The 57,671-nt window shown below is 52.8% G+C and carries 45 protein-coding genes and 2 riboswitches (1 of these 47 only partly in view); of the genes, 32 read left to right on the forward strand and 13 right to left on the reverse strand.

The window, feature by feature from the left end; genetic code table 11:
* The first annotated feature begins 577 nt into the window (after window positions 1-577).
* Both EV294_RS20350 and guaA read left to right on the forward strand, forming a co-directional pair.
* On the forward strand, window positions 578-1,438 hold the full coding sequence (locus EV294_RS20350; RefSeq protein ID WP_132310098.1) for a polysaccharide deacetylase family protein: 861 nt from the start codon (window positions 578-580) through the stop codon (window positions 1,436-1,438).
* Window positions 1,439-1,544: 106 nt separating this feature from the next.
* On the forward strand, window positions 1,545-3,080 hold the full coding sequence (guaA, locus tag EV294_RS20355) for a glutamine-hydrolyzing GMP synthase (protein ID WP_132310100.1): 1,536 nt from the start codon (window positions 1,545-1,547) through the stop codon (window positions 3,078-3,080).
* 99 nt (window positions 3,081-3,179) lie between these two features.
* Here the strand turns inward: guaA and EV294_RS20360 are convergent, their stop codons facing one another.
* The 9 genes from EV294_RS20360 to EV294_RS20400 all read right to left on the reverse strand — a co-directional run bounded on the left by EV294_RS20360 (window position 3,180) and on the right by EV294_RS20400 (window position 14,340).
* Entirely contained in the window at window positions 3,180-4,184 is a 1,005-nt protein-coding gene (locus tag EV294_RS20360) for a Gfo/Idh/MocA family protein (protein ID WP_132310102.1), read from the reverse strand.
* 39 nt (window positions 4,185-4,223) lie between these two features.
* Window positions 4,224-5,306, reverse strand: a complete 1,083-nt coding sequence (locus EV294_RS20365) for a Gfo/Idh/MocA family protein (protein WP_132310104.1) — start codon at window positions 5,304-5,306, stop codon at window positions 4,224-4,226.
* Complete coding sequence (locus EV294_RS20370; RefSeq protein WP_207918171.1) at window positions 5,303-5,980, reverse strand: hypothetical protein; 678 nt, start codon at window positions 5,978-5,980, stop codon at window positions 5,303-5,305. Before EV294_RS20370 ends, EV294_RS20365 begins: the two co-directional genes overlap by 4 nt.
* Window positions 5,980-6,930, reverse strand: coding sequence for a sugar phosphate isomerase/epimerase family protein (locus EV294_RS20375; protein ID WP_243711728.1), 951 nt, complete (start codon window positions 6,928-6,930; stop codon window positions 5,980-5,982). Before EV294_RS20375 ends, EV294_RS20370 begins: the two co-directional genes overlap by 1 nt.
* Window positions 6,931-6,936: 6 nt before the next feature.
* Window positions 6,937-7,827: a carbohydrate ABC transporter permease gene (locus EV294_RS20380; RefSeq protein WP_132310106.1), complete on the reverse strand. Its 891-nt coding sequence runs from the start codon at window positions 7,825-7,827 to the stop codon at window positions 6,937-6,939.
* Entirely contained in the window at window positions 7,827-8,732 is a 906-nt protein-coding gene (locus tag EV294_RS20385) for an ABC transporter permease (protein WP_243711729.1), read from the reverse strand. The genes EV294_RS20380 and EV294_RS20385 overlap by 1 nt, the downstream gene beginning before the upstream one ends.
* Before the next feature lie 32 nt (window positions 8,733-8,764).
* Window positions 8,765-10,357 carry an extracellular solute-binding protein gene (locus tag EV294_RS20390; protein WP_132310110.1) on the reverse strand — a complete coding sequence of 531 codons (1,593 nt, stop codon included), beginning with the start codon at window positions 10,355-10,357 and terminating at the stop codon, window positions 8,765-8,767.
* A gap of 168 nt (window positions 10,358-10,525) precedes the next feature.
* The gene (locus tag EV294_RS20395; RefSeq protein ID WP_132310112.1) at window positions 10,526-12,805 is read right to left on the reverse strand and encodes a helix-turn-helix domain-containing protein; all 2,280 of its coding nucleotides are present in this window, start codon (window positions 12,803-12,805) and stop codon (window positions 10,526-10,528) included.
* A gap of 305 nt (window positions 12,806-13,110) precedes the next feature.
* Window positions 13,111-14,340, reverse strand: coding sequence for a helix-turn-helix domain-containing protein (locus EV294_RS20400; protein WP_132310114.1), 1,230 nt, complete (start codon window positions 14,338-14,340; stop codon window positions 13,111-13,113).
* A gap of 114 nt (window positions 14,341-14,454) precedes the next feature.
* Between EV294_RS20400 and EV294_RS20405 the strand changes: the two genes are divergently transcribed.
* The 9 genes from EV294_RS20405 to EV294_RS20445 all read left to right on the forward strand — a co-directional run bounded on the left by EV294_RS20405 (window position 14,455) and on the right by EV294_RS20445 (window position 28,337).
* Complete coding sequence (locus tag EV294_RS20405) at window positions 14,455-16,737, forward strand: beta-glucosidase (RefSeq protein ID WP_132310116.1); 2,283 nt, start codon at window positions 14,455-14,457, stop codon at window positions 16,735-16,737.
* Window positions 16,738-16,853: 116 nt separating this feature from the next.
* Window positions 16,854-17,723, forward strand: coding sequence for a sugar phosphate isomerase/epimerase family protein (locus EV294_RS20410; RefSeq protein WP_132310118.1), 870 nt, complete (start codon window positions 16,854-16,856; stop codon window positions 17,721-17,723).
* A gap of 20 nt (window positions 17,724-17,743) precedes the next feature.
* Window positions 17,744-18,844, forward strand: coding sequence for a Gfo/Idh/MocA family protein (locus EV294_RS20415; protein ID WP_132310120.1), 1,101 nt, complete (start codon window positions 17,744-17,746; stop codon window positions 18,842-18,844).
* A 106-nt stretch (window positions 18,845-18,950) separates the two neighbouring features.
* Window positions 18,951-20,693, forward strand: coding sequence for a sensor histidine kinase (locus EV294_RS20420; protein ID WP_207918172.1), 1,743 nt, complete (start codon window positions 18,951-18,953; stop codon window positions 20,691-20,693).
* Between the two features lie 5 nt (window positions 20,694-20,698).
* Window positions 20,699-22,288 carry a response regulator transcription factor gene (locus EV294_RS20425; RefSeq protein WP_132310124.1) on the forward strand — a complete coding sequence of 530 codons (1,590 nt, stop codon included), beginning with the start codon at window positions 20,699-20,701 and terminating at the stop codon, window positions 22,286-22,288.
* Window positions 22,289-22,450: 162 nt separating this feature from the next.
* A complete protein-coding gene (locus EV294_RS20430) occupies window positions 22,451-23,392 on the forward strand; it encodes an ABC transporter permease (RefSeq protein ID WP_132310367.1) in 942 nt (313 codons plus the stop codon).
* A gap of 15 nt (window positions 23,393-23,407) precedes the next feature.
* The gene (locus EV294_RS20435) at window positions 23,408-24,298 is read left to right on the forward strand and encodes a carbohydrate ABC transporter permease (protein ID WP_132310126.1); all 891 of its coding nucleotides are present in this window, start codon (window positions 23,408-23,410) and stop codon (window positions 24,296-24,298) included.
* A 117-nt stretch (window positions 24,299-24,415) separates the two neighbouring features.
* Window positions 24,416-25,981: an ABC transporter substrate-binding protein gene (locus EV294_RS20440; protein WP_132310128.1), complete on the forward strand. Its 1,566-nt coding sequence runs from the start codon at window positions 24,416-24,418 to the stop codon at window positions 25,979-25,981.
* A gap of 82 nt (window positions 25,982-26,063) precedes the next feature.
* Window positions 26,064-28,337: a glycoside hydrolase family 3 protein gene (locus tag EV294_RS20445; RefSeq protein WP_132310130.1), complete on the forward strand. Its 2,274-nt coding sequence runs from the start codon at window positions 26,064-26,066 to the stop codon at window positions 28,335-28,337.
* Between the two features lie 56 nt (window positions 28,338-28,393).
* On the opposite strand, the gene EV294_RS20450 is transcribed toward EV294_RS20445, so the two are convergent.
* The gene (locus EV294_RS20450) at window positions 28,394-31,318 is read right to left on the reverse strand and encodes an S-layer homology domain-containing protein (protein WP_243711730.1); all 2,925 of its coding nucleotides are present in this window, start codon (window positions 31,316-31,318) and stop codon (window positions 28,394-28,396) included.
* A gap of 157 nt (window positions 31,319-31,475) precedes the next feature.
* Here EV294_RS20450 and EV294_RS20455 point away from each other — a divergent pair, with 157 nt between their 5' ends.
* From EV294_RS20455 to EV294_RS20470, 4 genes are all read left to right on the forward strand, one after another.
* On the forward strand, window positions 31,476-32,351 hold the full coding sequence (locus tag EV294_RS20455; RefSeq protein WP_132310132.1) for an AraC family transcriptional regulator: 876 nt from the start codon (window positions 31,476-31,478) through the stop codon (window positions 32,349-32,351).
* A 97-nt stretch (window positions 32,352-32,448) separates the two neighbouring features.
* Entirely contained in the window at window positions 32,449-33,411 is a 963-nt protein-coding gene (locus tag EV294_RS20460; protein ID WP_132310134.1) for an N-acetylglucosamine kinase, read from the forward strand.
* Between the two features lie 40 nt (window positions 33,412-33,451).
* Entirely contained in the window at window positions 33,452-34,759 is a 1,308-nt protein-coding gene (locus EV294_RS20465; protein WP_132310136.1) for a 6-phospho-beta-glucosidase, read from the forward strand.
* A 220-nt stretch (window positions 34,760-34,979) separates the two neighbouring features.
* A riboswitch (purine riboswitch) is annotated at window positions 34,980-35,080 on the forward strand.
* A 159-nt stretch (window positions 35,081-35,239) separates the two neighbouring features.
* Window positions 35,240-36,625, forward strand: coding sequence for an NCS2 family permease (locus tag EV294_RS20470; protein ID WP_132310138.1), 1,386 nt, complete (start codon window positions 35,240-35,242; stop codon window positions 36,623-36,625).
* Between the two features lie 152 nt (window positions 36,626-36,777).
* On the opposite strand, the gene EV294_RS20475 is transcribed toward EV294_RS20470, so the two are convergent.
* Together EV294_RS20475 and EV294_RS20480 are read right to left on the reverse strand one after the other, a co-directional pair.
* A complete protein-coding gene (locus EV294_RS20475; RefSeq protein WP_132310140.1) occupies window positions 36,778-37,851 on the reverse strand; it encodes a phosphodiester glycosidase family protein in 1,074 nt (357 codons plus the stop codon).
* Window positions 37,848-38,273: a hypothetical protein gene (locus EV294_RS20480; RefSeq protein WP_132310142.1), complete on the reverse strand. Its 426-nt coding sequence runs from the start codon at window positions 38,271-38,273 to the stop codon at window positions 37,848-37,850. Before EV294_RS20480 ends, EV294_RS20475 begins: the two co-directional genes overlap by 4 nt.
* A 327-nt stretch (window positions 38,274-38,600) precedes the next feature.
* Between EV294_RS20480 and msrB the strand changes: the two genes are divergently transcribed.
* The 5 genes from msrB (at window position 38,601) to EV294_RS20505 (ending at window position 43,025) form a co-directional block, all read left to right on the forward strand.
* On the forward strand, window positions 38,601-39,560 hold the full coding sequence (gene msrB, locus EV294_RS20485; RefSeq protein WP_132310144.1) for a peptide-methionine (R)-S-oxide reductase MsrB: 960 nt from the start codon (window positions 38,601-38,603) through the stop codon (window positions 39,558-39,560).
* Window positions 39,561-39,673: 113 nt separating this feature from the next.
* Complete coding sequence (locus tag EV294_RS20490) at window positions 39,674-40,246, forward strand: nitroreductase family protein (RefSeq protein ID WP_132310146.1); 573 nt, start codon at window positions 39,674-39,676, stop codon at window positions 40,244-40,246.
* 194 nt (window positions 40,247-40,440) lie between these two features.
* Window positions 40,441-40,887 (forward strand): MarR family winged helix-turn-helix transcriptional regulator, encoded by a 447-nt coding sequence (locus EV294_RS20495; protein WP_132310148.1) that lies wholly within the window; start codon window positions 40,441-40,443, stop codon window positions 40,885-40,887.
* Window positions 40,888-41,025: 138 nt separating this feature from the next.
* Complete coding sequence (locus tag EV294_RS20500) at window positions 41,026-41,460, forward strand: MarR family winged helix-turn-helix transcriptional regulator (RefSeq protein WP_132310150.1); 435 nt, start codon at window positions 41,026-41,028, stop codon at window positions 41,458-41,460.
* 47 nt (window positions 41,461-41,507) lie between these two features.
* Window positions 41,508-43,025, forward strand: a complete 1,518-nt coding sequence (locus EV294_RS20505) for a DHA2 family efflux MFS transporter permease subunit (protein WP_132310152.1) — start codon at window positions 41,508-41,510, stop codon at window positions 43,023-43,025.
* 212 nt (window positions 43,026-43,237) lie between these two features.
* Here the strand turns inward: EV294_RS20505 and EV294_RS20510 are convergent, their stop codons facing one another.
* Entirely contained in the window at window positions 43,238-44,524 is a 1,287-nt protein-coding gene (locus EV294_RS20510; protein ID WP_132310154.1) for a LysM peptidoglycan-binding domain-containing protein, read from the reverse strand.
* Between the two features lie 253 nt (window positions 44,525-44,777).
* Window positions 44,778-44,878: riboswitch (purine riboswitch) on the forward strand.
* 195 nt (window positions 44,879-45,073) lie between these two features.
* Here EV294_RS20510 and purE point away from each other — a divergent pair.
* The 12 genes from purE to purD all read left to right on the forward strand — a co-directional run.
* Window positions 45,074-45,559 carry a 5-(carboxyamino)imidazole ribonucleotide mutase gene (gene purE, locus EV294_RS20515; protein WP_015842486.1) on the forward strand — a complete coding sequence of 162 codons (486 nt, stop codon included), beginning with the start codon at window positions 45,074-45,076 and terminating at the stop codon, window positions 45,557-45,559.
* Window positions 45,556-46,722: a 5-(carboxyamino)imidazole ribonucleotide synthase gene (gene purK / locus EV294_RS20520; RefSeq protein WP_132310156.1), complete on the forward strand. Its 1,167-nt coding sequence runs from the start codon at window positions 45,556-45,558 to the stop codon at window positions 46,720-46,722. Before purE ends, purK begins: the two co-directional genes overlap by 4 nt.
* Window positions 46,723-46,729: 7 nt before the next feature.
* A complete protein-coding gene (purB, locus tag EV294_RS20525; RefSeq protein ID WP_132310158.1) occupies window positions 46,730-48,025 on the forward strand; it encodes an adenylosuccinate lyase in 1,296 nt (431 codons plus the stop codon).
* Between the two features lie 24 nt (window positions 48,026-48,049).
* The gene (locus EV294_RS20530) at window positions 48,050-48,949 is read left to right on the forward strand and encodes a phosphoribosylaminoimidazolesuccinocarboxamide synthase (RefSeq protein ID WP_132310160.1); all 900 of its coding nucleotides are present in this window, start codon (window positions 48,050-48,052) and stop codon (window positions 48,947-48,949) included.
* A gap of 346 nt (window positions 48,950-49,295) precedes the next feature.
* Window positions 49,296-49,538, forward strand: coding sequence for a phosphoribosylformylglycinamidine synthase subunit PurS (gene purS, locus EV294_RS20535; protein ID WP_132310162.1), 243 nt, complete (start codon window positions 49,296-49,298; stop codon window positions 49,536-49,538).
* A 3-nt stretch (window positions 49,539-49,541) separates the two neighbouring features.
* A complete protein-coding gene (gene purQ / locus EV294_RS20540; protein WP_116394138.1) occupies window positions 49,542-50,237 on the forward strand; it encodes a phosphoribosylformylglycinamidine synthase subunit PurQ in 696 nt (231 codons plus the stop codon).
* The gene (gene purL, locus EV294_RS20545) at window positions 50,215-52,458 is read left to right on the forward strand and encodes a phosphoribosylformylglycinamidine synthase subunit PurL (protein ID WP_132310164.1); all 2,244 of its coding nucleotides are present in this window, start codon (window positions 50,215-50,217) and stop codon (window positions 52,456-52,458) included. The genes purQ and purL overlap by 23 nt, the downstream gene beginning before the upstream one ends.
* Window positions 52,443-53,921, forward strand: coding sequence for an amidophosphoribosyltransferase (purF, locus tag EV294_RS20550; protein ID WP_132310166.1), 1,479 nt, complete (start codon window positions 52,443-52,445; stop codon window positions 53,919-53,921). Before purL ends, purF begins: the two co-directional genes overlap by 16 nt.
* Window positions 53,922-53,945: 24 nt before the next feature.
* Complete coding sequence (purM, locus tag EV294_RS20555; RefSeq protein ID WP_132310168.1) at window positions 53,946-54,989, forward strand: phosphoribosylformylglycinamidine cyclo-ligase; 1,044 nt, start codon at window positions 53,946-53,948, stop codon at window positions 54,987-54,989.
* The gene (purN, locus tag EV294_RS20560) at window positions 54,989-55,600 is read left to right on the forward strand and encodes a phosphoribosylglycinamide formyltransferase (RefSeq protein WP_132310170.1); all 612 of its coding nucleotides are present in this window, start codon (window positions 54,989-54,991) and stop codon (window positions 55,598-55,600) included. The genes purM and purN overlap by 1 nt, the downstream gene beginning before the upstream one ends.
* A gap of 40 nt (window positions 55,601-55,640) precedes the next feature.
* Window positions 55,641-57,191, forward strand: coding sequence for a bifunctional phosphoribosylaminoimidazolecarboxamide formyltransferase/IMP cyclohydrolase (purH, locus tag EV294_RS20565; protein ID WP_132310172.1), 1,551 nt, complete (start codon window positions 55,641-55,643; stop codon window positions 57,189-57,191).
* Window positions 57,192-57,294: 103 nt separating this feature from the next.
* Window positions 57,295-57,671 carry the beginning of a phosphoribosylamine--glycine ligase gene (gene purD, locus EV294_RS20570; RefSeq protein WP_132310174.1) on the forward strand. The gene runs 892 nt beyond the window's last position, so the window shows 377 of its 1,269 coding nt (coding positions 1-377); its start codon is at window positions 57,295-57,297; its stop codon lies off the right edge, out of view.

Raw genomic sequence — 57,671 nt, forward strand, 5'->3', positions numbered from 1 at the left:
AAATGACTAGTTTGAAGAAGTTAAGGCCCTTTAGGGACCTTAACACTAAAAGGAGGCCGCTACTTTTGCAACTTAAGGTCCCTCAGGGACCTTAAAGCTCACGAAACCGCGAAATTGGGCTTCCAAATGACTAGTTTGAAGAAGTTAAGGCCCTTTAGGGACCTTAACACTAAAAGGAGGCCGCTACTTTTGCAACTTAAGGTCCCTCAGGGACCTTAAAACTCACGAAACCGCGAAATTGGGCTGCCAAAAGACCAGTTTGAAGAAGTTAAGGCCCTTTAGGGACCTTAACACTAAATGAAAGCCGCTACTTTTGCAGTTTAAGGTCCCTCAGGGATCTTAAAGCTCACGAAACCGCGAAATTCGGCATCCAAATGACTAGTTTGAAGAAGTTAAGGCCCTTTAGGGACCTTAACACTAAAAGGAGGCTGCTACTTTTGCAGCTTAAAGTCCCTCAGGGACCTTAAGCCGATTGTGTAAGTTGCTTTCCCGCCCGCATGTATACTCTCTTCGCCAGTTGCCATGCTAATAAAATGGAAATCTACAGCATGATTACGTACAGAAGGGGGATTTTCCAATGCTTCGATTATTTGCGGCTCTCGTAACCAGCATTCTGCTTGTTTCTGCGCTAGCGGGCTGCGCCAGTCATCGCGAGAAGGAGCAGGGCAGGAACGCGCTGCCTGAGCCTAATGCGTATTCCGAGGAAGAAATGCCGATTCAAATACAGAATGAAGACGATACACCGGAGCTGGTAGGCGGCCCGGAGGATGCCGTCCGCAAGGACGAGCCGCTGACGCTGGCGGAACTCCGCGAGAAGTACAAAAGCACGTTTTTGCTGCAGGGCAGCTCCATGGAAAAGCGCGTGGCGCTGACCTTTGACGACGGTCCGGACGAGACCTTTACGCCGCTGGTGCTGGACGAGCTCAAAAAGGCCGGCGTCAAAGCGACTTTTTTTGTCGTGGGCAACCGGATTGAAGCGAACCCGGATATTTTTCAGCGGATGGTAAACGAAGGACATGCCATTGGCAATCATTCGTATAGCCATCCCAACTATTTGAAGCTGTCCGATGAACAATTCAGAGAGGAAATCGAGAAAACCGACATCCTCATCAAAACCTACATCGGCCATCTTCCGTCACTCGTAAGGCCGCCTTATGGCGGGGTCACGGAGGGTCAGATTAACTGGCTGGCCAGCATGGAGAAAAAAATCATCAATTGGAACGTGGATTCCCTGGATTGGAAAGGGCTAAGCGCCGACGAAGTGTACGCCAATATTATGGATGCAACGAAGAACGGCAGTATCGTTTTGCAGCATTCCGCAGGAGGCGAAGGCGAGGATTTGACAGGGACCGTGAAAGCGTTAGGACGGGTCATTGCCAAGTTGAAGGAAAAGAATATGGAGCTCGTAACCGTGCCGGATCTCATTCATTTACAATAATGCCACCGAAATGTCGACATAAATCGGGTTTTGCCATGCTCCCCTACCTTGACTCGTCCAAAGGGCTATATATATAATTACTACATTAATTGAGGGAGGCTCGGTAATGAACAAGAATGAAATTATTATTGTACTCGACTTCGGGGGACAGTACAACCAGCTGATCGCGCGCCGCATCCGCGACTTGGGCGTATACAGCGAACTGCTGCCATTTAACACGCCGGTAGAACGGATCCGCGAACTGCAGCCGAAAGGCATCGTATTCTCGGGAGGACCGGCAAGCGTATACGAACAAAATTCCCCGTTGGTAGATCCGGCTATTTACGATCTGGGCGTACCGATCTTCGGTATCTGCTACGGCATGCAAATGATGTCGCATCAGCTCGAAGGCAAGGTAGAGCGCGCAGGCAAACGCGAGTACGGTAAAGCGGAAGTGGACTTTGCGGAAGGCAGCCACCTGGCAAAAGGCCTGGACGCGCGTCAAACGGTATGGATGAGCCATAGCGATCTTGTAGTCGAGCCGCCTGCGGGCTTCCGCGTCGACGCAAGCACCGAGCATGCTCCAATCGCTGCTATGAGCCACCCTGACCGTAAATTCTTTGCGGTACAATTCCATCCGGAGGTTCGTCACTCCGTGTATGGCAACGAAATGATCCGTAACTTCCTGTATAACATCTGCGGCTGCGAAGGCAGCTGGACGATGGAATCGTTTATCGAAGACACCATTCGGGAAATCCGCGACCAAGTTGGCGACAAAAAGGTGCTGTGCGCCTTGTCCGGCGGTGTTGACTCCTCCGTTGTCGCGATCCTGCTTCACAAAGCGATCGGCGACCAGCTGACTTGCATGTTCATTGATCACGGCCTGCTGCGTAAGGGCGAAGCGGAAGGCGTAATGGAAACCTTCGTTGGCAAGTTCGATATGCATGTGGTCAAGATCGACGCAAAGGAGCGCTTCCTCGGTAAGCTGAAAGGCATCGACGACCCTGAGCAAAAACGCAAAATCATCGGCAACGAATTCATTTATGTTTTCCAAGAAGAATCCTCTAAATTTGCTGATTTCGAATTCCTGGCACAAGGCACATTGTATACGGATATCGTAGAGAGCGGTACGGCTACGGCTCAAACGATCAAATCCCACCACAACGTTGGCGGATTGCCGGAAGACATCAAGTTCAAGCTTGTTGAGCCTCTGAAAGCTCTGTTCAAGGACGAAGTTCGTAAAGTCGGCGAAGAGTGCGGTCTGCCTGCCGAAATCGTATGGCGTCAGCCGTTCCCGGGCCCGGGTCTTGCGATCCGCGTGCTGGGCGAAGTAACGGAAGAGAAGCTGCACATCGTTCGCGAATCGGATGCGATTCTGCGCGACGAGATCGCAAAAGCGGGCCTTGACCGCGAGATCTGGCAGTACTTCACGGCTCTGCCTGGCATGAAGTCCGTTGGCGTTATGGGCGACGCTCGTACGTATTCGTACACCGTCGGCATCCGCGCGGTAACGTCCATCGACGGCATGACAGCCGACTGGGCGCGCATCCCTTGGGACGTGCTCGAGAAAATCTCCGTTCGTATCGTTAACGAAGTGGACAACGTTAACCGTATCGTCTACGACGTAACGTCCAAGCCGCCAGCAACAATCGAGTGGGAATAGGCTGAGGAAGACGGATTCCTTCCTAGTTTCCGAGAAATAAACAAAAAGACGCCGGGAGTAATCCCGGCGTCTTTTTGCTTACTGCGCCACGAGCGCATTTCAAGCTTCCACTGTTTTCAGCTGCGAAAGCTCTACCGCTTTGCCAAGTTTGGCTGAGAGGTTGGAGGCTTCCATGAGACGGGACAGGTCAAGAGCCATCTCCAGATTCTGCGTGTTTATCGTGTTCTGCTGAATATGAAAAGCCCATTGCTCGAGATCCGAAGGCAGGGCATCCGGCAGCGGCCACTCTATCACCGGCTTGTCCCCGTTGTCCACGCTGGCCACGATCAGCTTCCGATTCCCAAGGCTGAAGGCCATGCTTCCTTTCGTGCCGTGCGCTTCAAGCGTTAGCGGGGACAGCGGATTCACAAAGCCGGTTTCGACGATGCCCACGGCTCCGTCCGCATAACTCAATACGGCGACGGCGTTGTCTTCCACTTCTCTCCCCGTCACATAACCGTAGCTTGAGACGATACTCTCCGGCATGCCCAGCAAGAGGCGGGTCAAATACATCGGATGGCAGCCCAGGTCAATCATGGCGCCGCCTCCGCATTGCTCCAGGCTGTAGAAGTAAGGAGGCAATCCCGTTTCCGACAGCGCTCCCTTGTGCGCCATTCTTACCCGGACCTGCGTAAGTCTGCCGAGCAGTCCTTTGGCGGCCACTTGCTGAGCGGCTTGGGCAAAGGGGGTATTCAGCCGGGGGAGGGAAACGGTCAGCTTGACGCCTGCTTTTTGCACGGTGTCCGCAATTTCTTGGGCTTCCCGAATGGTTGCGGCGAGTACTTTTTCGGTGAAAATATGTTTGCCGGCACGAGCCGCCGCCTGAATCACATCCCGGTGCATCGAGGTTGGAGTCGTGACAATAACGGCATCAATCTCCGGATTGGAGAGAAGTTCCTCCAAATCCGCATAGAAGGGCACCTGCCGCGCTTCAGCCTGCATGGCTCCGCGGTCCGGGTCCTCGTCCCAGATCGCTTTGATCACCATCTCCGGATGCTGCTCGGCCTGGAGGGCGTAATCCTTGGCATGGACATGCCAAAAGCTTAATATAGCTACGTTGATCATCTCTTAAAACCTCCTTATGGCAGGGCTCTATCAGCTCTATCAATCAAAATAAATGGCCTCGCCGGTACGGTTGGATTCATAAATAGCTTCGATAATTTCCGAGACTACGCAGGCTTGCTCAGGCAATACGACCGGTTCCGTATCGTTCAGGATCGCTTCGATCCACATCCGGCATTCCCGCTCATGCATGCTTTCCTTGCGTCCGTCAAAGAAATCCGCGCCTTTGACGTCGAATTGGATGCTATTGGCGTAGAGACGGCCGTATTTTTCGCCGTTAATTCGAAGCGTCTCTTTCACGTCTGCGCCGCCTTCCGTGCCGCAAAGCGTGTATAACGCTTCGCGCGTATCCAGCATATTCAGTGCCCAGCTGGACTCCAGCATCAGCGTAGCGCCATTTTTCATGACGATCATGCCAAACGCCGAGTCCTCTACCGTGAATTTGCCGGGATCCCAAGCTCCGCCCGCGTTAGCCGAGCCCTTGCGGTTAGCCAGCTTTTGATAAGTCGTTCCCAAGACTGCCTTGGGTTCGTAATTGTTCATGAGCCACAGCGTCAAATCCAGCGCATGGGTACCGATGTCGATAAGCGGGCCGCCGCCTTGCTTGTCCTTGTCGAGGAAAACGCCCCAAGTGGGAACGCCCCGTCTGCGCAGCGCGTGGGCTTTGGCGAAATAAATGTCGCCAAGATCGCCGTTGTCGCAAACCTGCTTCAAAAACTGGCTGTCCGGCCGGAACCGATTGTTAAAGCCGATGGTCAGTTTTTTGCCTGTGCGTTTGGCGGCCTCCACCATGCGGCGGGCATCGGCAGCGGTTTTGGCCATCGGTTTTTCGCACATCACGTGTTTGCCTGCTTCCAGTGCAGCGATGGAAATTTCGGCATGGGCATCGTTTGCCGTACAAACATGCACAACGTCGATGGAGGAGTCCGCCAGCAGTTCCCGGTAATCGCTGTAAACCTTAGCGTCCGTCGTTCCGTATTTTTCGGCAGCCTGCCGGGCTTTCCCGGTCACCATATCTGCGAAAGCCGTAATGGCAACGGCCTCTTGGTTGCTCAAGTTAGGCAAATGCTTGCCAAATGCGATAGCTCCGCAGCCAATGATTCCGACTTTTAGTTGTCTGTTCATTTCCCATTTCTCCCCAGAAATTCATCAATTTCGGCCAGTCTCTCCTTAATTCGGACGGGGACCTCGGCATGAAGCTGCTCCCAAGTGGCGTACAGCGCCGGATCAATGCGGTATTCCCGGAATTCCATGGCAGGCTTGAATCGGAAGCTCTGCAAATAAAGCTCTACTTTGCGATCCGTTTCGTCATCCGTCGAATAAACCCCATCGAACGGACCGGTAATCAGCAGACCGCGTCTTCCCGCATATTCATCCGTTGCGGTCATTAACTCCGGCAGCAGATAAAACATGTCCGCCTGAGGCAGGAAGGCATGTTTGCCCGGCTGGGAGTACAGCTTGACATGGGTGCCGTCAACCAGATTGCTGCGGTCACGCAGAAGCCCTTTGAAATGTCTGCCGTGGAAGCTGGCGTCGCAATCAAGGACCTCGTCGTTTTGCCCCACATAAACCCATACATGCTCCAGCTCGTACAGGTGCTGAATATCGTAGTCCCAATAAATGGCATACTCGATAATATACTTAAGGTCCGGCTCGTCGAAAGCAAAGGTTCTGCGCGTAGAAGGAGAAGGACCCGCTTCCTCCAGCACGGTAACGCCGACGCGGACAGGGAAGAAAGGCTCGTTGTCGTCAAAATAAATATAAGGCGCGTATTTGGAAATCCACTGCGTATTCATCATTAGGCTTGACCCTCCAAAGTAAGTAATTTGTTAATGATTTGATTGTGACTTTGCTCAATCTCCTCGGGCATACAAGCGGATTTCAGCTCGTAAACCCGGACAGGAGCCTTACGGATCGTATCCAGGAAAACATCGAAATCGTCATTCCCGCTGTGGACATAAGGACACCAATGATCCGATAGCCCGATCGTTTCATGAATGTGCACGCCGGCGAGAGGCAGGTCAAGCTCCTGAAGGTCGCGCAGGTTCTCGTACAACCCCATGCGGTCCATCATCATGGCATGGCCGATGTCGTACCAAAGCCCGACGGGACTGCCCTTCAGGCGGCTGGTCAGCCACTCGGCCTCGCGCAGCGTCGGAATCTGGTAGCAGCGTGCCCTGGTCTCGATGCCGATGGCTACCTTGTAGCCTCTCTGCCCGATGAAATCGCTGATCTCCTCCAGGCTGCGATGAATGCGTTCCAGGTTCTGCGGAGCCTGGCTTTGCCTTTGCTCCAGCATCGTTGTCCAGAGCGCAGCGTAAGCCTCCGAGTCTCTGCCCTGGTTCTTGTAAATCTCTTTAAGCCGGGCGTCGATGTTGCCTTGAAACGCGACCTCGCCGGGATGTACCACGACGGCTTTCGCGCCGTAGCGGACGGCATATTCAACGGATTGCTTAAGCAGATCGACCGCCCGTCTCCGTTTGTCCTCCTCTTCATAACCAAGCATGGGCGAATCCGTGTCGAAATCCTTGTCGTCAATGAACGGAAAAGCATGGTGAACGCTGGATACGCCGATGGTGCCGCGTTCGATCATCGGTTCGATCGTGGCCAGATGCTCCCGCGTGACGTTATAATTCAACTCGACATGTTGGAAGCCGAGCTCCATGATTTCTTCCAGCATCGCCTTGCCATTCCGATGTTTCTTAATGTTCCAGCAAGTAGAAAACGAAAAGTCGCCTTTGTTCCTCACTTTGCGCTACTCCTTTACGGCCCCGATCATGACGCCGGAGATAAAATATTTTTGCAGCCAGGGATAAACAAGCAGAATCGGCACCGTGGCAAACATAATGCTTGCCGCTTTGATGCTTTCGGGCAAGACGGAAACGACCTGATCGCCCTGCATCGACAAAGGATCGTTGGTCATGCTGTTCATGACAACCTGATACAGCTTCAGCTGAATGGGGTACAGCTTCGGATCCGTAATGTACATCAAGGCGTCCATGAACCCGTTCCAGCGGCCCACAGCGTAGAACAAGCTGAGCGTCGCCAGCGCCGGCAGCGAAAGCGGCAGGACAATCCGGGTCAGGGTACGGAAATGACTGCTGCCGTCTATTTCGGCGGCTTCAAGCAGCCCGCCGGGCAGTGAACGAAGGAAAGTAATAAGAATGATCATGAAAAACGGATTAATCATCGCAGGCAGCAGCAGCGATCCGAGATGATTGGTCAAATGCAGGCCCCGGATCAGCAGATAATCCGGAATGGTGCCGCCGCTGAAAAACATCGTGAATACGATTAGGAACATGATGAACTTTCCGCCCTTCAGCCGCTTGGAGAGCGGATAAGCGGCAAACACGGTCATCAGCATGGACAAGGCGGTATAACTCGCCGTCAATCCCAACGACAGCAGAAGCGAACGGATCATGGAAGCATCCTGGAAAATTTTCCGATAAGCTTCGAAATTGATTTCGAGCGGGAACACCGTTACCTCTCCGGAAAGAATAGTCCGGTTGGAGCTAAGCGACATGGAGGCGATATGAAGCAAAGGGGCCAGGCACAAAATAACCAGCACGGTGATGATCCCTATATTAATGAGTTCGAATACACCTGCTGCCGACGGAACGGTCCGTCTAGGGTTTATAGCTTTCATCAGAACACTCCGTTACCCGTTATTTTCTTCGCGATCCGATTTGCCGCAAGCAGCAGGATGATGCCTACCACGGCCTGGAACAGCCCCACCGCTGTTGCGAGGGAGAAGTCGGCCGTCTGAACCCCGGTCTTATAGACAAACGTGCTGATTACTTCCGAGAAATCCAGAACGCTAACATTTCCGATAACATACGGCCGGTCAAAGCTGATTTGCACGATTTCCCCGATCTTGAGAATAAGCAGCACCACAACGGTCGGCCGGATGCCCGGCAGCGTAACGGACCACATTTTCCGGAAACGTCCCGCTCCATCCACGGCCGCAGCCTCATAAAGCTCGGAATTGATGCCTGTAATGGCCGCCAGATAAACGATTGTTCCCCAGCCTGCGCTTTGCCACACTCCTACAACCAGATAGGTGATCAGCCAGTTGTATTTATTGGTCAGAAACGGGATCGGATCAATGCCCAGATGTCCCAGCAGCAGATTAACAATCCCCGTATTGGTAGCGAAGACTTGAAGCATGATGCCGCCGATAATGACCCAGGATAAAAAATGAGGCAGATACAAGATGGTTTGGGCCCATTTTTTGAACCTTGCCCGGCTAAGCTCATTAAGGAGCAGCGCAAGCAGAATAGGGGCAGGGAACGAAAAAAGCAGGTCCGTCAGATTCAGCATGAAAGTGTTCCGGAGCGCCTTGTAAAAGGCGCTCATGCCAAAAACCTCGCGGAACACGTCGAACCCGACCCAGGGACTGCCCATCACTCCTTTGAAGAGGTTGAAATCTTGAAAAGCAATCAGGATGCCGTACATCGGGCCGTATTTAAAGACTAGAAAATAGGCGACCGGACCAAGCAGCAGGACATACAATTGCCAATTCCGCAAAAAGTAAAGCCACAGTTGTTTCATTCCGAGCCTCCACATGTTTGATTAGACAGCCATCATTTCGCCATTGCTTTGTAGGCTTCCGTGCGTTCTTTGACAATGGCATCGCCGCCGCTTGCCATATAATCTTTAAGGAGATCTTCGTAAACCTTGTCGAAGTCTGCAGGTTTGGCCATAATGCTTTTCACGATAAGCTGATCATATTTGTCTCTCAGCGCCGGCATATATTTGTTTTCCGCTTCGATCGGCGTGGTGAAGTTGGCATAACGGGTCGTGTCGGTCAGCGACATTTTGTAAGCGTCGATCACACTCTTCCGGAATGGCTCTGGCACGGCAGCCGCGGCCGCGGCCCAGTTTTTCTCGTTGCTGCCGAAATCCTCGCCCTGCGTAATCATGGCCATATCCGCCGAATTAAACATCCGCTTGCTGGTTTCGTCCGATTGTACGCGCTGAGGCAAACCGTCCACCATCGTATAATCTTCGCCTTCGATGCCGTTCATCAGCGTTAAGAGCACATCCGGCTGAGCCATCCAGTCCAGATATTTGATGGCTTCAACGCCGCGTTTGCTGGAAGCCGGAACCATCAGGAAGAAGCCTGTAGGATCATATTCCGGCTTCAAGTGCTTGCCGGCATTGTTGGTGTAAGGGTCAACAGGAACCAGATTCGCACCCGGAACGTTTTGCGTCAGTACCTTGGCGATGCCGGGATTGTCCGCGTAGGCATTGCCCAAGTTATCGCTGTACATGCCGACTTTTCCGTTCATGACATCCTGGAAGACCTGTTTTTCATCTTTATCAAGCGCAAAGTCGGGACTGACGAGGCCTTCATTGTAGAGCTTGTTCAAAAACTTCACGGCGTCCTTATGTCCAGGCAGCAGCAGCGGATAACCGAGATTTTCCGACAGGGTGTAGCGCTGCTCGTCCGTAAGGCCGTCCTGAATAAATGACCAGACGATCGGTTCAAGGGAGGCCGGCGTCAGAGACAAGCCGAGAGGAATCACTTTACCGCCCGTTTGTCCCGGATCTTTTTCTTTAAAAGCCTTCAGCGTTTCATACACCTGCTCCGTGGTTTGGGGCATCGGCAGGCCAAGCTTGTCCAGCCAATCCTTGCGGATCAGGTTTTCGTATTTGCCCGTGTTGACGCGGCGTCCGGGAATCGAATATTGCACCCCGTCAACCTTGCCGACGTCCAGCGCGTCTCCCAAATACGTTTTAAGGTTCGGACCATATTGGTCGATAAGCGAATCGAGCGGAAGCAGACCGCCATCCTTGGCGTAACCATAAGGCGTCAGTACGTTGGTGCTGGCGAATACGATATCCGGCGCGTCGCCGCTAGTCATCATGACATTGACTTTGTCGGAGGCATCGTTGCGCGGAATCGGAACAAACTCCACTTTAATATGGTTGGGATCGCCGAAATTTTTTTGAGCGTAGTCCGTCCAATAGTTATCCGTAGCTGTGTACCCCGCGGGAGCATTCCCGCGGTCGAAAATGCCGACCTTTAAGGTTACCTGCTTACCCGTATCTGCCTTGCCCGCATCCGCGGACGCCGCGCCATCAGCTTCGTTTCCGCTTCCGGACGAACATCCGCCCAAAAAGCCGATAGCCATGGCGGCCAACAACGCGTAGCTCAACGCTCTTTTTCTCATAAACCTTTTTTCACCTCGCCATAAAATTTGGAGTTGCAATTCCGTTATAGCCTGAGTGGGTGAAGCGAGACAATTTACAAGTTTCCGCGGCCTATACAAAAGAGCAGAAATGGCGCCCGCGAGGCGCCATTGGAGCAAATAAACCTTATTCAGACAGCATGCAAAAAGCTATACGCGGCCGGACTGAAGGGCATTTGGCTTATTTATGGGGCCAGCCTGACTCTCCGCGTTCCGCATCAGCTTGCGGTAATCGCCGGGAGACAAGCCAACCATTTTCTTGAATATTCTTCCAAAAGAAATGACGTGCTCATAGCCAACCAGCCGCGAAATTTCGTTTATCGAATCGTTGGTTTCCCGCAGCAGTTTTTGCGCTTGATCTACCCGCAGCCCAATTAGAAAATCGACGAACTTAACCCCGAATTTTTCCTTGAACAATTGGCTGGCGTATTTCCCGTTAATGCCGAAGCGGTCGCTTATGGATTTCAGGGACAGATCAAAGTCGTTGAAATGGTCTTCAATATATTGTCTGACCTCGTATATCAGGTGATCTTTGCTTCTGGACTCCAGCATAACGTTGTATTGCTCGTAAAGCTGATCAAGCAGCCCGCTGAACAACATCCGGATTTCAGGGGTTTCCTCCATTTCTTTGAGCGCTTCGCTCATCCGGGGATAAATAACCATATGCCAATATTCATTGACCGTTGGCGAGGTATCCTCCATCTCCCGTGCGAAGCGGTGCGTCAGATAATTGAAGAGGAGCTGCATTTCTTCGTTCTTCAGCAATTGGTCCTCCAGAAGATCGAAGATCCGGGAAAAATCGTTTTTCCATTCCAGCTGCTGAATCCGGAAATGGTGAACTAAATCCTCTACCCGCTTGAAATAAAGCGGGTTAACGGATTCCTCCCGGTCCCTTATGTCCGGATATACGAGAATCCGATTGCTGCCTGCGGTCATTTTATATTGCAGGGCGGTCAGGGCTTCGCCAAAAGACTCTTTAATTTGCGGCAGCTCCGGTACCGGGGAACCGACACCCATAGTGGTAGTAAACACTAGTTCGCTTTCGGAACGGATCCGGAGCAGCTCGAGGGCATGAACCACGGTTTGCAGCGGCTCATCAAGCCCTTCAGGTCCGTGCTCCGGATCCGGGGAAACGTCAATCAGCAGGGTCAGCCTGTCGGCTGAAATCCAATGATAAGCGACGGTTCGGGCCTGTAAATTCGGCCACTCCGCTGCCAGCTTTTCCAGCCGCTGCTTGGAATCGAGCATGTTCTGACGATTCTTGCGCATCAAAGGGACGTATTTATCGATTTCCAAAATGACGATGACCAGGCTGCCATTGTTCGGAAGATCAAACAAGGAAAAATAGTTTTGCCATTCCTCGGCCGGGACGACGTTCTCGTAATCCTGCAGCTCGATGAAAAATTGCCTTCGTCTGTACTGCAAGTTCTCGGCTTCCTGAAGATCAATTTGATTCATCCGGATCAGCATATCGTCGAAAGCCTGCTCCAGAATGGCAAACTCATCGTCGCCGGAGGTTTTAAGCTCCTGGCGGTAGGAAGAAACCCTCGTCATCATATGCTCGATGGGCCGATAACTTCTTCGGGTAACATACAGAATCACCGCTACGATGGCAGCCAGGGTTAATACAATGATGGTCAAGGGATACAAGGACAACAAGGCAGCTTGTCCGAGTAAGTGCTCGCCGGATATCCCGCTCGAAAAAGTCCAACCCGTATAATTGGAGTAGATCCGGGTCGACAGCTTGGTAGAGCCGTTGTCAGGCCCGGTTGAATAAATGGGCAGCCCCTGGTCATCCGAAATGTTCATGAAGCTGCGGGAATGGGTTCTGAGATTGTCGGCAGCAGCCAGCAGCAGGTCGGCCTTTACATTCAAGATGATCCAACCCTCGGATCCTATTTTTTGGGTCATGGATATAATTCGCTCGGGAGGATCGATTAAAGGAAATTCGCTATAAGTCCGGAGGGACGACCACCGGGAGGCAGGGGGATTGTTTTGCAATTCTAGGATGAAACGATTGTCCTTAAACCGGGAAAGGCTCGTGATGTAACCACCCGTCAGCACTTCCTGGTCCTTGCTTCGGAAGAAATACACGGAATGAATCAAGGGGTTGTTGCGAATGTTGTCTATCTCGTTGGAAGCGTTATAGTTGATCAGTTTTGCTGCACCGTCGCCTCCGTCATTGTTAAAAAAATCGTTGATTGCTTGGTTTTTGACTATCTGCCCGGCTAATGACCGTTCTAAATTCTTTAAGGACGTCGTCATACTGTCGACCACATGGCTGGCATACTCGCTGTTTGACTTCCTAGTATCCCGAATCAGATCGCTGTATGTGACGGCGTATGTGATGCAGATAATCGCAGCTCCAAAGCTGCACAGGATGGCCAAATGGGAATAAAGCATTTGTTTCAACCATTTTTTATTTCGCATCTCAATCAAATCCTTCCGTAACACGTTGAGTAGTTTTTCTCGTATTGGGTTGGATAAAGCCTGTTTTTGTCCATGTTACTCGCCCTGTGTTATCGCAGTGTTTCGGACAGGCAAAGAGATGAGGAAGCGGCTTGCCGATTCCCGCTGGCAGATTTTTTCGAAACTTGCGGTAATAACGGGATCGGAGGGGGGATCAGCGGGTTTTACTCCTTCCCAAAGATCGGTTTTTGTTAAATTTTTTTTTTGCATGTATAAATGAAAGGGGTGTCCCAAAGCCGATGGCTGAGGTGACACCCCTATCCTTTCTACAGAGTAGCCCGGTAATGCTTCGGCGTCATTCCCGCGTGCTTCTTGAACACTTTGATGAAATGCGCCTGATCGTAGAAGCCAAGGCGGGACCCAATCGAGGAGATGGTATCTCCGGTCATTTGGAGCAGCTTTTTGGCCTCTTCGATTCTTTCTTTTTGAACATAGCAAGCGATGGTTTGGCCGGTTTCTTTTTTGAACAGATGCATTAAGTAGCCGCTATTCAGCCCCGATACGGCCGCCAGCTTGTCTACCGTGATCTCTTCGTAGAGATGGGTGTAGATGTATTCCCGGCAAGCCTTGACGGGCCTAGACAGAATAGGGTTCCGGCTGTGTTTGACCCTTTCCGCAAAATCCAGCAGCGCGCCCTCCATGGCAGCCTTCACCGTCTGGATGTCATGAAGCTCCTCAATTTGCTGAATGTACAAATCGCTCAGCATGTAAGCTTGTTCCTCGTATAAGCCTCCTTCAATAGCTGCCCGCATCCCTAGCGCGATACCGCAAATCGCCAGGTTTTTGAGACTGCGGATATGACTGCGTTTGGATAAGACGCCGGCTTCCTCATAAGAAAATTCGGCTAGTTTGATGATCAGCCCTGCCGGGTCTCCAACCCGAATGAAATTAAAAAACTTCCGTTCCTCCATCATGCTTTGGTGAAAGATAAGCGACTCCCGGCGGGCGGATATGTTCCGTTCGACATCCCTTTTGAAAGCTTGCGGCTGCGCGTACTTGAAGCTGTATTCAAGCACGTCGGTAATTTCCAGCGTCTCTTGATTCACGAGCAGGTTGGTGAGCACGCAGGTATGAAGCAGACGCATCCTATTGACCGTGGGCAAGCTTTCCCAATAAGCGGTCCAGTTGGGCTTGTCCCGGTATGGGATCCGATAATCGTTCAGCTGCTTGGCCCTATGCTCTTCCGGGGGGAGCTTCTCGATGGAGGGGCCAACGATAATAAAAGCCTTGCTTTCGGCTTCATGCTTAACGGGGATAATGATGAACTGCTCCCAAAAGTTGGTTGTTCGGATCGAAGGATATTCCGCTTCCGGCGTGAGAAGCGATTGAGCCAGCCCTTCGAGATCGGGAAATAGGGGGCTTAACGGAATGCCTGCTGCGGCAGCTGCGTCTATGAAAGGCTGCTTGTTCTGGGCGTAAAAAACGGGAAGGCAGCAGCTCTCCTGAATCAGCTTGCATAGTTGAGAAAGATTGCGTGAATAAATGGCCTGCTCCACGTTATACCCACCTCAGAATGGTACAATTTTTCTGACTATTATACCATAAAAGTAAGCGCATTCATGCGAAAATGAAGGCGAGAACGGTGAAGATTCTTTTAAGGGGGATTTTAGATGAAGCGCGATATTCAGGCACTACTTGCCGAGATGACACTGGAAGAGAAAGCGGGCATGTGCTCGGGTCTCGATTTTTGGCGGCTTAAAGGCGTGGAGCGTTTAGGCATTCCAAGCATTATGGTTACGGACGGACCGCATGGACTACGCAAGCAGCAAGGCGGAACGGATCATCTTGGCATTTTCGAGAGCGTGCCGGCGACCTGCTTCCCGTCTGCCGCCGGGATGGCAAGCTCTTGGGACCGCGAGCTGATCGGAAAAGTCGGCGAGGCGCTTGGCGAGGAATGCCAGGCGGAGAATGTCGCCGTTCTGCTTGGACCCGGAGCCAATATTAAACGCTCGCCGCTATGCGGACGCAACTTCGAATATTTTTCCGAGGATCCTTATTTGTCCTCCGAGATGGCGGCCAGCCATATTAACGGCGTGCAAAGCCAAGGGGTCGGCACTTCGCTGAAGCATTTCGCCGTTAACAACCAGGAGCACCGCCGGATGGGCGTGGATGCGGTTGTGGATGAGCGTACGCTGCGCGAAATATACTTGGCCAGCTTTGAAGGCGCGGTACGCAAGGCTCAGCCTTGGACCGTCATGAGCGCTTATAACAAGGTGAACGGTACGTATGCTTCCGAGAATCCATACTTGCTTACGGATATTTTGAAGGATGAATGGGGCCATGAGGGCCTTGTCGTGACGGATTGGGGAGCGAACAATAACCGCGTGGACGGCCTCGCTGCCGGTCAAGAGCTGGAGATGCCGTCAAGCGGCGGCGTTAACGACCGCAAAATCGTTGCGGCCGTCCAAAGCGGCCAGCTGTCCGAAGAGGTGCTCGACCGAGCGGTTGAACGGATTTTGAACCTTATCTTCAAGAGCGTGGATAACCGGAAGCCGGAGGCCGATTACGACCGTGCGGAGCATCATGCCCTTGCCCGGAAGGTTGCCGGGGAAACGATGGTGCTGCTGAAAAACGAACAAAGCCTGCTCCCGCTGCAGCAAAACCGTAAATTGGCCGTTATTGGCGCATTCGCGCAAAAGCCAAGATACCAAGGCGGCGGCAGCTCCCATATTAGGCCAACACAGATTGATGTGCCGCTAGAGGAAATTCAAAGGCTTGCGGGCGATGCCGCTTCCGTTGCGTACGCGCAAGGCTATCCTGTTGATAGAGACGATACCGACGAGAGTATGCTGGAGCAGGCAATCGAAGCGGCCAAAGCCGCCGATGCCGCCGTCATTTTTGCGGGATTGCCGGACCGTTATGAATCCGAAGGCTATGACCGCAAGCACCTGCGGATGCCCGCCAATCAAAATCAGCTTATCGAGGCGATTGCCGCCGTGCAAAGCAACGTGGTGGTTGTTCTGCTGTGCGGTTCCCCGGTTGAAATGCCTTGGATTGGCCACGCGGGGGCGGTGCTTAAAGCTTATTTGGGCGGCCAAGCCGTTGGCGGCGCGATTGCGGATGTCTTGTTCGGCATTGTAAATCCAAGCGGCAAGCTGGCCGAGACGTTCCCGGTCAAGCTGAGCGACAACCCTTCGTTCCTGTTCTTCCCCGGCGAAGGCAATCGCGTGGAATACCGGGAGGGGATTTTCGTCGGGTACCGCTATTACGATACGAAGCAGGTAAAGCCGCTGTTCCCGTTTGGACACGGGCTTAGCTATACGTCGTTTGCGTATTCCAACCTCTTGCTGAGCCGTAAGGAAATGCGGGACACGGATACCCTGGAGGTACAGGTAACCGTGCAGAATACCGGCACCCGGGCGGGGAAAGAAATCGTGCAGCTGTATGTACGGGATGTGGAGAGCACCGTCATGCGTCCAACGAAAGAGCTGAAAGGATTCGCAAAGGTCGACTTGCAGCCAGGCGAGGCAACAACGGTAACGTTGACGCTGGACAAACGCTCCTTCGCCTATTACAACGTGCTGCTTAAAGACTGGCATGTCGAATCGGGCCAATATGAAATCCTGATCGGGCGTTCCTCCGAGGATATTGCGCTGAGCGATACGCTTATCGTCGAGTCTACCGTTAAAGTAAAAACGAAAGTCGAACGCAGCACGCTGCTCGCCGACCTGATGAGCGATCCCGATCGGGCGCCGGTTGTGCAAGGGCTTATTCAGAGCTTCCAGTCCGGCATGGGCGCTTCGATGGACAGCGACGCGCTGGGCGAAGGCATGGGCGAGATGTTTGCCGAGATGATGAAATACATGCCGCTGCGTGCGATGGTCTCTTTCAGCCAAGGCGCTTTTACCGACGAGATGCTGGATGGACTCCTGGCACAGCTTAATCAGCTCTAATTATCCCAATGTGCGGAAATTTAAAAGAATGATGTCGGTTACGCGAAAGAGAGATCGCCACTAGTTCGTTATGATACAGATGAACGATAAATTCTTTTGAGGAGGCCGGCTAGGAAATGACGATCAAAGCGGGCATTAATATTTTTTCGGTGTATAGGGAGCTTGGCGAGGATTACTTTGGCACTTTGCGAAAGGTTGCGGAAGCAGGGTATGAGAATATCGAGCTGATCGGCTTCAACATGAAGGCCTTCACGCGATATATCGACGAGATTCCGATGGAGTCGCTGCGGGACAAATGCCGGGAGCTTGGCCTTACCGCCATAGCGGTTCACGAAGGCGCACAACCGGGGGCAGATCTGCTGGCGAATGATTGGGATGGCCTGATGAGCTATTACGGCGGTATCGGCTGCGAACGTATTGTGCTGCCTTCCGTCTGGATCTCCAATCGGGAGGATACGCTTAGAGCCGCGGAACAAATGAACCGGATTGGCAAAAAAATGAAGGATAACGGCTTCCAGTTCTATCTGCACAACCATGCCCATGAATTCAAATCCGTCGGCGACGAAACGCTGTTTGATGTTCTGCTGGAAAATACCGATCCTTCCTATTTGAAATTCGAGGTCGATATGGCATGGGTGATGCGCGCGGGACTCGATCCCGTTGCCGTCCTCCGGAAGCTTGGAGAGCGCTGCGATATCGTTCACCAGAAGGATTTGGCTCACGAGCTTAAGGGCCAGCTAAATATATTGGAGGCGGCAGAGCGGGAAGGCGACAATATGCAGAGTCCGTTCGAGGCTTATCAGAAATATGTAGGCCCTCAGGATTTCGTTGATCTTGGCACCGGCCGATTCGATTTCGCAGCCGTTTACGAGCAGATCCGTTCCATGGGACATGTGCGTTACGCTTTGGTGGAGAACGAGGGAGAATCCGCCGATAAGTTCGCCAGCATCCGCCAGGATTTAGAGATGATCAGAAAGTACTTATAAGAACAGGAGGTGGATTCTAAATGACAAACCAAAAATTAAGAATCGGCATCATCGGCTGCGGCGGTATCGCCGTCCAAAAGCATATGCCGTCGCTGGCCAAGCTGCCGCATTTGGGAGAAATGGTCGCGTTCTGCGATATCGTGGAGGAGCGCGCGCAAAAGGCGGCCAAGGACTTTGGCGGGGAGAACGCCAAGGTTTATACCGACTACAAGGAGCTGCTGAAGGATAGCTCTATCGATGTTGTACATGTACTCACGCCTAACCTGCAGCACTCCTATATTAGCGTGGATGCGCTGGAAGCGGGCAAGCATGTCATGTGCGAGAAGCCGATGGCGATTAACTCCGCAGAAGCGAAGAAAATGGTCGATGCCGCGGAGCGGACGGGCAAGAAGCTGACAATCGGCTATCAGAACCGGTTCCGCAACGATTCACAGGCCCTTTATAAAGCTTGCCGCGAAGGCGAGCTTGGCGATATCTATGTGGCCAAAGCGCATGCCGTCCGCAGACGCGGGGTTCCGACATGGGGCGTATTTCTCGACAAGGAGCAGCAAGGCGGCGGGCCATTGATCGATTTGGGCACCCATGCGCTGGATTTGGCGTTATGGTTCATGGACAACTATAAGCCCGTATCCGTATCCGGCTCCGTGTTCCATAAGATGGCGGATAAATACGAAGGCAATATGCTTGGCCCTTGGGACCCGGAAAGCTATAAGGTCGAGGACTCCGCTTTTGGTTTTATTAAAATGGAAAACGGCGCCACCATCTTTCTGGAGTCGGCCTGGGCGTTAAATACAACGGATTCGAGAGAAGCGATGACAACGCTTTGCGGCACGGAGGGCGGAGCGGAGATGAGAGCAAGCTCCGTCATGGGCAAGTCGGATGTGAACTTCAACAGCGTGAAGCATGGGCAGCTGGTGGAAACGAAGCCGTCCGTCAGCGGAGGTATTGCCTATTTCGGTCCCGGAGCCGAAGAGGACGGCGTGAAGGAAGCGAGACAATGGCTGGAGTGTATTCTGAATGACACGGAGCCGCTTGTGAAGCCTGAACAGGCTTACGTGGTGACGCAAATCTTAGAAGCGATTTATAAATCGGCTGAAACAGGAAAAGTCGTAGAGTTCTAATCAACCTCCCGTTCCTGGAACCTTCCATTATACGGGAAGGTTCCTTTGTTTTTTACTAGACTTGTTTATGCTTACACTCCAGAGGCGTAAGGGGGATGAATACCGCTTGAAACCGTTCAACCGGACCGTGTTTAATTCGCTGCACATTAAGCTGATAGCCGGAATCTTCCTTATTATTGCCCCGATGGTTTCCTTTCTGATTTATAACAATTTCTATTCGATGGATGTTGTCCGCAATCAGGTTGCGCAGTCAAACAGCAATTTGCTCAATCTGTACATGGGCATCATCGACAACAAGCTGAACGATATCGACCAGTACCTGTTAAAATTCGCCGCCGAGGAATCGGGACTGATTCTTCTCGAGAGCTCCTCCAAAGCGGATGCCGACGGTTACAATTTGGAGCGGATCTGGCTGTTCAGCAAATTGAGAGACAACACGATTTATTACAAAGGGCTCGACTACTTTTTCGTGTATTCGCCGGTGAACGATGATTTGCTGTTTGCTCCGAAGGTTGCGGGGTCTGCCGATTCGGGTAACGAACCGATTCAAAAGGCGATCATCGGATTAATGCGCGAAACCCAGGCTTCGAAGAACGCCGGCTTTTCTTACGACCGATGGGCAGTGCTTCCCATGCAGCAGCAGGATTATCTTCTCCGCATTCAAAAAATCGGCGGTTTGTACATCGGGGCCGGAGTGAACGCTTCCGAGGTCATGGGCCCTCTTGATCTTCTCGACCTGGGAGACGAGGGAAGGGCGCTGCTTGTGGATGGAGACCATGCCGCCGTTCAGGACAAGGACTTCATTAACGGACATGGAATCGACTTGGCCTTTCAGTCGGACGACTATCGTCTAACCGGAAACAAACAGCAATATCTCGTCATCGGGAAAAGTTCAAGCCTGGGGGACTTTGGCCTGGCGGCTGTAGTTCCGGATGATACGATCCTGGAGCGGCTGCCTTACTTGCAGCGCGTTATTTGGTTAATGGCCACGGGCTCCGTTCTCATCTTGCTTGCGTCGATCTACTTCCTTCGCAGAGTGGTTCTGCTGCCCATCCGCCGGATTATTACCGCAATGCGCAAGATCAAGGAAGGCTATCTGGAGGCAAGAATACCCGACCGGCCAACCTCCAATGAATTCGAGCTTATGAATGCAACCTTCAACAGCATGGTGGGCGAGCTCCAGCAATTAAAGATCGATGTTTACGAGGAGCAATTAAACAGTCAGCGCGCGGAGCTTAAACAGCTTCAGCTGCAAATCAACCCGCATTTCTTCTTGAACAGCCTGAACGTCGTCTACTATATGGCTCAGGAAAAAAAATACGACCTGATTCAGGAGCTTTCCTTGTCGCTCATTCGTTATTTCCGGTTCATGTTCCGCAGCCAGACCGATTACGCCTTGCTGCAGGACGAGCTTAGCCTGACCGAGCATTATCTGAAAATCCAAGGCTTCCGGTTCCCCGGCAGCTTGTCGTACACCGTTACAGCCGAGGAAGGCTTGCTGGACTGCGTGATCCCGCCTTTGATTATTCAGAGCTTTGCCGAGAATACCATCAAGCATGCGGTTAACACCGATACGCCGACCCATATTGAAATCGCGATCGGGAAAAAGCCGGAGGCAGGAAAGCTGCATATCCGGTTCCGGGACTCGGGTAACGGCTTTTCCGAGGACGTCTTAAGGAAGCTGAGCGAAGGAATGAATCTGACGAATGAGGGCGGAGAGCATATCGGCATCTGGAATGTTCGGCGCAGACTGCGTCTGTTGTATCGTTCGGAGGCGGAAATCACGTTCTCCAATGATCAGGGAGCCGTTATCGATATGATTTTGCCACTGTACAAGGAAACGGGGTAAGCGCTATGTACCGGTTATTGATTGTGGATGATGAAGCGATCATTGCGAACGGCATTAAAGCGAGCGTGAATTGGAATTGCGTCAGGGTTACCTCCGTAACGATAGCAAGCAATGCCAGGCAGGCCAAGGAGAAATTCATGGAGCAGCCGTTTGATATGATGATTTGCGATATCGAGATGCCGCAGGGCAGCGGGCTTGAGCTTTACGAATGGGTGAAGGAGCATTATCCGCAAGTTGAATGTATCTTTATCACCTGTCATGCCGATTTCCAGTATGCCAAAAAAGCGCTGCAGCTTGGCAGCTTTGAATATTTGCTGAAGCCCGTCCCTCCGGATGAGCTGATGCATGTCATGACAAGGCTCATTAACAAAATCAGGGATGAACGGGAAGCAGCCGGCAGAGAGGCGGAGCGGTTCTGGCAGGATGTGCTCAATCAGGCGATTCCTTCAAGCAGGGATAAAATGATGGAGGTTATCCGGAAGCAGAAGCTGTCTTACACCGGCTCGATGGAATTTCTGCCTGTCTTGATTCCGATCTCGCATTGGGAGAAGCCGTTATCCGTCCGCGATGCGCAGCTGATGGAATACGCGCTTCGCAACGCCATGGACGAGATTGTCGTGCTGCGCTCTCCCCATGCCCAAATCGTCCGGATCAGTCCGGAGTATTTCATGATTGTATTCCCGCGTGAGAGGGCGGAGGACCATGATCGCTTCCGGAAGGAAATTCACGGCCGCTGCATCGATTTTATTAAAGGCTGCAATCAATATTTGGGGTGCCATTTGTCCTGTTATTTCGGTAAGCCCGTTCCGATGCATGAAGTTCGGAATATGGCCGAGCAGTTAATGGCCTTCAAGAAAAATCAGGTCAATATTGTGGACCGCGTTATTTTCTATAACGGGAAATTGAAAGACGAATGCGAATGCCATCAGATTCCTCTGCCTCCGATCCCCGTTTGGTCGGAGCTGATCAAGCAGGGGAATATGAAGAAGGTCATCGATGAGGCGCAGCATTATCTCGATAATTTGAAGCGGATCGACAACCTAGGGGTAAAGGGGCTGCAGCGCTTCTATCAAAATTTTCTGCAGATGATGTTTTATGCGCTGCAGCAGCATGGCATGCGCGCGGACGAAATCTTCTCGGATCATTTGACGCCAGCGCGGTCTTTGGCCGCTATCCGCAGCGTAAATGATCTGCAGAGCTGGGTGAAAGGGATGCTTGAGGCTGCCCTTGAGCATATCAACAAGGTCGACTCGCGCGAGACGATTATCGAGAAGATCAAGCGGTATATTGCTCTTAATCTCGATCAGGAGCTGTCGAGGCAATATATTGCCGATTATGTCGGGCTAAGTCCTGACTATATCGTGAAGCTGTTCAAGAAAGAGACGGGCTTGTCCGTATCCGATTATATTTTGACCGAGCGGATCAAGCTTGCCAAAGAGCTGCTGGCCAAAACGGATACAACGGTCAGCAACGTTGCCCTGGCGGTAGGATTCTGCAATTTCTCGTATTTCTCCACGCTGTTCAAGAAGGAAGTAGCGATGACGCCCCAGGAGTATCGGAGGGAAAATCAGCCGGCGATGAAGCTCTGCAAGTAGACTTGCCCCATGTCGGAAACTCGAAAACAGGATGACGGATTCTTGGAAGCCCGGGCAGCATTCCTTAAGCTACTATGAAGCTATGAAGAACAATCATCCTAAAAAGAGGTGGTCAAGTCCGTGAATGCCAATACTCGAATTGCTGCCGTGGAGCAGGTCTCAATGCGGACGAAGAAGCGTTCGGCCTTTGCCGTGAAGCTGAAGAGGATTATGAAATACCGGGCTCTCATTTTAATGGCGCTGCCGGGTCTGCTGTATCTGTTCATTAACAACTATTTGCCGATGTTTGGCATCGTGATCGCTTTCAAAGACATTAACTTTGCGAAAGGAATCATGGGAAGCGATTGGATCGGCTTTAAAAATTTCGAATATCTCTTCAAGACGAGAGATGCTTATGTCATCACTAGGAATACGCTGCTGTACAACATCGTGTTTATCGTGCTGAACACAACGATCGCGTTTGCCCTCGCCATTATGCTTAACGAGATTCGCAAGCGTTTTCTATCCAGAACGTATCAGACGCTTATCTTGCTGCCGTATCTGATCTCCATGGTTATCGTCGGCTACCTGGTGCTTGGCTTCCTGGATGTCGAGAATGGCTTTATGAACAAAACGCTGCTTCCCATGCTTGGCATGGAGCCGATCTCGTGGTACTCCGAAACGAAGTATTGGCCTTGGATTCTGACGATCGTTAACGTATGGAAAGGCGTCGGCAATTTGTGCATTATTTACTTGGCGGCAATCATCGGCATCGACCAGGAATATTACGAAGCGGCTACGATCGACGGAGCGAATCGGTGGCAGCAGGTGGTTAGAATTACTTTCCCTCTCGTCCTGCCGGTCATCACGATCATGACGCTGCTGGCCATCGGCCGGATCTTCTACTCCGACTTCGGCTTGTTCTACCAGGTACCGCTCAATACAGGCTCGCTTATGCCGGTAACCAATACGATTGATACGTACGTCTACCGCGCTTTGATTAATCTGGGGGATATCGGAATGTCCTCGGCAGCCGGTCTCTATCAGGCTCTGGTCGGCTTTATCCTCGTCATCGTTTCGAATGCGGTCGTGCGCAAATTCAACAAGGACAACGCTTTGTTCTAGAAAGGGGAAGGTTATATGCAATCATCCGCTAGAGTTTATCAATGGCTCATCAACCTCGTCATGCTCGTATTTACGCTGTTCTGCTTGATGCCGATTTGGCTGCTGTTTTCTTCCTCCTTGACCGACGATATGGAGCTTGTCCGCAGCGGTTATGCTTTTTTTCCGGATAAAATCAGCTTCTCGGCCTATCAATATTTATGGAATACGTCTTCCGAGATTGCCAGAGCCTACGGCATTACGATCCTTACGACGGTTATTGGCACGGCAGCCGGCTTGTCGCTTACCGCCATGGTGGCGTACCCGCTCTCGCGCATCGAGATGCCTTTCCGCAATTCGCTCGCTTTCTACGTCTTTTTCACGATGCTGTTTAACGGGGGGCTTGTGCCTTCGTATCTGCTGTACACGAATTACTTCGATTTCAAAAATACGCTTCTCGCCCTCATAATCCCGGGTTTGCTGATGAACGGATTTTTCATTATTCTGATGCGCACCTTCTTTGCGACCTCCATCCCGACGGCGATTATTGAATCCGCCTATATCGACGGGGCGAAGGAATGGAAAATCTTCTACCGGATCGTGCTGCCGCTCTCGACTCCGGTGCTGGCTACGGTAGGCCTCTTCTATGTCATTCTGTACTGGAACGACTGGTTTAACGGCCTCATTTATTTAACGGACAGTAAGTATTACAGCTTGCAAAATCTGCTTAACCGGATCTTGCTGGATATTCAATACCTTCAATCTTCCACCCAAGCAGGCAGCCAGACGAGCGACCTCGCAGCCAGAATACCGCTCGCTTCGATGCGGATGGCGATGGCGGTGATCGGAGTTATTCCGCTGCTCCTTGCGTATCCGTTCTTCCAGAAATATTTTGCGAAAGGCCTGACGGTCGGAGCCGTAAAAGGATAACGGCCTGTCGGAAAATGAAAAGCAGCCGGACGGAATTGTGAAAGCCCGGTTTACCGCTTTCCGTTATCCTAATCTATGCAATCGCTTACAGATCAATATTTTTGGGAGGTCATTGGGATGAAAAAGATGCGTTCCGTAAGTTTGGCTTTAGCGCTGTCCTTGTCCGTTACGGCACTCGGCGCGTGCAGCGGCGGAGGAAACAACGGTTCGGGTGGCGGAAATGGCGGCACGGCAAGCAACGGTTCAGGCACGGAAGCAAGCAGCTCGAATGGGGGCGGAAGCCAGGCGCTGAAGCCGGTGAAGCTGGTTATGGTCTTTCCGGCTGCGGGAGAGCCCAAGGATATGCAGCTTGTCTCCGACGAGATCAACAAGATTACGAAAGAGAAAATCAACGCCACGGTTAAGCTTGTTCCGATCGGGTGGGGAGCCTGGACGCAGCAAAGGACGCTAATGATGTCGGGCAAAGAGCAGGTGGACTTGATTCTGAGCGGCCTCGGAACGTACAGCCAGGATGTAGCGAAAGGCCAGTTTCTGGAGCTTAACGATTATTTGGAGAAGGAAGGCAACGGCATTAAGCAAGCGCTGGACAACCTGGACCCCGGCTTCCTGAACGCAACGAAGATCGACGGCAAAATTTACGCCGTTCCGAGCATCAGGGATTTGGCGGCGGACTTCGGCATTACGATGCGCAAGGATCTGGTAGACAAATATAACATCGACATAACCTCGATCAAATCGCTTGACGATTTGGATGCGATCTTCAAAACGATTAAGGAGAATGAGCCGGACATCGTTCCGACCGTGAAGTATGGCCAATCGATTATCGACATTTACGTGCGAAGCGCGTTTGATACTTTAAGCGACGGGTTCGGCGTCCTTCCCGGCAATGATAATAACTTGAAGCTCGTTGACATGTATGAGGCACCGGAATATAAAGAAATGCTGAATACGGTAAGAAGATGGTATTTGGCCGGCTACATTGCGAAGGATGCGGCGACAAGCACGGAAACGCAATACAACATGGTGAAAGCGGGCAAAGCGTTCTCGTGGATTTCCCATATGAAGCCGGGAATTGAAACGCAGGAGTCCAGAAATACGGCTAGAGAGATGGTATCGGTTCACTTCAAACCGGCTATTTCAACGACGAGCGATATCACCTCCATTATGTGGAGCGTAGCAAGAAACTCCGCGGATCCTTCGCGGGCTATGATGCTGCTTAATCTGCTGTATACGGACAAGGACCTCATTAATCTGTTTGACTACGGTATTGAAGGCAAGCACTACACGAAAGTATCGGACAACGTGATCGATTTCCCTCAAGGCGTCGATGCGACCAACTCCGGCTATAACCTTCAACTGGGCTGGATGTTTGGCAATCAGTCGCTCTCCTACATCTGGAATGGAGATAGTCCGAATCTGTGGAACGATTTGATGGAGTTCAACAAGAACGCTACGAAATCGAAAGCGATGGGCTTTATCTTTAATGCCGATGCCGTGAAATCGGAAATTGCGGCCGTAACGAACGTTACGAATCAATATAAGGTCGCTCTTGAAACGGGTACGGTTGACCCGGAGACCCAGCTGCCGAAGTTTATTGACCAGTTGAAAGCGGCGGGTATCGATAAAATCATCGCGGAAAAGCAAAAGCAGCTGGATGCATGGGCTGCATCAAACGGTAATTAGTTAATGCTTTCGAAGCAAGAATTATCATGAGTGGCAATAATTGGGCCGCTTGTGTGACAATTCTTTTTAGGAGGTCCCTTGAATGAAGAATCCGATCGCTGCAACGCTTGAACCGGCAACTATTCAATATGTGTCCAACGAAGGCGGTCCAACGCTGGGGTATTGCCCGGCTTCCGGCGTTCGCATTCTCGAACAGGACGGTCTTAAATTTAAGGATTTAAGCAAGGACGGACAATTGCATCCCTACGAGGATTGGAGGCTGACGGCGGACGAACGGGCGCGGGATCTCGCCTCCCGGATGACGATTGAGCAGATTGCCGGACTTATGCTGTACAGCAGCCATCAGAACGTGCCCTCCCCAAGCGTCGGATTTTTTACGGGAACCTATGGCGGCAAGCCATTCGAGGAAGCCGGAGTAAAGGCATGGACGCTTAGCGACCAGCAGGCAGCCTTTCTCGCGCGGGATTACGTACGGCATGTTCTCGTCATGGCGATTAGCGGCAATAGGGACGGCGCGCTTTGGAGCAACCAGATGCAAGCTTTTGCGGAAGCCGAAAGCTTGGGCATCCCGGTAAACATCAGCTCGGATCCCCGCCATGGCATCGATATCGGCGCGGAATTTACCGGCGGAGCCGGGAGCCGCATCTCGAAGTGGCCGGAGACGCTTGGACTTGCCGCAACCTTCGACCCTGGCATCGTCCGGCAGTTCGGGGAAGTCGCTTCCCGCGAATATCGCGCGCTTGGCATCGCGACGGCCTTATCGCCGCAAATCGATATCGCGACGGATCCGCGCTGGTTCCGGTTCAGCGGCACGTTTGGCGAGGATCCTCTTCTGTCGACGGATATGGCCCGTGCCTATGTGGACGGGTTCCAGACATCGGATGCCGAATCTGCGGACGGCTGGGGGCCGGGCAGCGTCAACGCGATGGTGAAGCATTGGCCGGGCGGCGGTTCGGGAGAAGGCGGAAGGGACGCGCATTTCGGATTCGGCAAATACGCCGTCTATCCCGGCAATAACTTCGAGGAGCATCTCGAGCCGTTCGTGAGCGGTGCTTTCAAGCTGGAGGGCAAGACCGGCGAAGCTTCCGCGGTGATGCCTTATTATACGATTTCGCACGGACGGGATGACGTATATGGCGAGAACGTAGGCAATTCGTACAATAAATATCTGATTACCGGCCTGCTTCGCGAGAAATACGGCTATGACGGCGTTGTTTGCACGGACTGGAACATTACGGCCGACGAGGGAACAGCCATTGAATCCATGTTTGGCGGGAAATCATGGGGCGTGGAAGGACTTTCCGTCGCCGAACGCCATTACAAGCTGCTTATGGCCGGCGTTGACCAGTTCGGCGGCAACAATGATTCGCTGCCCGTGCTGGAAGCGTATCGGATGGGCGTCCGCGAACACGGAGAGGCCGATATGCGGGAACGTTTCGAGAAATCGGCGGTCCGCTTGCTGAAGAACATTTTCCGCGTTGGCTTGTTCGAGAATCCTTACCTCGACGCGGAGCAAAGCGAGAGGCTTGTCGCAAGCGAGCCTTTCGTGAGCGCAGGCCACGAAGCGCAGCTCAAATCGGTGGTCATGGTGAAAAATAAAAATCGAGTGCTGCCGCTTAAGCCACGCAGCCGCGTGTATATTCCAAGCCGCTATACGGCGCCGGAGAAGCATTTTATCGGATTTACGATCCCGGAGCGCGATGAATCTCCAATCGATCTTGGACTCGCCGAACAGTTTTTCGATATCGTTGAGGATCCGGGCGATGCGGATTTTGCCATCGTGGCGATTCGCGGAGCGAAAGCGGGATTGGGCTACAGCCGGGAGGATGCGGCTGGCGGAGGCAACGGCTATGTGCCGATCAGCCTGCAATACAGGCCTTATACGGCGGAACATGCTCGCGAGACAAGTCTAGCAGGGGATGCCAGAGAGCGGGATGTGTTAAACCGTTCGTACAAAGGCAAAACCGTAACGACGCATAACGAGTCCGATCTGGATCTGGTGCTGGATACGAAGCGCAGGATGGGAGAAAAGCCGGTTATCGTCACGCTGTTTCTCGTCAATCCGACGGTTATGGAAGAGTTCGAAGCTTCCGTCGATGCGATTCTCGTTCACTTCGGTTCCAGCGACAAGGCGATGCTGGAGCTGCTGTCCGGTCAAGCGGAGCCATCCGGCCTGCTGCCGCTGCAGCTGCCGGCGATTATGAGAACGGTTGAAGAACAGTTCGAGGATGTGCCTCATGACATGGTATGCCACGTCGATGCCGAGCGCCATGCGTATGATTTCGGCTTCGGCATGAACTGGCAAGGCGTCATCGAAGACGACCGTACGCGGAAATACGGCAGGCAGCGATCATAACAGTAAAAAAACTCCCTTCAAGCTGCGAGATAGCAGCCGAAAGGGAGTTTTTTTGATTACATATTTAGGGCATCGAGCAAGGCGTAAGCGACTTTCACCGCTTCGGCGCGCGTCAGGGTATCATCCGGGCGGAAGCTTCCATCCGGATAACCGCTCACGATACCCGCGGCTGTCGTTTGACTAACGGCATCGAGTGCCCACGCCGGGATAACCGCTGCATCGTTGAAGGTCTTGCCGGCACCGGACGGAGCGCTGCCGCCAGCCTTCAGAACGCGCGCGGCGATTACCGCGATTTCCGCGCGCGTAATCCGCTGCGCTGATTTAAAGACGGAGCCGTCTTTCGTCTCGAAGCCGGTTACATAGCCGGCTTCTGTAGCTGCTTTCACTTGCGCTTTGGCCCAGGACGGAATCAGGCTGTCATCGGCGAAGCGGGTTGCACCGGATGCGGCAGGCAGACTAAGCGAGTCTGCCAGCAGCTTTACCCATTCTGCGCGAGTGACCGGCTGGTCCGGACGGAACGTTCCGTCTTCGTAACCGGAAATCACATCCATGCCGATCAAGCGGTCGGCGTAAGGTTTGGCCCACGATGCGTTAAGATCCGGGAAGGCTTGAGGCGCGTAGCCGAACACGCCGAATTTCGTGAAATGCTTTACGTCGACGGTAATGGTTGTTCCATTTGCTTGGCCGCCGAGGAAAATCCATTTCTTCAGCTTTTCGTTATAGTAGTACACGGCAGGCTGGCCGTTTGGTGCCGCCGAATTCATCGCGTAGTTAAAGGTTAATTCAACCGGCTTGCCGAACGTTGTACCGGCGCTGCTTGTCATCTCTACGATTGGGCTCAGCGGCTGCAGATTGCCAAGCGGAGGCTGTTGTCCCGAAGGGAGAACCCGCGCGCCGATGGTTCCGCTTGCCGGCACTGCCCCTGCCGGTATCTTGAAGGCGATCACGTCTTTCAAGCTGCCTTCCGCTCCTTTTGCCGGATCAATGGTAACGGAAACGGATGTTGCCGGCGGGTTGCCCGGTGAACTTGTGTTTCCGCCGCCGCCCGGAGTCGAAGTTGACGGCATTGCTTTAATCGTAACGGCAAAGGTTTTGGAACCCGACGAATCGCCCCGCGAAGCGGTTGCTTTAAGCGTAACCGGCGCGTCAGGCTGTCCCGCTGCAGGGCGGATCACCTTGGCGATGCCATTCTCGATGGTGACCGCGTTTGCCGGGTCGGTTGATTCTTCCCAGTCAATTGCCGCACCATGCTCTCCTTCGGAAGGGAGGGTGATATTCTCCGTAACCGCATCCGTATGACCAAGCGTCAGCTTGTCGAGCGTTGCTTGCACGGCTTGCTCATCCGTGTATGCAGCCGTATCCAAGAAGATTGGATTCGAGTAGAACCACAGGTCCTGATAATTGCGGTTGTTAATCTCGTTGAACCGGGCCGCGGCATCGGCGGTTGTTGTTTTTGGATCGATAAGCGGATTGCCGTCCAGCGTCTCGCCCGGAACGTTCATGCCGAGATTCGTGCCTCTAAGGCGGAAATACTGATCCTTGCTTGCTTTCGGCAGGTCGTAAGTGATGACGTTGTAGCCGTTTGCGTCCGTTGTCCAGTCCTCGCTGTTGAAAGTGGCAACGACGCGGGTCGAATCATTCGTATCCTTGTCGTAGGCAGGAGTTCCCTTCTCCGCCGGGCCGGTAACGTCGCCTGCGATCAGGTCGATATGATCAACCGCCGGCTTCATGCCGCCGGATTGTCCGCTGTTGATCGGATTCTCGTAGTTATTGGCCTCAGGGCTCTTGAACTTGATCGTAAGCGTAAGCTTGTCCCCTTCGGCGGCCTGCAGCGTTCCGCCCATTTCGGCGTCGGCGCCGCCGTCCGCAAGGCGGAAGTCCAAGGCGTTGATCAGGTCGCCAAAAACGGAGAACGATTTGCCCGAGCGCATGCCGTTCAGAATATCCTGCGTGGACTTTCCTTCGCTCCAAATATAGTTTTTAGCGTATTCGCCCGGCCAGTAGCCGCTCGAATTGGTATCGATGGTTTTGAAATGGTAATCCGAATTCGCGTAATTCCAGAACTTGCGACCTTCGCCAAGCAGGGAGTCCCATACGCCGCCAACCTTCGCTACCATGTAATCGACGCCGCCGTAGGAACGGTTCTTGTAGTTGTCGTTAGCCGTTGGATTAGCGGGATCGTACGCGGAGTTGTACCCGCCGCGGTCCGGCTCCATTTGGTTGCCGAGCATACCCTCGAAGCCAAACGCGATGTCCGGTGCGGTATTGTTAAAGTCGCGGAAGTCCGAAATCTTGTATTTGCCTACGCCCCGGGAAGGGTGGTTGACGATCATGTAGCTGGTTTCCGGGTAATTGCGTTTGAGCCAATTAATCGCGGCCAGGCTGTCCGCATGCGTGCTGTACGCCCGGTCGTCCGCAGCTTCCCACTGCAGAACATCAGCCGGATTAAACCAGCTTGCGTCGCGGTTGGTGAACAGGTATTCGAATTGGTTCGCGGCTTTCAGCGCTGCTTCGGAGCCGGGTTCATCCGTAAGAATGCCAACGGAACCATGCTCGTGCGAAGGGATATCCCATTCGAAGCCGGAGAATATTGTCTTGCCGGCGTATTTGCCAGCTTCCTGCAATGCCTTTATTTTGGGAACCTGGTATTCGAGCAGTCCTTTCGATAACGGAATAGGACCGCCGGGAATGTCGGCGCCCGTATCGTCCCGTTTGGAGGAGCGCAAATGATCCGCCAGCATCATAAAATCAAGGCCGTAGGTTGTCAGGCCGTGATCAAGCACCGATTCGAGCGAGCTTTGGGCATCGTCGGATTCAATCGTATGGGCATGGAACTCGCCGGTTAACCATTGACCCTGCTCTTGCGCGGCGATTGTATCAGCAGCCGCAGCTTTAGAAACGGGGACTGCAAGGCCGGTAGACAGGATACTTGCCGAGAGAACCATAGGGAATACGATTCGAGCTTGCTTATTAAATTTCAAAGCGTTATTACACCACCAGTCTGCAAATTGCCCAAGATGAAGCAGGGGCATGATCAAGTGTACAAGCTTATCATCAAGGGGGTATTAGGCGATGGAGTTGTTATGTTAGTTGAATGTAAAATATACTACTAGTAACTACTCTCCCAGGAGGCCTGCCATGAAGCCAGTCCCTACCGTCTCTCGCGATTTGATTGAGCTGCCGCCGGGTTTTCCGATTGTCATCTCTCAGTCGGAAGGCGTCAGCCCGCTGTTTCAGCGTCTGCATTGGCACAAGGCTCTGGAGATCAACTATATCAGCCGGGGAAGCGGCTACTATCTGATTAACGGTACGCGCCATGATTTCCGGGAAGGAGACATCCTCCTTATCAACTCGAATGATCTGCACCGCGCTTTCGAGAACGAACAGCTGCTCATGACGGTAATCATGTTTGATCCGGCGTATTTTGCGCTGGAGCAGCGTTACGACCCGGAACTCCTGATTCCGTTCCGCGAAATTGGCATGCGGTTCGATAACCTGCTCGACCGGGGACATCCGATGCTTCCGCGGCTGGGTGCCGCCATCGAGGAGATGCGGAGCGAATTCGCCCGCCGGGAGCCGCATTTCGAGGCGGTTGTCCGTTCGCAGCTTGTACAATTTTTGGCTTTCGTTAACCGTTATTTTGCGAAGGAGCAGGAACTCCATGCCGCCCAAATCCGGGGAATGGAGACGATCCGCCAGGCAGTAAACGCCATGGAAGCCGAGATTGCCCGTCCGTGGTCGTTAAAGGAGCTGGCGGCTTCGGCGCATTTAAGTCCTTCGCGCTTCAGCGCCTTGTTCGTTCAAACGGTTGGCACGTCGCCGATGGACTATTTAATCCAGCTGCGTTTATCGGCAGCCGTCAGCCTTCTCGAATCCACGGACAAGAAAATGATCGAAATCGCGGAGACTGCCGGGTTTCGCAATTTATCCAACTTTAATAGGCTGTTTAAACAGCATATCGGAAAGCAGCCCTCCGAGCTTAGAACCCGGCAACAATCAAAAACAGTAAGATAGTATCAGAACATCGTTCTTTATCAGTAGAAGAGCGGTGTTCTTTTCTTTTATTCTCTATATATATCTTTTATAAAAAGCGGTCGGGAGCGTGGCTAGGATGTTGTTTCTTGGAGTAGACGCCGGAGGAAGCAAGACGCATGCTTTGCTTGCGGATGAGAACGGCCGCGTGCTGGGCAGGGGAAGTGGCGGGAACGGCAATCATCAGACGGCCTTCGAAGCGGCAGGAACAGAGATTGACCGCGCCTGCTCGGAGGCTTTGCGGCAGGCTGGAGCAGCGAAAGACGAAGTCGATTTTGCCTACTTCGGCCTTGCCGGAGCGGACCGCGAACCGGATTACGCGATTCTCCGTCCGATGATCGCATCGCTGAAGTTCCCCCGCCACGACATGGCTTGCGATACGATGATCGGCATGCGCGCGGGCACGCGTCGATCGTATGGCGCGGTGATTATAAGCGGCACTGGCTTTAACGCGGCGGCGCGCAATGCCCAAGGGGAAGAGCTGCAGTACGGCGGCTTCGGTTATTTGTTCGGAGACGGTCAAGGGTCCGGCACGGATCTGGCGATTCATGCTTTTCGCTCGGCGATAAGAAGCTGGGAGGGAAGGGAGCTCCCGTCCATTCTGACGGAGCTGGTCCCCAGGCAGATGGGTTATTCCTCCGTCAGGGAGATGTACGAGGACGCGCTTGATAACGGAGTTCGTCCGGCCAAATCGCTGTCGCAAACGATGTTTGAAGCGGCTTCGCTAGGGGATAAGGTTGCCATCCGGATACTCGAAGAGGCCGGACATGAGCATGGGAATGCCGTTAATGCCTTGATCCGGCGGCTTCGCATGGAGCGGGAAAGCTTCGACGTTGTGTTAACGGGAAGCGTACTCGCCAAGGGCAGCACCGAGCATATGGTTGATGCGATCAAAGCATCGGTTGCCGCCGCGGCACCGCATGCCCAAATCGTTAAGCTCACCATCGATCCGGTCATTGGCGCGTTAATGAGCGCGATGGACAGCAGCGGCATCGCGATTTCAGCGGAGACGGACGCGGCATTGCGCCGGATTGCGTTTTAGAGCCCATGCTTAAGAATTCTTTTTGGGAGGCGCCATTCTAATGAAAAAACAAGGTTTAAAGGTCGCCGTAATTGGCGGCGGCTCTTCTTATACGCCGGAGCTGGTTGAAGGATTGATTAAACGCCACGAGGAGATGCCGATCCGCGAGCTGTGGCTTGTCGATATTGAAGAGGGACGGCATAAGCTGGAGATTGTCGGAAAGCTGGCGCAGCGGATGGTTGAGCAAGCAGGTGTGCCTATCGATGTGCATCTGACCCTGAACCGCAGCGAAGCGATTGCCGGGGCCGACTTTGTTACAACGCAAATGCGGGTAGGGCTGCTTGAGGCAAGACGCCGGGATGAGCATATTCCGATCAAGCATGGCGTTATTGGCCAGGAGACGACAGGACCGGGAGGCATGTTCAAAGCGCTTCGGACGGTTCCGGTAATATTGGATATTTGCCGGGATATCGAGGAGCTTGCGCCTCATGCCTGGATGCTGAACTTTACGAATCCGGCCGGCATTGTGACGGAAGCGGTGCTGAAGCACAGCAAGGTGAAGACGGTCGGGCTATGCAACTCGCCGATCAATTTCCAGAAGTATCTCGCCAAGCAATACGGCGTCTCGGAGCGTGAAGTGCTGCCGGAGTTTGCGGGCATCAACCATCTGCACTGGATTACGTCCGCTTACGTGAACGGCGAAGACAAGCTGCAGGAGATGATTGGAGGAGGAAAAGACTACTCCGCCACTAACGTTACCGCCTTCGACTGGGATCCGGAGTTCCTCCGCTCGCTTGGCGCGCTTCCGACCTATTATCTGCGGTACTTCTACATGACCGATACGATGTACGCCGAGATGAAGGAGGCGCTGGAGAAAGACGGCACCCGTGCCGACGTGGTCAGTCGGGTGGAGGAAGAGCTGTTCGAGCTGTACAAGGATGTGAACCTGAAGGAAAAGCCCAAGCAGCTGGAAAAGCGGGGCGGAGCCTATTATTCCGAAGCGGCCGTAAATTTGATGCACTCCCTCTACACGGACCGCAGAGACATCCAGACGTTGAACGTCCGCAATGGCGGAATCATCGATTTTCTGCCGGAGGATGCAAGCATTGAGGTGAACTGCGTGGTGACCGCGCAAGGTCCTGTGCCATTGCCCCTGCGGCGGATTCCGGAGCAGATCAAGGGGCTTCTGCATGCGGTAAAAACCTACGAATCTCTTACAATCGCAGCCGCGGTGACGGGGGACCGCGGGGTTGCGCTTCAAGCCATGGTGCATCATCCCCTGGTGCCAAGCGTCTCCGTCGCCAAGGCCCTGCTTGGCGAAATGCTGGAAGCGAACAAGAAGTACTTACCGAACTTTTTCGAAGCCTAAACTTATCCGAAAGCCGCATTCCTGCGGCTTTTTTGTTTATCGCAGCCGTCCATCGCACCCCATCAATCGCTCATGGATGTAACTTTATGCCAGAATCGGGACGAATGGACTACCAGTATTTCGGTAAAAGCCGAATGTTAGCTTTTTAAATTGAGACGAACGTTCGTAAAAATTCATTGACAAGCTGCAGGTTCCTTATTATATTAATTTACGGATAACAACGAATTTAATAATAACTTTTCGTATAATCTCAAGAATTGGCTTGAGAGTCTCTACTCGATCACCGTAAATGATCAGGCTACGAAGAGAGTGGAAAAGTGCCGCGCATGTCATTCCTTTATGATTTAAAAACGGAATGACATTGACTCGGTCCGCGGTATACTTTTCCCCTTTTTGCAAAGCCTAGGAGATAAATGCGTATTAGCGCATCTTTTCCTAGGCTTTGTTGCTTGTACACATTTTTGGGGGGTTAATGGGAAAATGGAACGGTTCTTTAAGTTCAAGGAACATGGTACAAACTTCAGAACGGAAATTATGGCTGGTCTGACTACCTTCATGACGATGGCTTACATCCTGGCAGTCAATCCGATTATCCTGACGCCAACGGGTCTCGACTGGACGGCAGTATTCCTGGCAACGGCAATTGCGGCAGGTATTTTCACGATTGCAATGGGCTTGTTCGTTAACTTCCCGGTCGCTTTGGCGCCTGGTATGGGCCTTAACGCTTACTTCGCTTCAACCGTTATCGCTTCGCAGGCTACCGACAAGCCGATCTCGGTTGCTATGGGTCTGACAGCGGTATTTATCTCGGGTATTATCTTTATCATCCTGACGCTGACGCAAATTCGTCAAATGCTCATTACGGCCGTGCCGGATAGCTTGAAGCATGCGATTACGGTTGGTATCGGTTTGTTTATTACAATTGTAGGCTTGAAAGGCAGCGGCTTGATGACGGTTGCCGTAACAGCCTTTGGCGATATTAAAGCAAATGCTTATACGGATGTTTCCGGTTCGGAAACGGTTATCCATATCGGCAGCTTCGCAAACGAAACGGTCATCATGACCGTGGTTGCCCTGTTCATTATCGGGATCCTGATGGTTCTGCGCGTACCGGGCGCAATCCTGTGGGGTATCCTCGGCACTACCGTGCTTTCGATCATCCTTGGTCAAGTTGATTTCAAGAAGACCTTTACGAACCAAACCTGGGTACCTGATTTCTCGACCATGAACATCGGTCACTTCGATTTCCCTGGCGTATTTGAAGTCGGTATCGTAACGGTCGTCCTGACGTTTACGTTCGTTGAATTGTTTGATACATTCGGTACGCTGGTTGGTACAGCGAACCGCGCAGGCTTTATGAAAGATCCGGTTGAAGGCAAGAAACGCGTAGGCAAGGCGATGTTCGTTGACGCCGTGGCCGTAAGCGGCGGCGCGCTGCTTGGTACAAGCACGGTAACGGCTTTCGTGGAGAGCTCGGCCGGCGTTGCGCAAGGCGGACGTACGGGTCTGACTTCGATCACGACAGGCGTTTGCTTCCTGCTTGCCATCTTCCTCTCGCCGGTTGTGGCGCTTGTTCCTGCGGCTGCAACGAACGCAGCACTGATCATCGTTGGCGTATTGATGCTTCAATCGGTGAAGGAAATCGACTTCTCCGATATGGTATACGCGATTCCTTCGTTCCTGACGCTGGCGCTCATGCCGTTCACTTACAGCATCGCTAACGGTATCTCGTTTGGTATCGTATCGTATGTGGTTCTGGCGACAGTCGCAAACGTATCGAACAAAGGCAAATACAAAGTTCATTGGCTCATGTGGATCCTGGCGATTCTTATCGTTGGCCGCTATGTGATCATGGGAACGGAGTAGCATTATAATAGAAGAAACAAAAAGCAGCGCTGGACCGGCGCTGCTTTTTTTGTTGCCTGCACTTTGTTAACAGTCGGCTGTCAAAACAAAAAATAGCGTTGCAGGGATTAATCCCTGCAACGCTTCAACGAGAGGCCTTTTGAGACAGACAATTATTTAAAAAATAAAAAGTGCGTGGGAAGCTTTCGTAGCTGCCCGTCGGAAGGCTTGTTAATAACGCGTCCGTTCCAGATCAGCGACGAGGAACCGCCGCCGTCCAGGTTATAGCCGTCAACGGCGCCGAACCGCTGCAGCAGAATCTGCATCTCGGCCAGCGTTGCGCCGGAGCTGCCGCCTTCGTTGCGGCCGTCCGCTACGATGATGAGCAGCTGTCCGTCCTTGTAGTTGGCAATAACGGTGCGGGGCGCCCGCGTTGGAATGCTCTGCCACTTGCTTGGTATCGTCGTTGGACTTCCGTTCTTTAGAAGCACGGGTACAAACGACGCTCCAAACTTGACGTTTAGTTTATCAAGCTGCTCTTTGCTTGTGAATTTACCGCCAACCAGCTTATTGCTGGCGTTAAGACCAACAAAGAACAGGTCGGCCCTGGTTGGTTCAAAGCCTTCTACATAGTCGCCGTTCAGAATGGTTGTGCTTAGCGGGTACCTCTTGCCCCCGCCATCGGCAAAGCCGCCGGCGTTAACCCCGGCTATGGCGCCGTAACGCTGCGCGGCAGCCAGCGTTGTTTCGGCACCGCCTACCTTATCGTTGCCGAGTACCATTTTCATCGCGTCGCCGGACTTAAGCTTGATCTTCAGGGCATAGCTTTGGAAGTTGTCGGCCTTTATGTAGAATAATTGCGCGGTCAGCTTGTCCGAGCTGATCGTCCCCGAAGGAGATCCAAGCCGTCCGGTAATGATCCTGTCGTAAATCGCTAACGGTCGGTTAGCCTGGGCAGTTGCCGTATTGACGATCTGTTTCATATCGGCGTTTGTCTGGTTATACAGCTTTAGTTGCCTTTTGATGGAGGCGCTTGTCGCAGCAGCGGTCTGACGGGCCTGATCGAGCCCGCTGGCGACTGATTTTGCATGGTCTGCGGCAGCTTCTTGCCGAGTACTAGCCTCCGGGTAAAGGTTGTCCGGAAGGACAATGCTAATATTCGTGACCATAAGCCATAACAACATCGCGACAAACGGTGTGCAGGCCAGCAGCATCGTTCGGTTCAGCGCTCGGATGGATAACGTCATTTGAGCACATCCAGATTTTTTTGCAGTTCGTTCAGCTTCTTTTTCACTTCGTTTAATTGCGTGTAAAGCTTATTGCTGTTATCGGTTTTGACATCAGCATTATCCTTCGTGAAGGTGAGCAGCTCGTTGAGAGCCTCTACCTTGGATTCCAATTGCGACAGCTCTTCTTTATAGCCGGTTTCCAGCTTGGCAATCCGGTCATCGTATTGCTTTTGCATCTCGGCCATTTGCGCGGCTGTCTGGCGCTCCACGTCGGCAGCAATCTGCTTCTGGACATGCTCGCTGTACAGCTTCGCACCGGTAATGCCGGCGGCAATCAGAATAACCCATACACATACAAAGATGACAAAAGCACGCTGCTTGGTAGCCTTGCGCGTTTTCGTTTCATAAGAAGCATTTGTTTCTAAAGCGGTATTGCTCATGAGCGTTCACCTCGTTTTCCGTTAATATGGAAGTGAACGGACTGCAAAAAACAGCATTTAAGCTAGTCTATCATGTTAGACGCACGAACGATGCCCAAGGTTAAGGCTGTCACTACATTGTAACAAAGATTTCTAGGGAAAGAGTCAATCATTTTGTGGGAATTGAAGGATAAGGTATAATAATAACAATTACGCTTAGTTCACGCTTTCGAAGCATGAATGATCACAATTGGCTTTAAAAAATTTGCAGTTTGGGTGAAAATTCATTAAGCGTATGCTTACGAAGCAAGAATTGCTTCGCAATTCTTTTTAGGAGGTAATCGAAACATGACCACAGCTGTAGAGCAAGCCATGTTCGCCGGAGGATGCTTCTGGTGCATGGTATCGCCGTTTGAAGAAACACCGGGTATTTTGTCCGTTGTATCGGGTTATTCCGGAGGCCATAAAGCAAATCCAACGTACGAAGAAGTATGCTCCGAAACAACCGGGCATGCGGAAGTTGTTCATATTACGTTTGATCCGTCGATTTATTCCTATGAGAAGCTGCTTGACGTGTTCTGGCATCAGATTGATCCGACCGACGCGGGCGGCCAATTCCATGACCGCGGGGAATCCTACCGGACGGCCATCTTCTATTATAATGAAGAGCAGCGCCAGAAAGCGGAGGCTTCAAAGGCGGCTTTGGCGGCAAGCGGCAGATTCGACAAGCCGATTGTTACAGCCATCGAGCCCGCGAAGGAGTTCTACCCGGCGGAGGACTATCATCAAGGGTATCACCGGACGAACCCGCTCCGTTACAAAATGTACCGCAAAGGCTCCGGCCGCGATGCTTTCATTAATAAGCACTGGACGGTTAAGAAGGACGAAGGCGAGCTTCGTTCCCTTCTTACTCCGCTCCAGTACGAAGTCACGCAGAATAATGCGACGGAGCGTCCTTTTACGGGCGAATTCTGGGATCACAAGGAAGAGGGCCTGTATGTCGATATCGTCTCGGGCGAACCGCTCTTTACCTCCCGCGAGAAATACGATTCCGGATGCGGCTGGCCTAGCTTTACGAAGCCGGTGAAGGAAGCAGCCATTACCGAAGTGCTTGATACCAGCCACTTCATGGTTCGTACCGAGGTGCGCAGCAAAGAAGGCGATTCCCATCTGGGCCATGTATTTGACGACGGTCCGGGACCCGACGGACTCCGCTACTGCATTAACTCCGCTTCGCTCCGATTTATTCCGGTAGCCGATCTGGAGAAGGAAGGGTACGGCGAATACGTCAACTACTTCAAAATATAAGGAAGTATAAGTTTACTCTATACTATGCTTATATTTCATCCGCGAAACGTAAGCTGCTCCTTCTAAGGACGGCGCAGCCGTTTTCACTTGAATAAACGATTGGGGGAGAAACCATGAATATGGAAGAAGCGATCCGAACGAGACGTTCCATTGGGCGCGTCAAGCAAGATCCGGTTGATCGTAATTTAATTGAGAAGGTGCTCGACGCCGCAACCTGGGCGCCAAGCCACCATAACACGCAGCCTTGGAGATTTATCGTAATGACGGGCGACGGCCGCGCCAAGCTTGGCGAAGGTTATTCGCGCGTCGCGCTTGCAACGCTTGGGGCAGGGGAAAGCCCCGAGCTGGAAGAGCGTCTCCGCAAGGAGCGCGTCAAAGCATACCGCTCGCCGGTTGTTATTGCGGTCGTATGCTCGCCGTCGGCTGATCCGCGGGCAACGCTGGTGGAGGAAATTGCCGCTTCGCATACGGCGGTGCAGAATTTTCTGCTTGCCGCACACGCGAACGGGCTGGGTGCAATCTGGCGTTCCGGCGACCCGATGTACCATCCGCTTATGAACGATACGTTTGGTCTGGCTGAGAACGAGCAGATCGTAGCGCTCGTTTACATGGGTTATCCGGATATGACTCCGCCGGAACCAAAGCGTACGCCGGCATCGGAAAAAACAACCTGGCTTGAATCCTGATTTCCGGCTTATAGACAAAACAAGGCGCCCGCAAGGGCGCTTTTTTGTTGTCCAACGGGAAAAATAATGGCAGATATAAGGGGCCGGTTTTTTAGCTGCAAATACTTTATTTATAATTAATTTAGTGTTAAAATATTTAGAGTTGATAAATTAGCTTTGCAAAATTAATGGATTGGCCGGAAAGGAGTGAAGAAATGGCAAATGCCAGCGAGGAGTTGATTAATCTTATCGGCCAGTTCCGGTTGTTTCTGAAGAATGTCACAAACGAGTGGAGCAGGAAGACGATGGCCGGCATGAACCCAACGCAGTTCAAGCTGTTATACACGCTTCATTCATCCGGTCCTTTGAAAGTATCGGAGCTTGCCGATCTGCTTGGATTGACGTCCGGCGCCATTACGGGCATTGCCGACAAGCTGCTGGCGGAAGGTCTGATCAGCCGCGAACGAACAACGGATGACCGGAGAGTGGTGATCATCGCTTTAACTTCGGAGGGCGACAAGCTCGTCACCCAAGTGATGGAATGTCACGAAGAAATATTTTCTTCCTTTTTCAATGGCCTTCCGGAAGAAGATCTTCAGCATTTGAGAAGAATTTTCTCGAAGCTAACGGCCAATATGGATGAAGCCACGCCGGAAAAATAATTTTTGCATCGACAGATTGACTGATTCACAAAAAAGATATATAGTAGTAAATGCTTTGTTAATAATTTATTTAGTATTAAAATATTAAATGCTAATGAATTATCGGTTCAGGCAATCGGCGGGAAAGGGGAAGAGGCAATGACGAATGCCAATGAAGAGCTGATTGGCTTCATGGGACAGTTCAAGACGTTCCTGAAAAACGTAAACAACGAGTGGAGCCGGAAAACAATGACGGGCATGAACTACACCCAGTTCAAGCTGTTGTTTACCCTCCATACATCGGGCTCCCTCAAGGTTTCCGAACTTGCCGACATTCTCGGATTAACCTCCGGTGCCATTACGGGAATTGCCGATAAGCTGGTGGCGGAAGACTTAATCAGCCGCGAAAGGGCAAACGACGACCGCAGGGTCGTATACATTGAATTAACGGCTAAAGGCAGGGATATGGTTGACGACATTCTCGAATCGCAGAAAGAAACGTTTTCCTCCTTTTTCAATGTATTGCCGGAAGAAGATATTCAGCACCTGAGGAGAATTTTCGCCCAGCTGCTTGCGAATATGGATAATAAGTAGCATTTCAGCTTGAATCCACAAACATAGAAAAAGGAGAGAAGTACCCTATGAGTAATGCTGTAGCAGCATTAAAAAGAGGCCCGATCGTCGCATCGGTGCTAATCGCGGCCTTCGTGGCGCTTTTGAGCCAGACGCTCCTTAACGTTGCGCTTCCGAGTATCATGACGGACCTGAAGGTCAGCGCGAATACGGTACAATGGTTGTCCACCGGTTATTTGCTAGTCAATGGCGTCCTTATTCCAATTAGTGCTTATTTGATCAGCCGGTTTTCGACAAGGTCATTATTCGTAGTCGCAACAAGTTTATTTACGGCAGGCACCATCGTCAGCGCCTTGGCGCCGAACTTCGAAACCCTGCTTACAGGCCGTATTATTCAAGCGGCGGGCGCAGGTATTCTGATGCCGCTGATGTCCATCATCTTCCTGACGATTTTCCCGATTGAACAACGCGGCAAGGCCATGGGGATGATGGGGATCGCGATGATCTTCGCTCCGGCCGTTGGTCCAACGCTGTCCGGTTGGGTTGTTGAGCATTACGACTGGCGCGTTCTGTTCTACATCGTATTGCCGCTGTCGCTGTTTGGCTTGATTTACGGCGCGATTTCGATGAAGAACGTTACGCAGACCGCAAAATCCAAGCTGGATATTTTCGCCGTTATTCTGTCCACTCTGGGCTTTGGCGGCCTGCTGTACGGCTTTAGCGATGCGGGTACGGACGGCTGGAACAACGCAACGGTTTACACAAGCTTGATTATCGGCGTTGTTGCCCTGATTGGCTTTGTATGGTATCAGCTTGCCGTTAAGAAACCGATCCTTGAAATGCGCGTTTTCAAGTTCGGCATGTATTCCCTGACTACCGTCATCAACGTTATTATTACGATGGCCATGTTCTCGGGTATGATCCTGCTTCCGATTTATCTGCAAAATATTATGGGCTTTACGCCGCTTAAATCCGGTTTGCTCCTGTTGCCAGGCGCGATTCTGATGGGGATTATGTCGCCAATCACCGGTATGATCTTCGATAAGGTCGGCGCCCGCTGGCTTGCGGTTACCGGTCTTGTTATTACCGTCTATTCTTCTTACGAATTCAGTCAGCTGACGGATCATACGACTTACGGTTACCTGATTACGATGTACACCTTGCGTATGTTCGGTATGTCCATGCTGATGATGCCGATCCAAACGGCGGGCATGAACCAGCTGCCGCAGCGTCTGAACGCTCACGGCTCGGCCATGTCGCAAACGCTGCGTAACGTAGCCGGCGCTTTGGGTACGGCGTTCCTCGTGACGCTGATGACGAACAAAGCGGCTTCCGAAACGAAGCATGTGGTCGCAACGCAAGGCATTGATCCTAACGATAAAGCGGCAATGGCCCATGTGATTCAAGAAGCGACGATTACAGGTATCAACCACTCGTTCGTTGTAGCAACTTGGTTCGCCGTTGCGGCACTCCTGCTTGCCTTCTTCATCCGCAAAGTAAAACCGCATGAAGAACCGGCTACCGTAGTAAGCGCCTCTTCCGAAGGCCAAGCGAAAGCTCAGCTTGCCGCCACGCAATCGAAATAAGAAGTAAAAGCCGTGCAGGGATATCTGCACGGCTTTTTTTGATGAATCGCCTTGGTTAAACCCAAACGGAGCATTTCAATGATTCTGGAGAAACCGAGTGTTCGCTTTTGTTCGAGGATTCCATCTTGATTTCTTGATTCAAGGAATCCTCGAGCAATGGCGATCGGAAGAACATTTAAATGCGCAGTTTGCGTGTTTAACCTTACCTCCTCTTATTTCACCGGCTTATAAACATGAAAGTTATGCGCCAGCACCGGCCAGAAAGCCGGAAACGGGACATCCAGCACCCAGGTGCTCACCCCCCGCAGATGATAGCATTTGACCAGATCAAGCTTCGCCTGCACGCTCCTCGCATCCTCGAACCAGACCTGATGGTCGCGGCCATACTCATCCCTATACCCGTAATATGGCGATTCGGCGATTGGATCGTAGTGGATGAACGCGCCGTACCTGGCAGCCCTTCGCACCGCATTGACCGAGCTGACGGATATCGCCCAATCCTGACCCGGGATATAGGGGAGCGTCCAGTCATAGCCGTAAAGCGGCATCCCGAGCATGATCTTGCTGGACGGAATCAGCGATACCGCGTAGTTCAGCACTTTGGATACTTCATTCCTAGGAGCAACCGCCATGGGCGGCCCGCCGGCCCATCCCCATTCGTAAGTCATGAGGATGACGAAATCCAGAATCCGCCCTTGCTCAGCGTAATCCTGTCCTTCGAAGAGCTGTCCGTCCTGATCGGCTGAGCTAATCGGCGGCAGGGTGGAGGAAACTAGGCATCCCATAGCATGAAGAGAAACGGCAAGCCGCTCCAGGAACAGATGATACAGCTTGCGGTCGGCAGCGGGAACAAACGAAAAATCCACGTTAAGAGCCCAATACTTGTTCTTCCGCATGACGTAAAGGATCCCCTGGATTAGCCGCTCTTTCGAAGCTTCGTTCGTTAGAATAAAATGGACCAGGCTTGGGCTGAACGTATAGCCGTCAAAATTCGTAATCACCATCATGGGGGCGGCCCGCCCGCGGTAGGCCTCTTGAATAGCAGGCAAATCATTCAAGGCGCTTAATGAACCGTCCGGCCTGACCTGATAACTGAAGGGACTGAGGAAGGTCAGATGTCTGGCTGCGGCGGACGCGCTGGCGGTGATGCCGGCAGCGGAGACGGAGGGCTCGGCGTAGCCGTTCGCTTCGATCGTCATCTTCCGCGGATTCGGAATGCGGAGCCGCATGCCGGGAAGAATAAGGGCGGGATTAATGACATGGTTAACTCTGGCCAGCTCCTGCAGGGTAATGCCGTATTTTTGCGCGATCGTCCATAAGGTTTCTCCCGGAACGACCTGATGGCTGTCAGCCTCAATGGGGATAATGAGCGATTGTCCGGCTGCGAGAGGCTCGGCTGCCTGCAAGTCATTGGCGGCAAGGATAGTTTCCGGGGACAGGCTGTACAGCTGCGCCACATGCTGCACGGTGTCTCGCACTTTGACCGTATAGATCAGCATCGCCTCTCGCCTCCTTTAATGATTCGGATTCATCCTCTACTATTCTATTCGGCAGCTCCCCCAACTTAAAACCATGTCAAAATAATTGATAAAGGCAGGAATAGGAAAGGGAAATCCTATCAATTTAAGACAAAAACGAACTTTATTTGAATTCTTTTATTTTAATGTTCGTATTTTATACGCTTTTCATTGACAGACATAGGGGGATTGGATAAACTGAAATAGGTTAAGGCGGAACATTCGTCGAATGCTCCCTAAATAGGTTGAAAGATCTCGTATATCCTCGGGAAAAAGGCCCGAAAGTTTCTACCCGAAAACCTTTATTTTCGGACTACGAGCGTGATGGAACAAATAGACAGGTTGCCCTTGAGATAGGGCAGCCTTATGTTGTCTTTGCATTACTTGGAAATTCTTAAGGAGTTGAACGCAAAGACAATTGTTGCCATCTGCTCGGGTCCCGGCAGCATCCATAGAAAGTATGGTTGCGGCGCGGGATTTTTACGTTTAACGGGATATACACATTTTATAGATGAAGGAAGGTTTGAACGCATGTCTGCGAAAGTAGGCGTCATCATGGGCAGCAAGTCGGATTGGGATACAATGAAGCTTGCCTGCGACGTGTTAGAAGAGCTGCAAATTCCTTACGAGAAAAAAGTTGTTTCCGCTCACCGGACTCCGGATTTAATGTTCGAATACGCGGAGACGGCTGCAGAACGCGGTCTTAAAGTCATCATCGCGGGTGCCGGCGGTGCCGCGCATTTGCCGGGCATGGTTGCTGCGAAGACGATTCTGCCGGTAATCGGCGTGCCAGTCAAATCCTCGAATCTGAGCGGCCTTGATTCGCTCCTGTCGATCGTGCAAATGCCTGGCGGCATTCCGGTTGCGACAGTTGCGATCGGCAATGCCGGCGGTACAAACGCCGGACTGCTTGCCGCTCAAATGCTTGGTGCTTTTGATCCTGAAGTACAAGCCCGGGTGGAAGCGCGGCGCGAGCGGATCAAGCAGGAAGTGCTGGAAAGCAGTGAGACATTATGATGATGGAAGATAACAAACGGACGCTTCTGCCGGGCAGCACCATTGGCGTGCTGGGCGGCGGACAGCTTGGCCGGATGATGGCGCTCGCAGGCAGCGCGATGGGTTACCGCTTTGTAGCGCTTGACCCAACAGCCGATGCGCCTTGCGGACAGGTAGCGGATCAGATCGTCGCTGCATACAACGACCGCGAAGCGGCTCGCGAGCTGGCCCGCCGGTCGGATGTCATTACGTACGAGTTCGAGAATGTCGATGCCGATGTGGCGGCGATGCTAATGTCCGAATCGTACGTGCCGCAAGGAAGCGAGCTGCTCTATACGACGCAGCACCGGCTTCGCGAGAAGCGTGCGATTGAAGCGGCGGGCGTACGGGTTGCCCCGTACAGCGAAGTCCGGAGCAGCGAAGAACTTCGCGCTGCGGCCGAAAAGTTTGGTCTTCCATGCGTGCTGAAGACGGCGATGGGCGGTTATGACGGCAAAGGGCAATGGGTGATTCGGAGCTTCGACGAGATTGAAGAAGCTTACGAGACATTAAGCCGTGCCGGCGTAGAGCTTGTGCTGGAGCAATTCATCAAGTTTGACAAGGAATTATCCGTTATTGCGGCAAGAAGTCCTCAAGGCGAGATAAAAGCGTTCCCCGCTGCGGAAAATATTCATGTCGAGAATATTTTGCATCTGTCGATCGTTCCGGCCCGCATTGCGGAAAGCGTTCAGAAGGAAGCGGAGGAGCTGGCCGTCAAGATCGCGGAAGGGCTTGGCGTAGTTGGCTTGATTGCCGTAGAGCTGTTCCTGACGGCGGACGGCGAGCTGTTCGTTAACGAGCTGGCGCCGCGCCCGCATAACAGCGGCCACTATACGATGGAAGCTTGCCGGACTTCGCAGTTCGAACAGCATGTGCGCGCGGTGTGCAATCTGCCGCTGGGCGATACGGAGCTCCTGACGCCTGTGGTTATGGTGAATGTCCTCGGTCAGCATGTAGAGCCGCTGCTTGCGCGGATGGCGAAGCATGATGAAGCGGCAGCAAGATTAAACGTTGCTCCGAAGGTTCATCTGTATGGCAAGAAGGACGCCGTATTCAAACGGAAAATGGGTCATGTAAACGTGCTTGCCGGCCATGTGCAGCAGGCGCTTGATTGGATAGAAGAGACAACTATTTGGAAGGTGTGAACGGTACATGTTAGAGCGTTACAGCAGACCGGAAATGAGAGCGATTTGGACGGAGCAGAACAAATTCCAGGCATGGCTCGAGGTTGAGCTTTGCTCCTGCGAGGCTTGGGTTGAGCTTGGCGTTATTCCGAGAGAGGACGTAGAAGCGCTTCGCAAAGCGGCTACTTTCAATATCGACCGTATCTACGAAATCGAGCAGGAAACCCGCCATGACGTAATCGCGTTCACGCGCGCGGTATCCGAGACGGTTGGTCCGGAGCGCAAATGGGTTCACTACGGCTTGACTTCGACCGACGTAGTCGATACGGCGAACGGCTACCTGCTTCTTCAAGCCAACGCCATTCTGAAAAAAGACATCGAACGCTTTATCTCGATCCTTCGCGAGAAAGCGATCCAATACAAAGATACGCCTATGATGGGCCGTACGCATGGCGTTCACGCCGAGCCAACCACGTTTGGTCTGAAAATGGCGCTGTGGCATGAGGAAATGAAACGCAACCTGGAGCGCTTCGAGCATGCTGCTAACGGCGTTCAATTCGGTAAAATCTCCGGTGCCGTCGGTACTTACGCGAACATCGATCCATTCGTGGAAGAGTTTGTTTGCAAAAAGCTCGGCATCAGCCCGGCTCCGATCTCGACGCAAACGCTGCAGCGTGACCGTCACGCAGAATACATGGCGACGCTTGCTCTTGTTGCGACATCGCTTGATAAATTCGCTACGGAAATCCGCGCTTTGCAGAAGAGCGAATTCCGCGAAGTGGAAGAAGCCTTCGCGAAAGGCCAAAAAGGCTCGTCCGCAATGCCGCACAAACGCAATCCGATTGGCTGCGAGAACATCTCCGGTCTTTCCCGCGTCATCCGCGGCCACATGCTGACAGCTTACGAGAACGTACCGCTGTGGCATGAGCGCGATATCAGCCACTCGTCGGCGGAACGCGTTATTTTGCCGGATGCAACGATGCTTCTGAACTACATGCTGAACCGTTTGGGCAACATCATTCAGAACCTGACCGTGTTCCCTGAAAACATGAAGAAAAACATGCAGCGCACGTTTGGCGTTCCATTCTCCGGCCGCGTCATGACAAAGCTGATCGACAAAGGCCTCAGCCGCGAGCAAGCTTACGACACGGTTCAGCCGCGCGCGATGCAGGCGTGGGAAGAGCAGCGCCAATTCCGCGACATTATCGAATCGACACCGGAAATTACAAGCCTGCTGTCGGCGGAAGAGATTGAAGATGCTTTCAATCCGGCTTGGCACTTGAAGCATGTGAATACCATCTTTACGCGTCTTGGCTTGAACTAAAGGGCAAAGGGGATTCGAGGAAGAATGACTGCACAATCGCAAGCTTTATCCACGGCGGCGGACTACATCAAAGCTCCGCTGCTGTATAAAGGCAAGGTTCGCGAGCTTTACGATCTTGGGGAGCATTACCTGATCGTCGTGACGGACCGCATCTCGGCATTCGATTATGTGCTGGATCCGGCTGTCCCGCAAAAGGGCAACGTACTGAATCGCCTGTCGGCTTTCTGGTTCGAGCAAACCGCCGAAATTCAGACGAACCATGTCGTACACACGGACGTCCTGAAGCTTGGGGATATCGTTACGGCGCCCGAGCTTTTGAAGGACCGGATCATGGTAACGAAAAAAGCGGAGCGTATCGACATTGAATGCGTCGTTCGCGGCTATATCACCGGCGGCGGCTGGAGACAATACCAGCAAACGTCCGCGATCAACGGCATCCAGCTGCCGGAAGGCATGCGCAAGAACGAACGCTTTCCTCAGCCGATCTTTACGCCGGCAGCGAAAAACGACGTTGGCCACGACGAGGACATTCCGTTCGAACGGATGCAGGAGATGGTTGGCGCCAAGCTTGCGGAAGAGCTTCGCGAGCGCAGCATCAAGCTGTACGAATTCGCTCACGACTATTGCGCGAAGCGTGGCATTATCCTTGCGGATTGCAAATTCGAATTCGGACTGATCGACGGCAAAGTCATTCTGATCGACGAGATCTTCACCCCGGATTCCTCGCGTTTCTGGGCGGAGAGCAATTATGCTTACGATATCGAGATCGACAGCATGGACAAAGAACCGGTCCGTACTTACCTTCTTGGTTCCGACTGGGATCGGGACAGCAAACCGGCTCCTCTCCCCGAATCGGTCGTAAACGAAACAACAAATCGTTACCTCGACATTTATAGCCGTCTTACCGGCCACTCGCTCGTATAGATCGCAATTATATAGGTTTTAATTTTATCTTTTGTTCTTAGATCTTTTTTAGGTCTGGCGTTGAGCACGGTTAGTGCGCTAACGCCCCAGCTACGGCACACACGACTACCCGGGAGGGTGTTGCGAAAAACCGGCAGCCGGGAGTGAGGGAGCAAGGGTGTCTGTCGCAGAGCGACAGCGCTCGCCTTTGAAATCGGGAAAATAACCGCTAAGCGGTTCTGATCAAATTTTCCGGATTTCAACAGCGACGTAGACAGACACCCTTGCGACCGAACGACCCCGAGCTGCCGACCTAGAGGTTTTCACACCACCAAGACCGGAAAAACCATTTTCAGGAGGCCCTACTATGAAAGCAAAAGTCTACGTCACGATCAAAGAAAATGTACTCGACCCGCAAGGTCAAGCCGTTCAAGGCTCGCTGCACACGATGGGCTTCGCGGAAGTTGATAAAGTCCGCATCGGCAAATACCTGGAGCTTCAGCTCGACACAAGCGACCGCGCGGAAGCGGAAGCACGCGTGAAAGTCATGTGCGAAAAGCTGCTGGCAAACACGGTAGTCGAAGATTTCCGTTTTGAATTGGAGGGATAATCGATGAAGTTTGCGGTTCTCGTATTCCCCGGCTCCAACTGTGACATTGACTGCTTCAAAGCGGTAGAAGATACAATCGGCCAAGAGGTTGATTACGTATGGCATACGGCGACTGACCTTTCCGGTTATGACGCGATTCTTGTACCGGGCGGCTTCTCCTACGGCGACTACCTGCGCTGCGGCGCAATGGCCAGCTTTGCTCCGGTAATGAATGAAGTCGTAAAAGCCGCTGAGCAAGGCAAATTCATCCTTGGCATCTGCAACGGCTTCCAGATCCTGACCGAAGCGAACCTTCTGCCAGGCGCATTAATCCGCAACACGGGCCTTAAATTCCGTTGTCAGCAGCAGCTTCTTGAAGTGGTGAACAACGGCACGGCATTTACGAACCAATACTCGCAAGGCGAGATTATCGATATTCCGATTGCGCACGGCGAAGGCAACTACTATTGCGACGACGCGACGCTGGCTGAGCTGAAAGCGAACAATCAGATCGTATTCCGTTACGCGGGCGACACGAATCCGAACGGTTCGGTAGAGAACATTGCGGGCATCAGCAACAAGAAGGGCAATGTCGTGGGCATGATGCCTCACCCGGAGCGCGCGGTTGACCAAATCCTCGGCTCGGAAGACGGCAAACGGATGTTTACATCGATTTTGAATGCATGGAGGGAACAACATGGCGCAGCAATTAACGGCTAAGGAACCGACGCCTGAACAAATCGTCGAGCAAAAGATCTATCAACAATTCGGTGTATCGGATTACGAATTTGAGCTTATCTGCGGTTTTCTCGGCCGTACACCCAACTATACGGAAATCGGCGTATTCAGCGTTATGTGGTCCGAGCATTGCGCGTACAAGAACTCCAAGCCAATCCTGAAGAAATTCCCGATCACCGGCCCTCGCGTCCTGATGGGACCGGGCGAAGGCGCCGGCATCGTGGATATCGGCGACAACCAAGCGGTTGTATTCAAAATCGAATCGCATAACCATCCGTCCGCGGTTGAGCCTTACCAAGGCGCTGCAACGGGCGTAGGCGGCATTATCCGCGACATTTTCTCCATGGGCGCTCGTCCGGTAGCTCTGCTGAACTCGCTTCGTTTCGGCAAGCTGGAAAATGACCGCGTGAAATACCTGTTCGAGAACGTCGTAAGCGGCATCGCCGGCTACGGCAACTGTATCGGTATTCCTACCGTTGCGGGCGAAGTCATGTTCGACGAGAGCTACGAGGGTAACCCGCTCGTTAACGCGATGTGCGTAGGCCTTATCGATCATGACAAAATCCAGCGCGGCGTGGCAAAAGGCGTTGGCAACCCGGTATTCTACGTGGGTCCGGCAACGGGCCGCGACGGTATCCACGGCGCGACTTTCGCTTCCGTTGAGCTGTCCGAGGAATCCGAAGAAAAACGCACCGCGGTGCAAGTCGGCGATCCGTTCATGGAGAAGCTCGTGATGGAGTCGACGCTTGAGCTGATTAACTCCGGCATCGTACTCGGTATTCAAGATATGGGCGCAGCGGGCCTCACTTGCTCGAGCGCGGAGATGGCCTCCAAAGCCGGCAACGGCCTGGAGCTGTACCTGGATGAAGTTCCGCAGCGCGAAACTGGCATGACGCCTTACGAAATGATGCTGTCCGAATCGCAGGAGCGTATGCTCTTCGTAGTTGAGCCTCAGCATGAAGCGCAAGCGCAGGAAATTTTCGACCGTTGGGGCGTTATCTGTAAAAAGGTTGGTAAAGTAACGGACGACGGCCGTCTCCGCCTGTTCCACAAAGGCGAGCAAGTGGCCGACATGCCGGTTAAAGCGCTCGTTGACGAGTGCCCGGTATACAACAAGCCATCTTCCGAGCCTGCTTACTACCGTGAAAACGCGAGCGTTGATGCAGCTGCTTTCGAAGAAATTACGGACCTTACAGGTGCTCTTGAAAAAGTACTCGCTTCGCCGACTGTGGCAAGCAAAGAGTGGGTATATAACCAATATGACTACATGGTTCGTACGTCGACAGCCGTTCAACCGGGCTCCGACGCGGCAGTTGTTACGATTCGCGGCACACGCAAGGGTCTTGCGATGACGACGGACTGCAACGGACGTTACGTATATCTCGATCCTGAAGTTGGCGGCCAAATCGCGGTAGCGGAAGCTGCCCGCAACATCGTGTGCTCCGGCGCAGAACCGCTTGCGATTACGGATAACCTGAACTTCGGCAGCCCGGAGAAGCCGGAAGTATTCTGGCAAATCGAGAAAGCGGCAGACGGCATGTCCGAGGCTTGCCGCGTGCTTGATACGCCGGTCATCGGCGGTAACGTCAGCTTGTACAACGAGAACGCAAAAGGCGCGATCTACCCGACGCCGGTCATCGGCATGGTTGGTCTCGTGCATGATGTGGACCACATCACGACGCAAGGCTTCAAGAAAGAAGGCGACGTGATTATCCTCGTGGGCGAGACGAAAGCGGAGCTTGGCGGCAGCGAGCTGCTTTATGCTCTGAACGGCTCGGCAGCGGGACGTCCGCCGCAAATCGATCTGGCAACGGAGAAGAAGACGCTGAACGCTATTCTGACGGCGATTCAAGGCGGCCTTGTTGCTTCCGCGCATGACTTGTCCGAGGGTGGACTCGCCGTAGCTTTGGCGGAATCCGCAATCAGCGGCGGCGTTGGCGCGGAAGTTAACGTGGCAACGGATCTTCGTCCGGATCACCTGCTCTTCAGCGAATCGCAATCGCGTATCTTGCTCTCGGCAACGCCTGAGAAAGCAGCGGCATTGCAAGCGCATCTGAACGAGCAAGGCGTAGCAAATGCGGCAATCGGCACTGTCAAAGGCAGCAGCCTGACCATCAACGTAAACGGCAAATCCGGCGTAAACGCACCGGTACAACAACTGGAGAAGGTCTGGAAGGATGCGATTCCATGTCTGATGAAATAAAACAGCTGAAGCTGTGGACGGGAAATCATTACAACGAAGGCATTGGCCGTGACGATATGTTTGATAAATTGCGCGAGGAGTGCGGCGTGTTCGGGGTCTTTAACGTCCCGAACGCGTCCTCCCTCAGCTATTACGGCCTTCACGCCCTGCAGCACCGCGGCGAAGAGAGCGCGGGGATCTGCGCTGTGGATACGGAGAACGGCAGCCGTTTCGCCTACCACCGCGGCATGGGGCTTGTGAAGGAAGTATTCGATAAAGAGCGGATTGAGTCGCTTCCCGGCAGCCGCGCCATCGGCCACGTTCGTTATTCGACCGCGGGCGAGAGCAAGCTGGCGAATGCGCAGCCGCTTATTTTCCGTTACCGGGACGGCGATCTGGCCGTCGCAACAAACGGCAACATCGTAAACGCGCCGGAGATCCGCAAGGAGCTGGAGAGCCAGGGCTCAATCTTCCAGACGTCGAGCGATACGGAAGTCATTGCGCATTTGATCGCGCGCTCGCCGAAGAGCTTCGAGGAAGCGGCGAAGGATGCCTTGCAGCGCATTATCGGCGGCTTTGCATTCCTGATCATGACCAACGACAAGCTGCTTGTGGCTTCTGATCCGAACGGGCTCCGTCCGCTCGTGATGGGCCGCATCGGCGACGGTTATGTCTTCTCTTCCGAGTCCTGCGCTTTCGAATCGATTGGCGCAGAATATGTACGCGACGTTCAACCGGGCGAGCTGCTGTACCTTGATGCGGACGGCATGCGCGAGGACCGTTACGCGGAAGTGGAACGCCGGGCGACATGCGCAATGGAGTACATCTATTTTGCCCGTCCGGACAGCGATATTAATACGATCAACATCCATTCCGCGCGCAAGCGGATGGGTAAACAGCTTGCGATGGAGTCCTTCGTGGATGCCGATATCGTAACCGGCGTGCCGGATTCGAGTATTTCCGCCGCAATCGGTTATGCCGAGCAAACGGGTATTCCATACGAGCTTGGACTGATCAAGAACAAATACACGGGCCGTACCTTCATTCAGCCTTCTCAGGAGCTCCGCGAGCAAGGCGTTAAGATGAAGCTGTCCGCCGTGCGCAAGGTCGTGGAAGGCAAACGCGTCGTGATGATTGACGACTCGATCGTACGCGGAACGACATCCCGCCGGATCGTGAACATGCTTCGCGAAGCGGGCGCAACGGAAGTGCATGTGCGGATTACATCGCCGCCATTCAAGAACCCTTGCTACTACGGCATCGATACGCCGGACCGCAAGGAGCTGGTCGCTTCTTCGAGAACGGTGCAGGAAATGTGCGAAATGATCAATGCGGACTCTTTATCTTTCCTTAGTCAAGAAGGCTTTATCGATTCGGTAGGCGGCAATGACGGCGCGTACAACCGCGGCATGTGCCTCGCTTGCTTCGATAACGATTATCCAACGCCGGTAAACGAAGAGTCGGATAAGAGCTGCAGCTGTTAAAAGTATAAAAAGGGGTTGACTGGTGTGTCAGAAGCGTACAAAAAAGCCGGTGTCGATATTGCGGCCGGCAATGAAGCAGTCGAACGGATGAAGAAGCATGTGAAGAAAACGTTCCGCCCGGAGGTGCTGACGGATCTCGGCGGCTTTGGCGGCCTGTTCGGCCTTAACAAGGACAAATACGAGGAGCCCGTGCTCGTATCGGGAACGGACGGCGTTGGCACGAAGCTGAAGCTGGCGTTCATGATGGATAAGCATGATACGATTGGCGTTGACGCGGTTGCCATGTGCGTAAACGATATTATCGTGCAAGGCGCCGAGCCTCTCTTCTTCCTCGATTATCTGGCATGCGGTAAAGTCGTTCCGGAAAAAATCGAAGCGGTCGTTAAAGGCATCTCCGACGGCTGCGTGCAAGCAGGCTGCGCCTTAATCGGCGGCGAAACAGCCGAAATGCCCGGCATGTACCAAGGCGACGAGTACGATATTGCCGGCTTTACGGTTGGCGTAGTGGATAAAAAGAAAATTATCGACGGCACGACTATCGCTCCCGGCGACGTTGTTCTCGGATTCGCTTCGAGCGGCATCCACAGCAACGGCTACTCGCTGGTACGCCGTCTTCTTCTCGAAGAGTGCGGTTACGCGCTGGACCAGCGCCTGCCTGAGCTGAACGATGAGGTTCTTGGCGACGTATTGATCGAGCCAACCCGCATCTACGTGAAATCGGCACTCAAACTTATCGAGCAAGTAAACGTAAAAGGCATGGCGCATATTACGGGCGGCGGCTTTATCGAAAATATCCCGCGCGTTCTTCCGGAAGGCGTAAACGTGAATATCGAATACGGCTCATGGCCGATTCTGCCTGTGTTCCAGCTGATGCAGGACAAAGGCGCGATCACAAACCGCGACATGTTCACAACCTTTAATATGGGCATCGGGTTAGTCGTAGTGGTTCCAGCAGACCAAGCGGACAAGGCTCTTCAAGTGGCAGCCGGGCTTGGCGAAAAAGCATACCGAATCGGAACCGTAACGGAAGGCAGCCGCGAAGTTACGTTCACGGGAGCGGACGTTTAATGGGAACACTCCGAATAGCCGTCTTCGCGTCAGGGCAAGGAACGAACTTCCAAGCCTTGGCCGATGCGGTGCGGCAAGGAGGGCTCGATGCAACCATCGAGCTTCTTGTTTGTGATAAGCCTGCTGCTCCAGTTGTGGAGCGGGCTCGCAAGGCCGGGATTGATACCTTTGTGTTCGTTCCCAAGGAGTATCCGTCACGCCAGGCTTACGAGACGGAAATTCTCGCGGAGCTTCAGCGCCGCGGCATTGAACTGGTTGTGCTTGCGGGTTATATGCGCATTATTACTTCCGTGCTGGTAGAGCCGTATTACGGCCGCATGATCAATATCCATCCGGCTTTGCTGCCTGCTTTCCCAGGCGTAAACGGGATCGGGCAAGCGCTGGAATACGGCGTGAAGGTGACGGGCGTTACCGTTCATTACGTGGACGGGGGCATGGACAGCGGACCGATTATTGCGCAAAGCGCGGTTGAAGTGCAAGACGGCGACACGGTGGACACGCTTGGCCAGCGGATTCATGAAGCCGAGCAGCAGCTGCTGCCGCAGGTCGTGCAGTGGATAGCAGAAGGCCGCGTGGCTCTTGAAGAGCGCATCGTAACGGTGAAAGCTTAGCTTTTTATTATAAGGACCTATTTTGAGGAGGCAATTTGGCGTGGCAATTCGTAGAGCGTTAATTAGTGTATCGGACAAGACTGGCATTGTGGAATTTTCTCGTGAGCTGGCAGCTCAAGGCGTGCAAATCATCTCGACGGGCGGTACGTTTAACCTGCTTGAGAAGGAAGGCATTCCGGTTATCGGCATTTCCGACGTAACGGGCTTCCCTGAAATCCTCGACGGCCGCGTTAAAACGCTTCACCCTGCGGTTCATAGCGGACTTCTGGCGATTCGCGACAATGAAGAGCATCAAAAGGTTATGCAGGAGCTTGGCCTGGATTACATCGACCTCGTGGTTGTAAACCTGTATCCGTTCAAGCAAACGATCGCCAACCCTAACGTGGAATATGAGGACGCAATCGAGAACATCGATATCGGCGGTCCTACCATGCTCCGTTCGGCTGCGAAAAACCATGCGTTCGTTACCGTTGTTGTAGATGCTAACGATTATGCGGGCGTCATCGAAGAGATCAAAGCCGGCGGCGACACCACGCTTGAAACACGCAAGCGCCTGACGGCAAAAGTATTCCGCCACACGGCTGCCTACGATGCGCTGATCGCGGACTACCTGACCAAGCAAGTTGGCGAAGAGCTGCCTGAGTCTTACACGGTTACTTACGAGAAAGTGCAGGATCTGCGTTACGGCGAGAATCCGCATCAGAAAGCGGCGTTCTACAGCAAACCGCTTGCTCCTGTCGGCAACATCACAACGGCTGAGCAGCTGCACGGCAAAGAATTGTCCTACAACAACATTAACGACGCGAACGCGGCGCTTGCGATCGTTAAGGAATTCGACGAGCCGGCCTGCGTAGCCGTGAAGCATATGAATCCATGCGGCGTTGGCATCGGCGCTGACATTCACGAAGCCTATCAAAAGGCATACGCGGCCGATCCTACTTCGATCTTTGGCGGCATCGTTGCGGCGAACCGTACAATCGGCGTAGAGACAGCTGAACTGTTGAGCCAAATCTTCCTCGAAATCATTATTGCTCCTGACTTCACGCCCGAAGCGCTGGAAGTGCTGACGAAGAAGAAAAATATCCGTCTTCTGAAGCTGGGCGAGCTGGCGGGTTCCGCGGCTGAACGCAAATCCGACTGGCTGTCGACAACGGTTGACGGCGGCTTGCTTGTTCAAGAAAGCGACGTTCGCAGCTTGACTGAAAGCGACCTGCAGTTCGTAACGAACCGCAAGCCAACGGAAGAAGAACTGAAGCAGCTGCTCTTCGGATGGAAAGTTGTGAAGCATGTGAAATCGAACGCGATTTTGCTGGCGAAAAACAACATGACCATCGGCGTAGGCGCCGGCCAAATGAACCGCGTTGGCGCAGCTCGCATTGCCATCGAGCAAGCGGGCGAGCAAGCCGCAGGAGCGGTGCTTGCTTCCGATGCATTCTTCCCGATGGGCGACACGGTTGAGCTGGCCGCAAAACACGGCATCACCGCGATTATCCAAACAGGCGGTTCAATCAAGGACGAAGAGTCGATCGCTGCGGCAAATGCGCATAACATTGCGATGGTCATGACAGGCGTTCGCCACTTCAAACACTAAGATTAATAACAGCGGAGCATCTTGCCGCGTCTCTTCCGGGGCGGCAGGATCGCTTCGCTTTTGGCCATCATTTGATCCATTAACCAGGGGGTAAATAAGAGCGATGAGAATTTTAGTTGTTGGCGGCGGCGGACGCGAGCATGCGATTGTCTGGGCGCTGAAGAAAAGCGAGAAGGTCAAAGAGGTATTTTGTGCGCCTGGTAACGCAGGCATCGCGCAAATCGCCGATTGCGTTGCGATCGCGGTTGACCAATTCGACGAGCTTGTGAAATTTGCGAAGGACGCGGCGATTGACCTCGTCTTTATCGGTCCGGACGATCCGCTTGCGGCAGGCATCGTGGATGCGTTCGAAGCGCACAACATTCCGGTGTACGGCCCGAACAAAGCGGCGGCCGAAATCGAAGGCAGCAAGATCTTCATGAAGGATTTGCTCCGCAAGTACAATATTCCTACAGCGAAGTATGAGACCTTCACGGACTA

It is taken from the genome of Paenibacillus sp. BK033, from assembly GCF_004345425.1.
GTDB lineage: Bacteria > Bacillota > Bacilli > Paenibacillales > Paenibacillaceae > Pristimantibacillus.

Coding starts and splice junctions, on each gene's coding strand:
- EV294_RS20350 (WP_132310098.1), top strand. CDS start 578: ATGCTTCGATTATTTGCGGCTCTCGTAACCAGCATTCTGCTTGTTTCT.
- guaA (WP_132310100.1), top strand. CDS start 1,545: ATGAACAAGAATGAAATTATTATTGTACTCGACTTCGGGGGACAGTAC.
- EV294_RS20360 (WP_132310102.1), bottom strand. CDS start 4,184: ATGATCAACGTAGCTATATTAAGCTTTTGGCATGTCCATGCCAAGGAT.
- EV294_RS20365 (WP_132310104.1), bottom strand. CDS start 5,306: ATGAACAGACAACTAAAAGTCGGAATCATTGGCTGCGGAGCTATCGCA.
- EV294_RS20370 (WP_207918171.1), bottom strand. CDS start 5,980: ATGATGAATACGCAGTGGATTTCCAAATACGCGCCTTATATTTATTTT.
- EV294_RS20380 (WP_132310106.1), bottom strand. CDS start 7,827: ATGAAAGCTATAAACCCTAGACGGACCGTTCCGTCGGCAGCAGGTGTA.
- EV294_RS20385 (WP_243711729.1), bottom strand. CDS start 8,732: ATGAAACAACTGTGGCTTTACTTTTTGCGGAATTGGCAATTGTATGTC.
- EV294_RS20390 (WP_132310110.1), bottom strand. CDS start 10,357: ATGAGAAAAAGAGCGTTGAGCTACGCGTTGTTGGCCGCCATGGCTATC.
- EV294_RS20395 (WP_132310112.1), bottom strand. CDS start 12,805: ATGCGAAATAAAAAATGGTTGAAACAAATGCTTTATTCCCATTTGGCC.
- EV294_RS20405 (WP_132310116.1), top strand. CDS start 14,455: ATGAAGCGCGATATTCAGGCACTACTTGCCGAGATGACACTGGAAGAG.
- EV294_RS20410 (WP_132310118.1), top strand. CDS start 16,854: ATGACGATCAAAGCGGGCATTAATATTTTTTCGGTGTATAGGGAGCTT.
- EV294_RS20415 (WP_132310120.1), top strand. CDS start 17,744: ATGACAAACCAAAAATTAAGAATCGGCATCATCGGCTGCGGCGGTATC.
- EV294_RS20425 (WP_132310124.1), top strand. CDS start 20,699: ATGTACCGGTTATTGATTGTGGATGATGAAGCGATCATTGCGAACGGC.
- EV294_RS20430 (WP_132310367.1), top strand. CDS start 22,451: ATGCGGACGAAGAAGCGTTCGGCCTTTGCCGTGAAGCTGAAGAGGATT.
- EV294_RS20435 (WP_132310126.1), top strand. CDS start 23,408: ATGCAATCATCCGCTAGAGTTTATCAATGGCTCATCAACCTCGTCATG.
- EV294_RS20440 (WP_132310128.1), top strand. CDS start 24,416: ATGAAAAAGATGCGTTCCGTAAGTTTGGCTTTAGCGCTGTCCTTGTCC.
- EV294_RS20445 (WP_132310130.1), top strand. CDS start 26,064: ATGAAGAATCCGATCGCTGCAACGCTTGAACCGGCAACTATTCAATAT.
- EV294_RS20455 (WP_132310132.1), top strand. CDS start 31,476: ATGAAGCCAGTCCCTACCGTCTCTCGCGATTTGATTGAGCTGCCGCCG.
- EV294_RS20460 (WP_132310134.1), top strand. CDS start 32,449: ATGTTGTTTCTTGGAGTAGACGCCGGAGGAAGCAAGACGCATGCTTTG.
- EV294_RS20465 (WP_132310136.1), top strand. CDS start 33,452: ATGAAAAAACAAGGTTTAAAGGTCGCCGTAATTGGCGGCGGCTCTTCT.
- EV294_RS20470 (WP_132310138.1), top strand. CDS start 35,240: ATGGAACGGTTCTTTAAGTTCAAGGAACATGGTACAAACTTCAGAACG.
- EV294_RS20475 (WP_132310140.1), bottom strand. CDS start 37,851: ATGACGTTATCCATCCGAGCGCTGAACCGAACGATGCTGCTGGCCTGC.
- EV294_RS20480 (WP_132310142.1), bottom strand. CDS start 38,273: ATGAGCAATACCGCTTTAGAAACAAATGCTTCTTATGAAACGAAAACG.
- msrB (WP_132310144.1), top strand. CDS start 38,601: ATGACCACAGCTGTAGAGCAAGCCATGTTCGCCGGAGGATGCTTCTGG.
- EV294_RS20490 (WP_132310146.1), top strand. CDS start 39,674: ATGAATATGGAAGAAGCGATCCGAACGAGACGTTCCATTGGGCGCGTC.
- EV294_RS20495 (WP_132310148.1), top strand. CDS start 40,441: ATGGCAAATGCCAGCGAGGAGTTGATTAATCTTATCGGCCAGTTCCGG.
- EV294_RS20500 (WP_132310150.1), top strand. CDS start 41,026: ATGACGAATGCCAATGAAGAGCTGATTGGCTTCATGGGACAGTTCAAG.
- EV294_RS20505 (WP_132310152.1), top strand. CDS start 41,508: ATGAGTAATGCTGTAGCAGCATTAAAAAGAGGCCCGATCGTCGCATCG.
- EV294_RS20510 (WP_132310154.1), bottom strand. CDS start 44,524: ATGCTGATCTATACGGTCAAAGTGCGAGACACCGTGCAGCATGTGGCG.
- purE (WP_015842486.1), top strand. CDS start 45,074: ATGTCTGCGAAAGTAGGCGTCATCATGGGCAGCAAGTCGGATTGGGAT.
- purK (WP_132310156.1), top strand. CDS start 45,556: ATGATGATGGAAGATAACAAACGGACGCTTCTGCCGGGCAGCACCATT.
- purB (WP_132310158.1), top strand. CDS start 46,730: ATGTTAGAGCGTTACAGCAGACCGGAAATGAGAGCGATTTGGACGGAG.
- EV294_RS20530 (WP_132310160.1), top strand. CDS start 48,050: ATGACTGCACAATCGCAAGCTTTATCCACGGCGGCGGACTACATCAAA.
- purS (WP_132310162.1), top strand. CDS start 49,296: ATGAAAGCAAAAGTCTACGTCACGATCAAAGAAAATGTACTCGACCCG.
- purQ (WP_116394138.1), top strand. CDS start 49,542: ATGAAGTTTGCGGTTCTCGTATTCCCCGGCTCCAACTGTGACATTGAC.
- purL (WP_132310164.1), top strand. CDS start 50,215: ATGGCGCAGCAATTAACGGCTAAGGAACCGACGCCTGAACAAATCGTC.
- purF (WP_132310166.1), top strand. CDS start 52,443: ATGTCTGATGAAATAAAACAGCTGAAGCTGTGGACGGGAAATCATTAC.
- purN (WP_132310170.1), top strand. CDS start 54,989: ATGGGAACACTCCGAATAGCCGTCTTCGCGTCAGGGCAAGGAACGAAC.